This is a genomic window from Cellulosimicrobium sp. I38E (assembly GCF_001647255.1).
Taxonomy (GTDB): Bacteria; Actinomycetota; Actinomycetes; order Actinomycetales; family Cellulomonadaceae; genus Cellulosimicrobium; species Cellulosimicrobium cellulans_E.
Genome location: NZ_LUAZ01000039.1, coordinates 57,672 through 114,510, shown reverse-complemented (window position 1 = coordinate 114,510; position 56,839 = coordinate 57,672). Strand labels below are relative to the sequence as shown.

Below are 56,839 nucleotides of genomic sequence, written 5' to 3'. Positions count from 1 at the left end.
GACGGGCTCGCTGATCATCACGATCCTGCTGGGCATCCTCGGTGCGCTGCTCGGTGGGTGGCTCGGCTCGGTGTTCTTCGGCACCCCGCTGGGCGACCTGGGCGACTTCCGGACCTGGCTCCTCGCGATCCTCGGCTCGCTGATCACGCTCGGGATCTACGGCGCGGTCACCAAGGGGAACCGACGCAACGCCTGACGGGCACCGACCGACCGGGGGCTTCATGGACGACCTGCCGACCATCGCCGTCCCGACCGACGACGACGAGCTCACCACCTCCCACCCGCCCGAGGGCTACCGCCCCGTCCGGGAGTGGGTGCTGAGCACGACCGAAGGGCTCTCGGCCCTCCGTTCCGGAGTGGTCCAGGCCCTGGAGGCGGAGGGCGTGGTCACGACCGGGCGGCTGTCCGCCACCCCGGACACGCTGGTCCTCATCGCGTCGGAGCTCGCGACCAACGCACTGCGTCACGGGCTGCCGCCGACGATCGTGCGGCTCGCTCGGACCGACGACCGGTTCCTCCTCGAGGTCGCCGACCACGACGTCTCGCACGAGCCGGTCTACGCCGGGCGCCGCATCCCGGGCGCCGGCGGCGTCGGTCTCCACATGGCCCGCCAGCTGTCGCTGGACGTCGGGTGGTACCGCACCGAGACGGTCAAGACCGTCTGGGCGACGTTCGCCGCCTGACCGACGGGCTTCCCGCACGACACGACGCCAGGCCCGCCCCGTCCGGAGAACCGGACGAGGCGGGCCTGGCGTCTGCCGTCAGCGCGTGCCGGTCAGCCGCAGGTGGTCGCGTCGTACGGCGCGACGACCTCCGTGGAGACCTGCTCGCCGTCGACCGTGGCCGCCGCGGTGACGGTCGCCTGGCCCGCCTCGACGGACGTGCCACGGACCGCGAACGACTGGTACGCGTTCGCCCCCGGGGCCACGGAGGAGAACGCCTTGGTCCCGAACGGCGTGGCGAGGGTGACGTCCACGGGGACGTCCTCGCCGTTCGTCGCGCGCACGGCCACGTAGGCCTTGCCCGCGAGGCAGCGCGTCTGCGCGGTGACCGTCACGTCGAGCGCCGGCTCCTCGCCGTCGTCGCCCGCGTAGACCTTGGCGACCTCGGCGTCGGACAGCGCCCGGTCGAAGACACGCACGTCGTCGATCGTGCCCGGCCAGTAGTCGACCGGGTTGCCGCTCCACTGCCCGCGCCCGATCGTCAGCGGGCCGGACGGCGTGGTGCCGCCGCACACGTCGGACTGGCCGACGAGCTCGCCGTTGACGTAGAGCTTGAGCTTCTGGTCGGCCGCGTCGCGGACGCCCACGACGTGGTACCAGTCGCCCAGCACGGGCTGCACGACGTACTCCGCGCGCGGCTCCCCCTCGTAGGAGAAGGCCCACCGGCCGCCGCCGCCGTACTGGAGGTAGAACGCGCTCGAGCCGAGCGACGAGTCCTGGCCGACGATCGTCGACCACGCGCCGCCGGGCGTCTTGTCGAGCTGCGCCCACGCCGAGATCGTGTACGAGCCGGTCGTGTCGACGACGGGCCCCTCGGTCGTGAACGACTGGTTCGTGCCGTTGAGCTTGATCGCGGACCCGCTGTCGCCGTGACCGGCGACCCAGGTGCCCGTGCCCGTCGCCGCGTGGTCGCCCACGCCGTCGGCCGCCGTGGTGCCCTGGCCCTCGTCGAACGACCAGCGGCCCGTGCCGGTCAGCCCCGGGGTGCCCGGGTCGACGGGCGCGGAGCCCTGCTTCGCCGCCGCGACGACCCGCTCGTTGACGTCCTTGACGCGCGCGGCGTCCATCTTGAGCACGCGGCGGTCGTACGTCCAGAAGCCGTTGAGCTCGTTCTCGACGTCGGAGATCTCCGTGTACACCGAGCCGGACAGGTAGCACTGCGCCGGCCGCACGAGCTTCTCCGTGTTCTGCACGTACGCGTCGGTCAGCGCCTCGCTGTTCGCGACGCCCCCGTACGGGTTGGCGGACACGCCCGGCCACATGTGGCCCGGGACGCTCATCGAGAAGCCGCCGTGCTCGCCGTCGATCGCGGCGCGCGTGGCGTCCGGCTTCGGCAGAGCCGGGCCGGTGTACTGGTGCCAGTCGATGATGTCGCCCGTCTTGGAGTCACCCTTGGACGCGCAGCAGTTGTAGCCGGAGTGCGTGTTGAGGATGCGGCTCGGGTCGTACTCGTCGATCACGTTGCCGATCCGCGCCGTGTCGGCGAGGTTCCACTCGCCCCAGCCCTCGTTGAAGGTGACCCACCCGACGATCGACGGCACCGAGCGGTGCTGGTCGATGATGTCCTTCATCTCCTGCTCCCAGAAGACGCGGGACGCCGGGTTCGTGTCGCCGTTGTTGAACCAGCCGCTGGGGATGTCCTGCCAGACCATGAGGCCCAGCGTGTCCGCGTGGTAGTACCAGCGGGCCGGCTCGACCTTGATGTGCTTGCGCACTGTGTTGAACCCGAGGTCCTTGTGGGCCTGGAGGTCGAACACGTAGGCCTCGTCGGACGCGGGGGTGTAGATGCCGTCCGGCCAGTAGCCCTGGTCGAGCGTCGACATGAGGAACGTCTTCTCGCCGTTGAGCAGGATGCGCTGGACGCCGTCCACCTCGGCGACCTCGATCGAGCGCATGCCCGCGTAGGAGGCCACCGTGTCGGTAGAGCCGCCGTCGGTGAGCGTGACGTCGACGTCGTAGAGGTACGGGTCCTCGGGCGACCACAGGTGCGCGTCCGGGATCTCGACCGCGAGCAGCTCGTTCGCGGCGCCGGTGACGGTGCCGACCTCGGCACCCTCGGCGTCCCGCACGACGGCGGTCACCTCGGCGTCGTCGGACGCGGAGGCCGACTGCGCGGTCACCGCGAGCACGCCCGCCTCGACGTCGGGCGTCGTGACGACGGCGTCGATCGCCGCAGTCGGGACCGGCTCCATCCACACCGTCTGCCAGATGCCCGACGTCGGGGTGTAGAAGATGCCGCCCGGGTTGAGCGTCTGCTTGCCGACGGCCTGGTTGCTGCCGTCGGTCGTGTCGACGGCGCGCACCACGAGCTCCTGCTCGGCGCCCTCGACGAGCGCGTCGGTGACGTCGACGGAGAAGGACTCGTACCCACCGCGGTGGGTGCCGACCTCGGTGCCGTTGACGTACACGGTGGCGACGTAGTCGACCGCGCCGAAGTTGACGCGCAGCCGGTTGTCGCTCCCGACCGCCCAGTCCTGCGGCACCTCGAACGTGCGGCGGTAGAACATGTCGTCCTCGCGGCGCTCGATGCCGGACAGCGCGGACTCGACCGCGTACGGGACGACGATCTCCTCGTCGAGGTCGCGGCCGCTCGGCACGGCGTCGTCGGACTCCGCCGCCTCGAACTGCCAGACGCCGTTGAGGTTCTGCCACGCGTCGCGCGTGAGCTGCGGGCGCGGGTACTCCGGCAGGGGGTTGGTGGGGTCGAAGTCGTCTGCCCACGGGGTCTGGATCCGGAACTCGGACCCGTTGGTGACCGGCAGGTTGAGCGAGCCGACCTTCTCCCCGCCGACTGTGAGGTCGCCCTCGCCGTCGTAGACCAGGCGGGCGGTCGACGCACGGTCCACGGGCTCGGCGAGCGTGATGCCCAGGACGTCGCCCTGCGCCGCGACCTGCGCGACGGGCCACGCGAGCTGGTCCACCTGGACCTTGAGGTGGTCGACGAGGCTCTCGTCGACACCGCCCGCTGCGCCCTGGAACGTCACGTTGAGGCTCGTGCCGTCGCTCTCGAGCGCGGCCTGGGCGGGGAAGACGACGAAGTCGTCGGGGTAGGTGAACGCGTCGGTCGGCACGATCTCACGTTGCTGCGAGGGGCTCTGCCACCGCAACCGGAGGTGCGCGCCACCCGTGTTCTGGAACATCTCCATGCGGAACGAGTACTCCTGGCCCGCCTGGAGCTGGACCGGGGCGGAGGTCTGCTCAACGTCCCAGTCGTCGACCCAGTGGTCGATGACGAGCTTGTCGTCGATCCACAGCCGGAAGCCGTTGTCGCCGATCGCGGAGAACGTGTACGCCTCGCTGAAGTCAGGCGTGATCTGGCCCGTCCAGCGCGCGGACGTGCGCTCGCCGCGGCCGGTGAGATCGGCGAACGTCGGGACCAGGTTGGGGAACTCGATCCGCTGGTCGGGGATCGTGGCCTTGAGGTCGGTGAGCGGCCAGCCGGGGCCGCCGGACAGGAAGTACTCGCCCTTGAGGCCGTTGTCGAGCGCGAGGTCCTGGGCCGCCACGTCCTGCGCGCCCGCCTCGTCCGTGGTCGTGGCCGCCGGCGTCGCGGTCGCCCCGACCGCCGTCGCCACGGCCAGGGGGACCGTGAGCGCGGCGGCCAGCGCCGCCGCGACCATCCTCGCCGGTCTGCCCCGTGGGGGTGCTACCGCTGTCATGGACTGCATCCGTGCTTCCTCCTCGTCGAGTGAATCCAGGGACTGCTCCGACGCGGCGGCATACCGGGCACCCGTGTCCGGCGGTCACCCTCCTTGGCGCACCGCACGACGTCTCCCCAGAATCAAACAACTTCCACCAGAAAAAAACAACAGGTAACAGCACACCACATCGTCGGGAGGCGGTGGTCAGAAGAAGACGAGGCCCGCGACATAGCTGGCCGCCATGGTGCCGAGCCCGACGACGAGCGTGCGCGCGAGCATCCGGAGGGCCGAGATCCGGCCCACCCCCGCAGCGACGAGCGACGTCAGCGCGAGCGAGACCACGACCGCCACGAGGATCGCGCTCGTCTCGATCGCCACCGGTGCGAGGAACGTGATCGCGAGCGGGATCGCCGCGCCGACCATGAAGGCGAGCGCGGTCTCGAGCCCGCCGTACGCGGGTGCCGACCGCGTCATGATCTCCTCGAGGCCGTGCTCGGAGTCGAGCTGGGCGCCGAGCGCGTCCCGCTCGCTGAGCTGGACGGCGACCTCGCGCGCGAGCTCCGGTGACAGCCCACGCCCCTCCCAGTACGCGGTGAGCTCGTCGAGCTCGGCCTGCGGGTCGGCGTCGAGCTCGGCGCGCTCGTCCGCCGCGATGCGGAGCTGCTCCTCGCGCTCCGCCGCAACCTCCGCCCACTTCGCGCCGCCCGCGCTCAGCCCGCCGGCGATGAGGGCGGCCACGGCCGCGAACAGGAGCAGGCGGTCCCCCGCGCCGGCGCCGGCGAAGCCCTGGAGCAGACCCGCGGTCGAGATGATGCCGTCGTTCGCGTCGATCGCCCACGACGTCTCGCGCACCCGCGCGAGCACGCGCTCCCGGAGCGTGGCGCTCACGCCGACCTCCCTCCGCCGGTGACCCGCATGGCAGGGAGCGGGCAGGGGTCAGCGGTGGATGAGGGACGTCCAGTCGGACGGCACCCGGTCGGCCGGTGCGGGTGAGCCCTGCTCCGGCGGGCGCGAGAGCGGCGCGGCGAGGTGCGGGCCGTCGAGCACCTGCGACGTCTCGTAGTCCCAGTACCAGTCCTCGCCGGGCTCGAACGAGCGCATGAGCCGGTGACCGGTCTCCTGGAAGTGCGCCGTCGCGTGCTGGGCCGGCGACGTGTCGCAGCACCCCACGTGGCCGCACGTCGCGCAGCGGCGCAGGTGGACCCACCACCCGCCGGCCGCGTCGCACTCGGCGCAGCCCGTCCCGCTGGGCGGGACCGCCGGGTCGACGGCGGCCCAGAGCTGCGCGCCCAGGCTCTCGTCGAGCCCGTCCCCCGTGACGCTCACCGGCGGCTCACCGGGTCCCGACGGCGGAGGGCCGCACGACGGGGGCCCACGACTCGGGGTCGAGCGCCGGTGCGGGCTCGGCGTCGTCCCAGGCCCGGCAGTCGTCGATCGTCGCGGCGAGCAGCGCGCGCAGGCGCTCGTCCGGGTCCGGCACGCACGCCTCGGCGATGCCCTGCACCGCCGCGGAGATGATGCTCGGCGCGGCGTCGCGCACGAACCGGCTCGGCCGCAGCCGCGCACCCTCGCAGAACCGCTGCGCCCAGCGCGCCGTGCGCGGGCAGCTCGCGAGCGCGTCCGCCGACTCGGCGCTCAGCGTGCCCGCGGGGCGGTCGTCGAGGACGTCGAGCATCTTCTCGGCCCCGATGATCGCGACGGCGAGCGTCTGCTGCCGGTCCGCCGGGGCGATCGGCAGCGCCGCCACCGCGGCGCGCAGCGCGATGCGCACGTCCCAGTGCGGGTCGTCGCTCGTCAGCCCGATGACGGACGGGATGAGCGGCGCGAGCTTGGGGCGCTCCGGGTCGACCGTGAGGTCGTTCACCGCGCGCGCGAGCATCGCGAGCAGCGGGTGCGTGCACCGTGGATGGTCGCTCCACCGCTCCCCAGCGAGGTAGGACGCGAGCTCCATGAAGCACGCACCCTTCTTCGGGTTGCGGTGCTTGCCACGGCCCAGCATCGGCAGCATGTCGTAGGTGTCGGTCACGAGGTCACCCCCAGGCGGGTCCGGTCCTCCGTCCAGTCTGCGCCGGGCCCCGGCCGTTGGCAACGGGAGGAGTGACCCCGGTCACGTCCGGCGGACGGGACGGCTCAGAAGATCTCCGCGGTGTGCGCGGTCGGTGACCACGACCAGGCCGCCGACGCGGCGGCGACCGCGCCGGGCGTGTGCTCGACGACGCGCCCGGCCAGCGCGAGGACGTGCAGCGGCGTGGCGCCCAGGTGGGCCGCTCCCAGGTCGCCGACGTCCAGCGAGAGGTCGGGCCGCGCGTCGGTCCGGCGCACGACGGCGGTGCCGCCCGCCTCGCCGACGACGACGTGCCACCGCCCGGCGTTGGCGGGGACCACGTCGTCGGTGACCTCGAGGACGACGTCGACGGGCGCGGCGAAGGCACGCGCGGCCAGCGCGCGCTCGACGTCGACGACCCGGACCCACAGGGCCTCGTCGAGGCGCGCGTGCATCCGCCGGTGGTCGGCGAGCAGGTGGGCCAGCGGGTCCGGCACGGGGCGCGACTCGCACGTCAGCGTGCTCATGAGGTCGAGGTCGAGCAGGTAGCGCCAGAGCTGGGCGTGGGTGGCCGGGTCCGTGGCGCTCACCTCCTGGACGGCGACGACGCCTGCCGGCACCAGCCCGGGCTTCCCCTCGCGGACCCGGTACGCCGCGTACCCGGTGGGCCCGTCGGGGCCGACCGCGACGACGATCTCGGCCGGCGCCCTTCCGTCGCCACCGCCGAGGAGGAACTGCCAGCGGTCCGCGTCGCGCGCGAGCGTCCCGGGCCGCGAGCCCAGCAGGTCGTCGTGGACGGCGGCCAGGTGCGGCAGGGCGTCGTCCAGGGACCTCAGGTGCAGGCGGGCCGACGACCGTGCCGCGAGGTCCCGCGCGTGCGGCGTGAACGCGGCGCGCGAGAGGTCGACCTCGATGGGCTGGCGCCACGACGCGATCCCGTAGCCGTAGCGTCCGTACACGCCCGCCTCCGTCGCCCAGAGCGCGGCCACGGCCTCGCCCCCGGCCGCGAGGTCGACGAGCTGGCGGCGCATCATCGCCGTCATGACCCCGCGACGGCGGTGCGTCGGGGCGACGGTCACCATCCACACTCCCGCGACGGGCAGCAGACCCCCGCCGGGCATCGTCATCCGCAGCGAGTAGGCGCTCGCGGTCCCGACGACCTCGCTGCGCGGGCCGTCGACGGCGACGAGCGTGCGGTCGGCCTCGATCGACCGGCCGGTGAAGACGTCGTCGGCGGTGTCCTGCCGGTACCCCCACCCGAAGGCCCGCCACACCACGTCCAGGGCCGGGTCGCGGTCCTCCTGCCTCAGCGGACGGACGTCGAACGAGGAGGGCGCGAGGGTCGTCATGCCCCGGTGATAGTCCCCACGGGTCGATGCCGTCCACCGGATTTCGGGCGCGAGCGTCGACGGGCGGTCCGGGTGCCTTAGTCGCGACGACCCACCTCAGACGCCTCAGGGTCCCGGGCGGGCACCGCCTAAGGCACCCTCCCCCGAACCGTGCGCGGTCGTCCGATGCGACGGCCCGGTGCTCAGGACGAACGTGAGTGTCGGACAGGCAGGGTGCCTGCAGAGACGGGGACGACCATGAGCGCACAGTTCGATCCGACCTTCGAGGCGGATCTCACCTACCGCACGCAGCGACTGCGTGACGACTTCCGGCACGACGAGCCCTCGCTGCTGCACTGGTGGCGGGGACGCCGTCAGCGCCACGACCGCCCGGCGCGGTGACCGCGCCGCCCGACGCCGTCGACGAGAACCCTCTCGTCGGCGGCGTCGTCGTGTCCGGCGCGGTCTCCCGTGGTCTATCCGCTGGTCACGTGTCGGTGCACGCTGCGAGGATGGGAGCCGTGCCACGCCCCTCCTCGCGCGCGCCCTTCGTGGCCCGCGCCGCCGAGCTCGACGCGCTCTCCGCGGCGGTCGAGCGCGCGCGCCGGGGCGAGCCCGGGGTGGTGCTCGTGGGCGCCGACGCCGGGGTCGGCAAGACCCGCCTCCTCACGCGCGCGGCCGAGCTGGCCGCCGGGAGCGGCGCGACCGTCGTCTGGAGCCACTGCGTCGACCTGGGCGAGGTCGGCCTCCCCTACCTCCCCTTCTCCGAGGCGCTGACGACGCTGCGCAGCCAGCACCCCGCGGTCGACGAGACCGTGGCCGCACGGCCCGCGCTCGCGCGCCTACTCGACGCCGGCACGCCGGCGGACGACGAGCAGAGCCAGGGCGAACGCCTCCAGCTCTTCGAGAGCGTCGCGGCCGCGCTCGCCGCGTCGGGGACGGCCGAGGCCCCGCTCGTGCTCGTCGTCGAGGACCTGCACTGGGCGGACCCGTCGAGCCGCGACGTCCTGCGCTTCGTGGTCGCGCGCCTGCGGGCGGAGCACGTGCTCGTCGTCGCGAGCTACCGCGCGGACGACCTGCACCGCCGCCACCCTCTGCGCCCCGTGCTCGCGGAGCTGCTGCGCCACCCGCGCGTCGAGCACGTGCAGCTCTCCCCCTTCACCGAGGGCGAGCTGCGCGAGTTCACCACCGCGCTCGCGGGCGCTCCCCTGCTGCCCGACGCGTTCGAGTCCGTCCGGACGCGCTCCGAGGGCAACGCGTACTTCGCCGAGGAGCTCGTCGAGTCGGGCCTCGACGACGAGCTGCCCTGGTCCCTCGCGGACGTCCTGCGCGCCCGCCTCGAGGTGCTCGACCCGGCCGTGCAGCACCTCGTCCGGGTCGCGTCGGTGTCCGGGCGGCAGGTGAGCGAGCCGCTCCTGCGCGCCGCGCTCGCACGGGACGCCGCCGACGGCGAGACGGCCACCGGGCGCTCGTTCGACGCGGCGCTGCGCGAGGCGATCGCGCACCACGTCCTCGCGGTCGAGGGCGACGGCGCGCGCGACACGGTCGTGTTCCGTCACGCGCTGCTCGCCGAGGCGGTCGCGTCCGACCTGCTGCCGGGCGAGCGCGTGGGCGTGCACCGCGCGTACCTCGCCGCGCTCGACGACGACCCCGCGCTCGGCTCCCCCGCGCTGCGCGCGCACCACGCGCTCGCCGCGCACGACCTCCCGGCCGCTCTGACGGCGTCGCGCGCCGCCGCCCGCAAGGCCGCGCGCGTGCTCGCGCCCGCGGAGGAGCTGCGGCACCTCGAGCAGGTGCTCGCGCTGTGGCAGGCGGTGCCCGACGCCGCGTCCCTCCTGAACGAGGACCGCGTCACCGTCGCGCTCGCCGCGGCAGGGGCGGCGAGCCGCGCGGGCGAGCCGGACCGCGCGGTCGCGCTCGCCCGCAAGGTCGTCGAGGGCACGGCGAGCGACCCGATGCGCCAGGCGTCGCTGCGCCACGTGCTGTCCCGCTACCTGCTCGGCACGGAGGAGGTCGAGGAGACCCTCGCCCACACCGAGGCCGCGCTGGCCGTGCTCCCGCAGGAGCCGCCGTCGCTCGACCGCGCGTGGACGCTCGCGATGCGGGCGCGCGCCGCGATGAACGCCGACCTCGACGAGCTCGCCGCGGAGGTCGCCGCGCAGGCCCTGGACGTCGCGCACCGGCTCGACGCCCCCGACGTCGAGGCCGACGTGCTCACCACGATGGCGATCCTCGAGGTCGCGGACGACGACCGGGCCGCGGTGCTGCTCGCCCAGGCCCGGGAGCGCGCCGTCGAGGCGGGCGACATCCTCACCGAGCTCCGCTGCTGGTACAACATCGCGGCGAACCGCTACTACGCGGGTCGCATCGACGAGGCGCTGCGGGTGACGGCCGACGGCCTCGACCGGGCGCGCGCGACCGGGCTCGGCTGGAGCGCGTACGGCGTGGAGCTGCGCCTGTTCCGCGACCTCGTGCGCTACGTGCTCGGTGACCTCACGCCCACCGAGACCACGGGCGAGACCATGCCGGAGGGGTCGGCCCCGCAGCTCTCCTGCGTGCAGCTCTACGCGGCCGTGGCGCGGGGTGACGCCGACGCGCTCGCGCGCGGCACGGCCCTGCGGCGGGACTGGTTCCGGGACGGGCAGATCGCGCTCATCTCCGGTGGCTGCTCGATCGACGCCCTGACGTGGGCGGGGCGCGACGAGGAGGCGGTCGCGCTCGCCGTCGAGCTCGTGGACCACCTGGGTCGCACGTGGAGCGACTACTTCCTGGGCCGCATCTGGATCTCGGCGCTCGCGCTCGCCGCGCTCGCCGACGCCGCGGAGGCGGCACGTCTTCAGGGCGCGGCCGGTGCCGGGCAGGTCGCGGCGCTCGTCGCGCGCGGCGACGAGCTGCTGGAGGCGGCGCGCACGACGGCGGAGCGCGGCCGACCGCGCGGCGGTCGCCTCGGGCCCGAGGGTCGCGCCTGGCTCGCGCGTGCCGCGGCCGAGCACTCGCGGCTCACGGGCGAGGACGACCCGGCGCTGTGGGAGGAGACGACACGCCTCTTCGACTACGGCTACCGGTACGAGGTCGCGCGCTCACGCTTCCGCTGGGCCCAGTCCCTGCTCGGCGCGGGCGACCGCAACGCGGCCGAGATCGAGGCGGCGCAGGCGCTCGAGGAGGCCGAGGCGATGGGTGCGGCCCCGCTCGCCGACGCGGTGCGCGCGCTCGGGCGCCGCGGCCGGCTCGACCTGCCCGGGGTCCGCCGGTCCACGACGGCGGTCCTCACCGAGCGTGAGGAGGAGGTCCTGCTGCTCGTGGCCCAGGGCCTGACCAACCGGCAGATCGGCGAGCGCCTGTTCATCTCCGCGAAGACGGTGAGCGTGCACGTGTCCAACGTCCTGGCCAAGCTCGGCGCGTCCGGGCGGGCCGAGGCCGTCTCGCTCGCGCACCAGCGCGGGCTGCTCGAGGTCTGACGCGCGTGGGTTCCTCGCCCGGCACGCTCGTGCTCGTGCGTCACGGGCAGAGCACGTTCAACGCGGGCGACCGGTTCACCGGTCTCCTGGACGTGCCGCTCTCCGACGTCGGGGTCGCCGAGGCAGGGCGCGCGGCACGGCTGCTCGCCGACGCCGTCGCGCGCGAGCCCGCGCTGGCTCCGCGCCGCGTCACGACGTCCCCGCTCGTGCGCGCCTCGACGACGGCCGCGATCGTCGCCGACGCGCTGCCCGGCCCGCCCCCGCTCGCCGTCGAGTGGCGCCTCGTCGAGCGCCACTACGGCGCCTTCACGGACAAGCCGCGCGACGTCGTCCGCCGCGACTACGGCGAGGCGGCCTACTGGCGCTACCGCCGCTCGTACCTCCACCGACCGCCGCCGCTCGCGGCGGACGACCCCGCGCGCCCGCTCGTCGACGACACGCTGCTGCGCCTGCCCGACGGCGCGCGCGCCGCCCTGCGCCCGGACGCCGAGTCGCTGGCCGACGTCGTCGAGCGGCTGCGCCCCTTCTGGGCCGCGACCCGCACGGCGCTCTCCCGGGGCGAGGCGGTCCTGGTCGTCGGGCACGGCAACTCGCTGCGCGCGCTCTCCGTGCTCGTGGACGACCTCACGCCCGAGGAGGTCCAGGACCTCGACGTGCCCACCGGGCACCCGCTCGTCCACCGCTTCACGGCGGGGCCGGACGCCGCGCTCGTCCCCGAGGTCCGCGGCGGCACCTATCTCGACGCGCACGGCGCCGAGCACGCCATCACGGACCTCCGGGCCCGCGGGGGCACCTGACCAGTCGGTGGCCCCTCACCGCTCCATGAACGTCGGCAGCTCCAGGAGGTCGAGCGCGCAACGCCGCCAGGCATCGCCCTGCGGCCCCTCGCTCCACGGTCTGAGGTCGAGCGTCGTCGAGCCGTCGGGCACACCACGGCCCGCGAGGCACGCGTCGAACAGCCCGACGTCGCCCGAGGGGAGGTCGATGCCGACCGCCTCCACGCGCAGCATGTCGAGCACCGGGTCGTCCACCGGCGTGGGGTAGTCCCGGTCGACCTCCACGAGCCCGGTGGCGTCGTCGTACCGCACCGCGCACGCCAGCTCGTCCGCCTCGTCCGGCCGGAGAGCCTCGCACGTGACGGTCCACTGCGTGTTGGTGCCGTACGACATGACCCCTCGTACCTGGGCAGCGCTCTGCTCGTCCGCGTCCAGCAGGGCCGCGTACACGTCGAGGACGACGGTCGGCCCGTCGACGACCTGCGCGGTGGGGAGCTCCAGCGACGTGGCCCGGCCGCCGCTCTCGTCCGCGATGTCCGCCGTCAGACCGACGAACGTCTGTTTCAGGTCGCCGGCCACGGTGTTGCCGGGCTCGACGCCCACCACCATCGTCCGGCCGCTCTCCGGGTCGACGACGACAGCACGCCCGCCGTCGTCGATCACCGTGCCCGCGGACCGCCCGGCGCGCAGCGCGGCGAGGTCGCCGTCGTCGCCCGCACGGAGCGTGACGTCGGTCGAGAGGTGGCCCAGGTCGTTCACGACGCCGACCTCCACGAGGAACCGGTCGCCGCCGTCCCACGCGGGCAGGCCGAGGTCGAGGACGTACGTGCCGTCGTCGCGCAGGTACGTCGCGGGCTCGGAGACCGCGACGACGCCCGGCGCGACGTCGACGAGCGTGGCCTCCGCCGTGACGACCTCATACCCGGGCGACCCGGTGACGACCTCGCGCGCGAGGTCGCGGAGCCCGTCCGGGCCGCCCGCCGTCACGACGCCCGTGCCGACGAGCCCCAGCGCGACGACGCCCGCGACGCCGGCGAGCGACCGGCGCCGCTGCACGCCGCGGCGGCTGGACCGGAGGACCACGTCGAGGTCGAGCGTCGAGGGCGGGACGGCGTCGTCGGCCGTGCGCCGCAGCCGGGCGAGGAAGTCGTCCTCGGGCGGGGTGGGCGCCGGGCGTCCGTTCGCGGGGCTCATCGGGGTGTCCTTCCGGAGGTCCGGGCGGTCGGGGAGGTCTGGGTCGTCGGGGAGGTCGGGGTCGTCGGCGCGGTCGGGCCGGGAGCGGCGCCGTCGGGCGCGCCGAGCAGCTCCCGGAGACGGGCGAGGCCCCGGGAGGCCGTCGACTTCACGGTGCCGACCGGGATGCCGAGCTCGGCGGCGACCTCGCTCTCGCTGAGGTCGAGCAGGTGCCGCAGCACGACGACGCGGCGCTGCTTCATCGGGAGCGTCAGGAGCGCCCGCACGACCGCGTCGCGGTCGTCGACGTCGCCCGTCCGGTCCCCGGCGGCGGGACGGCCCGGTCGTCGGACACCCTCCGCCTGCGTGAGCTCGTCGGGCCCGGCGAGCACCTCCCGCCGCGTGCGGCGCCACGTGTCGACGCGGAGGTTGGCCAGCACGCGGCGGGCGTAGGCGAGCGGGTCGCGGTCGCGGGCCCGCGTCCACGCGCGGTACGTCCGCTCGAGCGCGTGCTGCGTGAGCTCCTCGGCCCGGTGCCGGTCCCCGCAGAGCAGGTACGCCATGCGGTGCAGGGGGTCGCGGGCGTCGCGCATGAACGCGGAGAACTCCTCGTCGCGCGTGCGCCGGGCGACGAGGTCGATCTCGACCACGGACGAGTCGTCCGGCTCGTCGGCCCCACCGTCCCGGTCGTCGTCCCGGTCAGGGTCGGCTGCGACGTCGAGCAGCAGCTCGAGCCTCCCGGTCCGTCCGACGGGGCCGGCCGAACCTGTCGCCGTCACGTCGCCGCCCCTCGCGGTCCGCGCCCGCCGTCGTGTCGTGGTGTCACGAGCGGTACACGCAGCATCCCCACGCGACGTTCCCTTCTACCCGATTTCACCCCGTCCCCGCGCCCGGCTGGCGCGGCTTGCACTGTTTGACCGGCCTCGTCCTGGTGATACTGGACCATGACCGACGCCCAGGCGATCCACGAGCTCGCGCAGGCGGGGCTCGCCGAGCCGGTGGCGGACGAGTCGTTCGACCGGTTCGCGCGCCTCGTGCGTCGGCAGCTGGGGGTGCCGTCGGCTCTGGTCACGCTGGTCCTCGACGACGAGGCGGTGCTGCCCGGCGCGCTCGGTCTGCCCGAGCCGTACCAGTCCGAGCGCCGCACGCCCCTGAGCCACACGTTCTGCCAGTTCGTCACGAGCGACGCGCGACCGCTCGTGGTCGAGGACGCACGGGTCGTCCCGCACCTCGCCTCGCTCCGCGCGGTCGACGACATCGGCGTCGTGTCCTACGCCGGCTTCCCGATCTTCGACCCGCACGGCAAGGCCGTCGGGTCGCTGTGCGCGTTCGACGGGCGGCCGCGCCCCTGGTCCGACGAGGACCTCGCGACCCTCGCCGACCTCGCGTCCGCGTGCACCTCCGAGCTGCGGCTCCGGCTCGCCCGGGCGCGGGCGAAGCGCATGCAGCGCGTCGCGCTCGCGGCCAACCGGCGGTCCCGCCTCCTGCTGGAGCTCTCCGAGTCGTTCGCCGCCGCGACCTCCGTGCGCGACGTCGCCGAGCGGCTCTCGGCGGTCGGCACGGGGATCGGCGCGCGCTACGCGGGCCTCGCCGTGCTCGACGCGAGCGGCACCCGGCTCGAGTACACGACGCTGGACCACCTGGAGCCTGGCGTCCCGGCATCGTTCCGCCGGATGCGCGTCGACGCGGAGCGGGGCGCGTCGATCGCCGCCCGCACGCGCGAGCCCCTGTTCTTCCACGACCACGCCCAGTACGCCGCGCGGCTGCCCGAGGCCGCGGCCCTCATCGCGTCCGACGACGTCGAGGCCCGCGCGTTCCTGCCCGTGCTCGCGGGTGAACGGCTGCTCGGCGTCGTCACCCTGGCCTGGGAGGCGGCGCGCGAGTTCGACGACGACGCGGTCCAGACGAAGACGGCGATCGCGTCGTACGTCGCGCACGCGCTCGACCGGGTCCGGCTCCTGGAGGAGCGCCACCGCGTCGCGACGACGCTCCAGGCGGCGATGCTCACCGAGCTCCCGTCGGTGCGCAACGCGGAGCTCGCGGCGACCTACGCGTCGGCGACCCGCACCGACCAGGTCGGCGGCGACTGGTACGACGCGGTGGTGCTCGACGACGACGCGTGCGTCCTCATGATCGGCGACGTCACCGGCCACGACATGCGGGCCGCGGCGCAGATGGGCCAGCTCCGCTCCATGCTGCGCACGTTCGCGTGGTGCCAGGACGAGCCGCCCGCCGTCCTGCTCCGGCTCCTGGACCGGGCCAACCGCGGTCTCGCGCTGCACTCCAGCGGGACGGCGGTGGTCGTGCGGCTCGACCGCACCCCGCACGGGTTCGAGGTCACGTGGTCCAACGCCGGGCACCCCGCTCCGCTCGTGCTGCGCGCCGACGGCAGCGTGGAGACCCTCGACGCGCCCGCCGACCTCATGCTCGGCGTGCTGCCGGGGACCACGCGGCACGACCACCGCGCCCACCTCGCGCACGGCGACACGCTCCTCCTCTACACCGACGGCCTCGTCGAGCGGCGCGGCACCTCGTACGCGGAGCGGCTCGCCGCCGTGCGTGCCGCCCTCGCCGAGCACACGGCCACCGCGACGTCCGCGCTCCCCGACGCGCTCGTGCGCCGGCTCGTGTCCGACCAGCGCGACGACGTCGCCCTCCTCGCGCTGCGCGTGCGACACACGGTCGCGCGCCCGCCCGGCCCGGGTCGGCCGTCGGTCCTGACGCGGCAGGTCGAGCACGTGTCGTCGGCGATCGGACCCGCCCGCCGCTGGGTGGACGACGTCCTCGAGAGCTGCGACGTCGCCCCGTCGGTCCGCCGCATCGCCATGCTCCTCACGAGCGAGGTGCTGACCAACGCGGTGCAGCACGGCGCGGCCCCGGTCGAGGCCGAGCTGGAGGTGGGGCACCGCGTCCTGCGCGTCGCGGTGCGGGACGGCTCGGCCATGCTCCCCCGGCTCCGCTCCCCCCGCCCGGACGAGACGGGCGGCCGGGGCGTGCAGTTCCTCGAGCGCTGCGCGTCGCGCTGGGGCGTCGACGCCCTCGACGGCGCCCCGGGCGAGACCGTGTGGTTCGAGCTCGACCTCGACGACTGATCTCCCTCCCCTGTGCCGTGTCGGAGGGCAGCGGTAGCGTGTGTGAGGTGGACCACTCCCCTGGTCCCGTGCGCGTGATCGCAGCATCTCGCGTCCACCCGCAGGCACCCCTCGCGAACGTCGAGACCATCGAGTCCTGAGAGGCAGCACCATGACCGACCTCGCCACCCCCACGAGCCTCCGCCCGGAACCCGCCGCGACCGCCCCCGCTCCCCTGCCCGCGCGCGACGACCTCGACGCGGTCCTCGCCGGCCACCGGCGGGAGCTCACGGGGTACTGCTACCGCATGCTCGGTTCCTCGTTCGAGGCGGAGGACGCCGTGCAGGAGGCGTTCCTGCGCGCGTGGCGCTCGTACGACCGGTTCGAGGGTCGCTCGTCGCTGCGCTCCTGGCTCTACCGCATCGCGACGAACGTGTGCTTCGACGCGCTCGGCGCGCGCAAGCGGCGCGAGCGCCCCATGGGCCTCGGCGGACCGCAGGCGCCGGAGGTCGAGAACCTGGGCCAGGTGCTCCCCGAGGAGACGTGGGTCGAGCCGGTCCCGGACGATCGGGTGCTGCCGCACGACGGCGACCCGGCGCAGGTCGCGGTGGGCCGCGAGACCATCCGGCTCGCGTTCGTCGCCGCGCTCCAGTTCCTGCCGCCCAAGCAGCGCGCGGTGCTCCTGCTGCGCGAGGTGCTGCGCTGGCAGGCGAGCGAGGTCGCGGAGCTGCTCGACACGTCCGTCGCGTCCGTGAACAGCGCGCTCCAGCGAGCACGCGCGACGATGGCGGCGCGGGCCCACTGGGACAGCTCGGGTCTCACGGACGACGCCGAGCCCGCACCGGTCGCGTCGAACGCGGGGCTCGGCGACGAGGAGCGGCTGCTGCTCGAGCGCTACCTCGACGCGTTCGAGCGCTACGACATGGACGCGCTCGTCGCGATCCTCCACGAGGACGCGACGCTGTCCATGCCGCCGTACCCGCTGTGGATGAAGGGGACCGCGGACATCGTCACCTGGATGACGGGACCGGGCTACGAGTGCGAGGGGTCCCGCATGGTGCCGGTGGCCGTGAACGGCACGATCGGGTTCGGCCAGTACCGGCGAGCGGCAGGCGGCGGGCACGAGCCGTGGGCGCTCCAGGTCATCGAGACCGAGGGCGGGCGGGTGACGGCGATCAACGCGTTCCTCGACACGGCCTCGTGGTTTCCGCTGTTCGGCCTCCCCGCGCGCCTCGACGACTGAGAGCGCGCGCGGAGGGACCGTCAGTCGAACGTCTCGAGGAGCGTGCTCCGCTCGGCGTCCGTGAGGTTCGTGGCGACGAGCTTCCCGTGGACGCCGTGGAACCGCTCGCCCACGCGGTCGAGGTCGCCGTCCTCGGTGACGACGAACAGCGCCGACGACCCGGGCGTGACGCCCTCGCGGATGCGGTCGAGCTGGTCCTTGTCGATCCCGACGGCGGCCATCGCCTTCGTCGAGGCGCCGATCGCGGCGCCGGCCGCCGCGCCCAGGACGGGGGCGAAGAAGAGCGAGCCGAGCAGCAGGCCCCAGAACGCGCCCCAGCCGGTGCCGCGCCACTCGTCCTGGTGGCCGTGGCGCGTCGTCGGCTTGGCCGCGCCCTCGGGCCAGGTGACGACGGCGGTGTCGATGATGCGGATCGCGTGCTCCGAGGCAGAGTCGTGCAGGATGCGGGACGCGGTGTCCGCGCCCTCGGGAGAGTCGAACTTCCAGACGGTGAACGTGGCCATGGCGCTTCTCCTTGTCAGCCGAGCAGCTTGGCCTTGGCGGCGGCGAACTCGGCGTCGCTCAGCACGCCCGAGGCGTGGAGCTGACCGAGCCGCTCGAGCTGGCCGAGCAGGTCGTCCTGCGGGGCCGCCGCGGGGGCGGCCGACGCAGGCTGGGCGTACTGGGCGGCGGCCTGCTGGGCCGCCGCCTCGATGCGGGCCTGCTCCTGCGCGGCCTCGGCCTGCTGGGCCTCCCACGACTGCTGAGCACGGTTCGCCTGGTGGCGCTGGACGGCGCCCGCGGTCGCGGACGCGGTGCCCGCGATGACGGCGGTGCGGGCGGCGGTCCCGATGAGCCCGGGACGGCCGAAGCGACGGATGGGCATGTGGTTCTCCTCGTTCGGTGGCGGCGTCGGGTGCGCCGGCGGGCGAGCGGTGGGCGGGCGGCTCAGTCCTCGACGAGCGCGAGGTCGGCGACCTCGTTGACGACCTCGGCCGGGATGCGCTCGCTGAGCAGCACGACGCCGTCGGCCGCGCTGGTCGCGGCGATCACGCCGCGGGCCCACGTGTGCTCGACGACGAGGACGAGGGCCGACGTGCCCGGCGCGAGCCCGGCGGCGACGGCGTCGAGATCCTCCTCGCCCGCGAGGCCGGCGCCCGTGAGCTCGACGTCCGTGATCTCCAGCTCGTCGCCGAGGTCGGTCACCTCGATGACCTCGACGTCGCCGGCGTCGGAGCGCCGGACGACCGCGAGGTCGAGGAGCGTGACGGTGCCCTCGGCGAGCACCTCGAGGACGGAGGCCTGTACCCCCGCGGGGATGCGGTCCGTCGGGAAGGCGACCGCGACGATCTCGACCGGGCCGAAGGTGGACGTTGCCATGGACGGTGCTCCTGAGTCTGCGGTGGACGAGGGACGCGAGAGCCGGGACGCGGGACGGGTCAGCGCGCTGCGCGCTCGGCCTCGTCGCCGTGGACCACGAGCGCCCACAGGACGAACACGTCGAGCACGATGGTGATCAGCGACCACCACGGGGTCACCTGGAGCGTCGTGAACTGGGCGATCGCGTTGAGGACGACCAGGACGATCGCGACCATGCGCGCCCAGCCCTTGCCCGAGAGCAGGGCGAAGCCGGTGAGGATCAGGAGCACCCCGATGACGAGGTGGATCCAGCCCCACGTCGAGACGTCGAGGACGACGATGCCCGCGTCGGTCACACCGACGAGGCTGTTCGGGGAGAAGACGGCGACCAGCCCGCTGATCGCGTTGAAGAAGCCGATCGTCACGAGGACGATCCCCGCGAACCAGACCCAGCCGACCCATGCCGTGACCTGCGACGAGCGTGCCATGCGAGTCCTCCTGGAGAGCCGACCGTGGCCGGAGCGAGACGAGCGGACGAGCGTGCGCGTCGATCGTGGCACCGGTCACCAGGTTCGGCATCCGGAAGCGACGGCGCGCCCGCCGGGCCGCCCCACACCGACGCCGCTAGGTTCAGGGCATGACGACGCCGACCTCCGCCGAGGACCCGTGGTCGGACGTGCCGGACGCCGGCACGCGCCCCGTCCAGCACGACTCCCGCCGCCCGCCGCGCTGGGTCCCGCGCGCGCTCGCGATGGCCGTGGTCGCGGTCTTCGTCGGGATCTTCGCGTGGTACGCGCTGGGCCAGCTCAAGGCGCTCGGGGTCAACATCCTCATCGCGTTCTTCGTCGCGCTCGCCCTGGAGCCCATCGTCGTGTGGCTCGTGCGGCACGGCTGGCGCAGAGGCGCGGCGGCTGCCGTGGCCCTGCTCGGCTCGCTCGTCGCGATCCTCGTCGTCCTCGCGCTCTTCGGGAACCTGTTCGTCCAGCAGCTCGTCCAGCTCGTCCAGTCGCTCCCGGCCCTGTACGCGAGCGTCCAGGACTTCGTCGCGGACCGCTTCGACGTGGTGATCCCGGACTCGGACGACCTCATCAAGCAGGTCATCAACGACTTCGGGGACGACGTCGCCTCGGGCGCGCTCGTCGTCACCACGACCATCGTGGGCGGGATCTTCGCCTCGCTGACGATCATGCTCGTCACCTACTACCTGCTCGCGGCGGGACCCAAGTTCCGCGCGGCCGTGTGCCGCTGGCTCACGCCGAACCGCCAGGAGGAGGTCCTGCGGCTCTGGGAGATCACGCAGGTCAAGGTCTCCGACTTCATCAACTCGCGCATCGTCCTCGCCGCGCTGTCGAGCGTCTTCACGTTCGTGTTCCTGGTCATCATCCAGACGCCCTACGCGCTCCCCCTCGCGGTGTTCACCGGCGTCGTCTCGCAGTTCGTCCCGACGATCGGCACGTACATCGGCGGCGCGCTGCCGGTCGCGGTCGCGCTCACGTCGCAGGGGCTGCCGCAGGCGCTCGGTGTCCTCGCGTTCATCATCGGGTACCAGCAGCTCGAGAACCTCTACTTCTCCCCCAAGGTCTCCGCCCGCGCGCTGGAGATGAACCCGGCGGTGAGCTTCGTCGTCGTGCTCGCCTTCGGCGCGGTGTTCGGTGCGCTGGGCGCCTTCCTCGCGCTACCCATCGCCGCGACGATCCAGGCGGTCGCGAACACGTACCTCCAGCGGCACGAGCTCATCGAGTCGCACATGCTGCACGACCCCGGCTCCGAGGGACACCATCCGCACGGCCGGGGTAAGCGGAGGGACGGCGACGGCGGCACCGCCCGGCGCCGTCGCAAGAACCGCGAGGCCGCCCTGGAGGCCGAGCGCACGGTCGACGAGCGGCGGGCCGAGGGCATCGACTGAGACGGGCCTCCCGCGCGGTCCTCCGCGGTCGACACGTCGTGGGGACGAGGAACGTCGGTCGATCCGGCCGCCGCTCGACGGGACGCGGTCAGAGCGCCGCGACGCCGTCGCCGAGCATCTTGGCGCCGATGACGAGCAGCAGGACGGCCATGATGACCGCGTTGTTGTGGATCATCCACGCCTTGAGCTCGTCGAGCATCGTGGCGGCACGGGATCCCATGAACAGGTAGATGAAGACCGGCGTCGCGACGCCGACGCTCGCGACGAGCGCGAACACGACGGACGCGACCACCTGGGCGTTCGTGTCCGCGGGTGCGGCCGACGCGATCGCCGCCCCGCCCGAGACGACCAGGAGCAGGTTCTTCGGGTTGACCGCGCCGAGCAGGACCGCGAGCCCCGCGGCCTTCACGGGCGTGAACGCGTCGATCGCGGCCATCCACTTCGGCGCCGGCGGCTCGACCCCGGCGCGCGGACGGCCGCGCCACTGCTTGACCGCGAGGAGGAGCAGCAGGACGCCCAGGACGATCTTGAGGATCGCCGCCCACAGCGGCGGGCCCTCGTCGTCGGGCGTGGCGGCCCCGGCCAGCGTCGCGACGAGCAGCGTCACCGCCCCGACCGCGACGAACCACCCGACGAGGAACGCGAAGGCGTTCGCCTTCGCCCGCCCGCTCACGAGCATGAGCACGACCGCGACGATCGGCAGGGGGCTGATGAGCACACCCACCGCGACGGGGAGGGACTGACCGATCGCCGCACCCATGGGCGGCCTCCTTCGTGGTCCGGCCCCGGGACGGGACGGGAGGGACTGCGCGGACTACGGCACCGGTGCCGGGGCGTACGAGCGGGTGAGGTGCCCGACGGCGGTGCGCACCGCCGTCGGGCACCTCACCCGGGGGGACCGCTCAGGCGTTCTCGTCGAAGGCCGCGCGGAGCTTGGCCTCCTCGTCCGCGGAGAGGTTCGTCTGGATGAGCTCGCCGTGGATGCCCTCGGCCTGGAGCGCCTCGTGCACGCGGTCGATCACGGCGCCCGACGTCAGCGCGAACAGCGCCGACGTGCCCGGCGTGACCTTGCTGCGCACGGAGTCGATGAAGTCGTCGTCGATGCCGACGTCGGTCAGGGCACCGGCGATCGCGCCGGACGCCGCGCCGATGGCCGCGCCGAGCAGCGGGACGAAGAAGAGGAGGCCGAACAGCAGGCCCCAGAACGTGCCGCCGAGCGCCCCGACCGCCGTCGTGCTGTTGCCCTGCCGCGTCTTCGGCTTCTTCTTGCCCTCCTCCCAGGACACGATCGCCGCGTCCTGGACCTGGATGAGCTCCTGCTTCTGGAGCGCGAGCAGCGCGTCCTCGGCGCGCTGCGCGCCCTCGGGGGTGTCGAACTTCCACACGGTGAGCGTTGCCACGTCAGACCTCTCGTTCCGGTTCGTACGTTCGGCGGGAGCGCGACGCCGCGCCCCGGGACGCGTCGAACGTATCCCCGGGTGCCGGGTCGCGCGCGGCGAGCATCCGGCCCCGGTCCACACCCCCGTGGGCGCCAGGGCTCCGGATGCAGCCCCGGCCCCACCGTGGTTCTCTTCCCGTGTGTCCGACGCGCCGGCTACCGCCCTCACGACGAGGCGCCTCCTGCGGTCCGTGGTCCCGGCACTCGTCGTCGGGATCGTCAGCGCGCTCACGCTGCTCGCGCTCTCGGAGCTCGCCGGCTGGGTCCAGCACCTGGTGTGGGACCGGCTGCCCGAGGCCTGGGGGGTCACGACGACGCGCACCTGGTGGACGGTCCTCGTGCTCACCCTCACCGGCGTGCTCGTGGGCGCCACCGTCCGCTGGGCACCGGGGCACGCCGGCGTCGACCCGGCCACCACGGAGCTCGTCTCCGCCCCCCTCCCGCTCCGGGCCCTGCCGGGTCTCGCGCTCGCGCTCGTCCTGGGCCTCGCCGGAGGGGTGAGCCTCGGGCCAGAGAACCCGATCATCGCCCTCAACGTCGCGCTCGCCGCGTGGTTCCTGTGCCGGCCGCGGTTCGGCGTCCCGGTCACGGGGGCGGTGGGGCTCGCGATGGCCGGGACCATCGGCGCGATGTTCGCGACGCCGGTCGCCGCCGCGCTCGTGCTCACCGAGAGCTTCGCGGAGCGCGGGGACCGGAGCGCCCCGCTCTTCGACCGGCTGTTCGCCCCCCTGGGGGCCGCCGGGGCGGGCGCCGTCACCATGACGGCGTTCGGCGCCCCGACGTTCGCGATCTCCCTCCCGGACTACCCGGGCCCCGCCCTCGGAGACGTCCTGAGCACCGCGGTGATCGGCACCGTCGCGGCTCTGGTCACGCTCCTCGCGGTGCTCGCGTTCACCCCCGTGCACACTCTCTTCCACCGCTTCCGCAGCCCGGTGCTCGCGCTGGGCGTCGGCGGGCTCGTGCTGGGCCTGCTCGGTGTCGTGGGCGGGCCGCTCACGCTCTTCAAAGGCCTCGAGGAGATGAAGGAGCTCGCCGACGAGGCCGACACCCTCGCCTGGTACGCGATCCTCCTCATGGCCGTCGTCAAGCTCGTCGCGCTCGTCGTCGCCGCGGGCGCCGGCTTCCGCGGGGGCCGCATCTTCCCGGCGGTCTTCGTCGGCGTGGCCCTGGGGCTCTCGGCCTCCGGGCTCGTCCCCGCGGTGCCACCCGCGGTCGCCGTCTCCGCCGGCGTGCTGGGAGCCGTCCTGGTGGTGGCCCGCGACGGCTGGCTCGCCCTGTTCATGGCGGCCGTGACCGTCGGCGACGTCCACCTGCTCCCGGTGCTGTGCGTGGCCGTCCTCCCGCTGTGGCTCGTCGTCCGCTCGATGCCCCCGTTGCGCGTCACGGTCCCCGACGGCAGGCCCGAGTTCGGCGCGCTCGCTCCTGTGCCCACCCCGACCGGTCCGGCCGGCCCCGCGGAGCGCTGAGCGTGACCGACGCCGACGTACCCACCGACGCCGGAGGCGCGGGCACCGACGACGGCCGCCTCCACGGGCGGGCCGGGCGGTCGGGTCTGCTGCGGCGCGCCGGGCGGCCGACCCGCTCGGACGTCGTCTCCGGCATGGTCACGGGTCTGTTCTCCATCCCGGAGGGCATGGCCTACGCCTCGATCGCGGGCTTCAACCCGGTCGCCGGGCTCTACGCCGGTGTCGCACCCGCGATCGTGGGGTCGCTGACCGCCCGGACCGTCCTCATGATCACGACGCTCACGAGCGCGATCGCGCTCACCTCGCAGAGCGTCCTCGCGGCCGCCGGCCTGGACCCCGCGGACCCCGCCAACGTCGCGACCCTCACGATCATGGTCGGCCTCGTCATGCTCGTGCTCGGCGCGCTGCGCCTCGGCGCCGTCATGAGCTTCGTCTCCAACGCCGTCATGGTGGGCTTCTCCACCGGGATCGCCCTCCAGATCATCACGGGCGTCCTCGAGGACGCGACCGGGTACGACCCGCAGGGCCACAACCGGCTCTACCAGCTCGGCGACTGGCTCGTCCACGTCACGTCGTGGGACCTCGCCTCCACGCTCGTCGCGGCCGGGACGATCCTCGTCTGGGCCCTGGCCCGGTCGGTCCGGCGCCTCGTCCCCGTCGCGCTCCTCGTCGCGATGGTCGCCGTCACCGTCGTCGTGGTGGCGGCGGGGATCGACGTGCGCCAGGTCGCCGACATCGCCTCCATCCCGTCCGCGCTCCCCGGCCTGTCGCTCCCCGACGTGTCCGCGGCGCCCGCCCTCGTCGGCGGCGCGGTCGCCGTCGCGCTCGTCGGCCTGGCGCAGGCCGCGTCCATCGCCCCCTCGATGCCCAACCCCGACGGCTCCCGGTCGGACACGAACGCCGACTTCCGCTCGCAGGGGTGGGCGAACGTGGCTGGAGGGCTCTTCCAGGCCCTGCCGAGCGGCGGCTCGATGTCCCGGACGGGCGTCGCGGCCGAGGCGGGCGCACGGACGCGCTGGGCCGGCGTGGTCAGCGGCGTCTTCCTCGCGCTCGTCGTGCTCCTCCTCGGCGGCCTGGCCGAGCTGATCCCGATGCCGGTGATCGGCGGGCTCATCCTCGTCGTGGGCGGCGAGCTCGTCTGGGGGAAGCGGCGGGAGATCCTCCTCGTGCTGCGGACGTCGCCCCTCTCGTCGCTCGCCATGGTCGTCACGTTCCTCGCGACGACGCAGATCCCGCTCCAGCAGGCGATCGTCGTGGGCGCCGTCCTGTCCCTCCTGCTGTACTGCGTCCAGGCAGCACGGCAGTCGCGCCTCGTCCTCCTGACGCGCGCGACGGACGGGCGCTGGCGCGCCTCGCAGGAGCTCCCGGCCCGGCTGCGCTCCGGCGAGGTCACGGTCCTCGACTTCTCGGGGACGTCCTTCTTCGCGGCGCTCCCCCGGATCGAGGGGCAGTTCCCCGACGGCAGCGGTGCCGAGCGCGCCGTCCTCGTCCTGGTGCTGCGGACGCTGCCGGACATCCCCTCCTCCGCCGTCATGGAGCTGCTGCACCGGACCGCCAGGCACCTCGCGGCGCAGGGGAACCGGCTCGTCCTCGTCGGTGTCTCGCCGGCGATGCGCCGGCTCCTCGAACGCACGGGCACCGTGGCCGAGCTCGGCGAGGACGCCGTCGTCGACGCGACCCCGGAGGTCATGGGCGGGCTGGACGACGCGGTGGCCTCCGCCGAGCGGTGGGCGCGTGCCCCGCGCGACGACGCGGGACGCTGATCCCCCTGTTGCGATGCCCCGACCACTGCGGGAGCGTGATGCTGCCGCACGGTCGTGCGGCGTCGTCCTGATCACCCCCGACGGTTGGAGGACCGATGTCGTACACCCCGAAGGACGCCACCCCCGTGACCGCGACCGCCAACCGCGACGCGCGGGAACGGTACGCGCTCGACGACGTGGAGGACTTCGAGACGTCGCGACGGGGAAAGATCGCGGACATCCCCGGGGGGAAGGTCGTCCTCGACGACGGGACGGTGAGCCTGGACCTCGACGCGTTCGCGTTCCTCGACGACGACCACGCCCCGAACCCCGACACGGTCGAGCCGAGCCTCTGGCGCCAGTCCCAGGTGATCCGGGACGCCGGCCTGTACCGGGTGGTGGACGGGCTGTACCAGGTGCGCAACACCGACATCGCGGACGTCACCTTCGTCGAGGGCGACGACGGCGTCGTGGTGGTCGACTGCTCGTCGTCGGTCGAGGCCGCGCGGCAGGCGCTGGCCCTGCTGCGCGAGCACGTCACGGACAAGCCCGTGGTCGCGGTGATCTACACGCACACGCACATCGACCACTACGGCGGGGTCAAGGGCCTCGTGGACGAGGCGGACGTCGCCTCCGGAAAGGTCCCGATCATCGCGCCCGGGACGATCGCGAGCTTCGACAAGTACGCGATCGGCGAGAACGTCGTCGCGGGGAACGCCATGAGCCGGCGTGCCGGGTACGCCTTCGGCAGCCTCCTGGGCCACGGGACGCACCAGACCGTCACGAGCGGGATCGGCATCGGGACCGCGGACGGGCCCACGGTCTCCTACATCTCCCCGACCGACCCGATCACCGAGACCGGGCAGACCCGCACGATCGCGGGCCTCACCTTCGAGTTCCTCTACGCCCCGGACACGGAGGCGCCGGAGGAGATGCACATCTGGATCCCGGAGCTCAAGGCCCTGACGTGCGCGGAGAACGCCAACCACTCGCTGCACAACATCCAGACGCTGCGCGGCGCCCGCACGCGCGACGCCCGCAACTTCGCGCGCTACCTCGACGAGACGCTCGTGCGCTGGGGTGACCAGGTCGAGGTGCACTACGGGCCGCACACGTGGCCGGTGTGGGGCAACGCCGAGGTCGTCGCGTTCCTGGAGTCGCAGCGCGACACCTACAAGTACATCCACGACCAGGCCCTGCGGCTGGCCAACAAGGGGTACACGCCGCTCGAGGCCGCCGAGGTCGTCGCGCTGCCCGACGTGCTCGGCCGCAGGTGGTTCAACCGCGGGTACCACGGCACGCTGCACCACGACGTGCGCGCCGTCTTCACCAAGGAGCTCGGCACGTGGGACGGCGACCCCGTCTCCCTGCACCCGCACACGCCCGTCGACACCGCGAAGCGCTACGTCGACGCGTTCGGGCGCGACGCGATCCTCGCGGCGGGTCGTCGCGCGGTCGAGGCGGGCGACTACCGCTGGGCGGTCCAGGTGCTGCACCACCTCGTGTTCGCGGACCCCGACGACACCGAGGCCAAGGGCCTCCAGGCCGACGCGTACGAGCAGATGGGCTACCAGGCCGAGGGTCCGCAGTGGCGCGGGATCTTCCTCACCGCGGCGCGCGAGCTGCGCGACGGCATCCTGCCGGCGCGGTTCAGCACCGCCAGCCCGGACACGGTCGCCGCCATGCCGATCGACATCCTCTTCGACTACGCCGCCGTGCACGTCGTCGGCGAGAAGGCGGCCGAGGTGGACGTGCGGTTCGACGTCGACTTCACCGACCGCGACGAGACCTGGACCGTCTGGGTCCGCAACGGCGTGCTCCATGCCCGGCCCGGTGCGACGGACCAGGCGCCGCTCACCGTGCGCGCGCCCAAGACGCTGGCCGCCGCCGTGCTCCTCGAGCCCGCCGCAGCGTCCCGGCTCTCCGCGGCGGGCACGGTGACCCTCGACGGCGACGCGTCCGTGCTGGACGTCTACGCGTCGGTCCTGGACGAGTTCGACCCGAACTTCGCCATCGTCACGCCGTAGTCCCGAGCAGACCGCCTTCCGCCTCCACGCGGAGGCGGAAGGCTCCGCGGGGTACGTCCGGCACTCCCCGGGGGAGAAGTGGAGTACGGTCAGAGGGTCGAGTCTGGACCTGGCTCCTCATCCACCGGAGATCCGGAGGCCAGAATGTCCGTAGACGACCATGCCATCGAGCAAGCCCTCGCGCGCGGCGCGCACCAGCAGATCGGCCAGTACCGCCTGGACCTGAGCACCGGCGTGTGGTGGTGGTCGCCCGAGACGTACCGCCTGCACGGCTTCGAACCCGGCGACGTCGTGCCGACGACCACCCTCGTGCTCGCCCACAAGCACCCGGACGACCGCGAGCGGGTCCGGCAGGTCCTCGACGAGGCACGACTCTCCGGCGAGCCGTTCTCGAGCGTGCACCGGATCATGGACGCCCACGGCGGCGAACGCTTCCTCGTCGTCGTCGGCCAGGGCCGACGCGACCGCGAGACGGGCGAGGTCACCGAGCTCGTCGGGTACTTCGTGGACGTGACGCGGACCGTCACCGACAACGCGCAGGAGCGCGCACGGCACGACATCGCCGCCGCCGCGGAGACCCGCGGGACGATCGAGCAGGCCAAGGGCGTCGTCGTCGCCGCCTACGGCGTGCACCCCGACGAGGCGTTCGCCCGCCTCAAGCGCGCGTCCAACAACCGCAACGTGCCGCTGCGCGAGCTCGCCCGGCTCGTCGTGCACGAGGGCGTGCGGGGCGGCCCCGACAGCGTCGAGCACGTCGACGCGCTGCTGCGGTAGCACGGACGGCTGGCCCTCGACCCGTCCGGGCCGGCCGTCGTGATCAGCCCTTGGCCGTGGCCTCGCGGATCCGCTTCTGCTCCTGGCGGCGGTCCCACCAGCGCGTGAGCACGAGCCATCCGAGGAACCACCCGCCGAGCGCGCCGATCAGCCAGACGACGACCGTGACGCCGATCCACGTGGACGCGCCCGAGATCTCGAGCCCGTCCCCGATGAGCGTCGCGACCCACAGGGCGAGGAACGTCGACACGAGGCCGATCCCGCCCAGGATCGCCGAGGCGTACTTGCGCGCCACGTTGAACACGAACGGCGCGAGGATCGCCTGCGCCACCGCGAAGATCAGCACGGCGACGACGAAGCCCGAGGCGTGCACGGTGACGCCGTCGAACAGGGCCGAGGCGACGAGGAGGCCCACGGCGGCGAGGACCACGTTGATCGCAAAGCTCAGCAGGAAGCGGATCATGCGGTAACGGTCCCGCCCCTGGTCAGGTTCCGCAACCGCAGGCGCGGCCTGACCAGGGGACGGGTCAGGCGCGGCCCGCGGTCCGGGATCCGCGCCGCCGGGCGTCGGCCAGCAGCGCGCCGGTACCCGTGAGCAGGATCGCGAGCACCGCGACCGCCCCGACGCTCGCACCGGTCGGCGGGAGGCTGCCCCCGCCGGTGGCGCGGAACGCGTTGGTCACGGTCGCGTCGACCTCGGCGGCGCCGCCCGTCGGGACGGTGAACGCGTCGGACGTCGGCGTCGTGTCGTCAGGGTCGACGGTCACGTCGGTCCCCGCGACGGCGAGCGTCACGGCCTCGGCGTCGCCCGCGTCGGTCTCGGCGAGCGTGCACTCGGACCCCTGCGGGACCAGCTCGTAGACGGCGGTCCAGTCGTCGTCGGCCGAGAGCGTGCGCTCGGCGCCGCCGGGGACCACGACGTCCGTCGTGACGCCGTCGACGTCCCACGTGCACGCGAGCGTGACGACGAACTCGTCGCCGCGGTGCTGCGACGCGCCCGGCCCGGCGAGCCTCTTCGTCACGACGACCTGCCCGACGTCGAACGTGTTCGTCACCGTCACCTGGGCGGGGTCAGGACCGATGGTGGCCGCACCGGGCTCGCCGCCCTCGACCGACGCGGAGATCGTCGTCGAGGCGGCCCCGCCCGTCGCCGTCTCCGTGACGACGCACTCCGCGCCGACGGGCAGGCCGTCGTAGACGGCGACCTCGCCCCCGGAGATCGTGCGCTCGGCGCCACCAGGCACCTCGATGGCCTCGCCCAGGAACGTGCAGGCGGCGCTCACGGTGAACGGCCCGGAGCCGAACGCCTCGGCGCCGTCGCCGGCCACGACCTTGGTGACCTCGATCGACCCGGCGTCGTAGGTGTTGGTCACGGTGACCACCTGCGCGGGTGCCGGGAGCACGCGCTCCTCGACCTGGACCGGGTTCGGCTCGACCGTGACCGCCGTCGCCCCGCCGGTCTCCGTCTCGGTGACGGTGCACACCGCCCCCACGGGGAGGCCGAAGTACACGCCCGGCAGGCCCGGACCGAATGGCCGCACGGCACCGCCCGGGACCTCGATCTCGGCGCCCTGGAACGTGCAGGAGACCGACGCCCGGTACGGGATGCCCTCGAGCGGGAACTGCGCGTAGAACTCCTCGAGCTGCGCGATGAGGGCGGCGAGCTCCTCGGGCGTGACCGGCTCGGCGGGCAGCTCGGGCAGCGGCGGGATGTCCGGCATCGACGGCGCGAAGCCCGCGGCGTCGCCGTCCACGACCTTCTCCACGAGGAGCGGGGCGGTGTGGAACGCGTTGGTCACCGTGACGGTCACGGTGGTCGGCGACCCGTCCTCGGCGGCGGGCGGCACGACGACGTCGACCGACGTACCGGCCACCGGCTCGCCACCGTCGACGCTCACCGTGACCTCGGTGGCCCCGAAGTCGTCGGTCTCGGTGACCGTGCACTGCGACCCGACCGGAAGCTCCTCGTACACCGCCGGCTGGCCCGGCACGAACGTCCGCACCGCGCCGCCCGGGACGAGGATCTCGACGTCCTCGTAGGTGCACTCGAGCGTCACCTCGAACGGTCCCGGGCCGTAGAGGGCGCCGAGCCCGTCGAGCTCCTTGTCGACCTCGATCGCGCCGACGTCGAACGTGTTGGTGATGACGACGTTCGCGACGTCGCCGCTGCCGACCGTGACGGTCTCGGGGACGACGACGGACCCCGTGGCACCGGCGTCGTCGACCTCCTCGACCTCGCACACCGCGCCCGTCGGCAGGTTCGCGATCTGCGCGTCGAGCGGCCCCGCCCCGCCGAGCACGACGGTGCCGTCGTAGACCGTGCGCGGAGCGCCCGGCCCGTCGCCGTCGTCGTCGTACGTGCAGACGACCGTGACGGTGAACGGGCCGCTCCCGTACGCGGGGCCACCCTCGCCGTCGACCACCTTCTGGAGACCGATCGCCCCCACGTCGTACGTGTTGGTCAGCGTGACGTCGTTCGTGCTCGCGCCGAGCACGTCGGGCGTGAGGGTGACGTCCGTCGTCGGGCCGTCGGTCGTCACGGGGTGGCCCGGGAGGCCCTGGTCGACGGTGATCGTCACCGACGACGCGTTGCCCGTGCCCGACTCGGTGACGGTGCAGACGGAGCCGACCGGCAGGCCGGTGAGCTCGATCGTCTCCCCGTCCTCGATCGGGATGGCGGTCATCGGGTTCTCGGCGTCGTAGCCCTCGGCGTAGACGTCCTCGCCCAGGAACGTGCACGCGACGTCGACCGCGAACGGGCCGAACGGCACCGGGTTCCCGTCCTGGTCCACCGCGTCGGTGACGACCTCCTTCGAGATCTCGATGCTCGACAGCGCGTAGATGTTGGTCGCGGTGATCGAGACGGGGTCCTCCGGGTCCTCGCTGTCGATCGTCACCGTGCCGACGATCAGCTCGGTCTCCCCGTTGGTCCCGTCCTCGGTGATGGTGCACTCGGCGCCGTACGGGAGGTTCGGCACGACCGTCGGCGTCCCGGGGACGACGGTGATCGGGATCGGGTCCAGCGGCGTCTCGAGCCACGACCCGACGGCCGAGGTGCACTGCACGAACATCGAGAACGAGTCGGGCGCGTACGGGGCCCCCTCGCCGGTGACGATCTTGTTCACCTCGAGCGGCCCGGACGCCGTCGCGACGCCCACCTTCTGGCCCTCGGTCGGCAGGAGGCTGTGCATGGTGCCGTCCGACCGCTGGTAGGCCGCGGACACCGCGGCGGAGTTCCACGCGATCGACCGGTCACCCGCCTCGGGGACCTCCGGCGGCGTCGTCGACGTCGCCTCGATCGCCACGAACTCGCCCGGCTCGAACGGCTCGTCCTCGGGGAACGTGAGGACGAACTTGATCGCGGTGATCTCCTCGAAGACCGACGCCGGCAGACCCGGCACGAACGGCGCCCACCCGGTCGCGGGGTCCGTCGGGCAGATCGGCTCGTCGAGCGGGTCCTCGATGTCGTCGCCGCAGAGGTCGTCCGCTGTGGTGTAGGAGAACTGCACCTGCGTCCCCGGGGGCGCGTTCACAAGGGTCGGTGGGGGGTCGGCCGTGAGGACGGGCGCCCAGGCCGACCCGCGCGGCGACGTGTCGTACGAGCCCGTGTCGCCCGGGGTCGGGAACCTGTCGTACCCCACGACCTTGGTGAACGGGTTGTTGCCGACGTTGTCGATGCGCACGCGCCAGGTCTCGTCGTGCCCGGGGGCGATGACGGGGACGCACGGGTAGGAGTAGAAGCCGGCGGCGTTGGGCTGGCACACGACGGGCGCGCCCGTGTAGTCCGGGTCCACGAAGACGTCGAGCTCGTCGTCGTCCGTCGCCTTGACGAACTTCGACTGGGCGATGACGGCGGTCTCCGTGGGACGCACGTCGGCGTCCGCCTCGCACGCACCCGTCGCCTCGTCCAGCCGCGTCACGCACTCGTCCCAGGGCCGGTCGCCGATCACGCCGGCCGTGTTGGCGACGAGCGTGTTCGGCGCGATCCCGACGCGGAACTTCACGAGCACCGTGATCGTGTAGGTCTGGTTCGGCTCCAGCACCGAGCCGTCCGGGAACGAGAACCGCAGGCTCTCGATGTTCCCGGCCTGGTCGACCGTGACCTGCGCCGCGTCGGTCGGCAGGTCCGGCGTCGTCGGGTCGGGGTCCGCCCCGCTCAGCGCGTACACGAACGGCTCGGCCGCGTCGGCCAGCGTGAGCTGCGGGCCCAGCGCGTCCGCGGGCATGGGGTCGTCGACCACGACGGGGTCGACGATCGGCCGGTCGCCCGTGTTCGTGATCGCGATGTTCATCGGGATCACCGCGTTCGGCGGCTTGAGGCTGCCGGACACCACGCCGTCGAAGTTCTTGACGATCTGCACCCCGTTCGTGGCGTGCTCATAGAGGATCGACGCGTCCGCCGAGCCGTCGGCGCTCACCGGGACCAGCTCGCCGGTCCCGGGGTCGACGACGAGGTCGGCCCCCGTCGTGGTGCCCTGCACCGAGTTGCTCGCGACACCCGGGGCCGTCTCGCCGGGACCGGGCGGGTTGGCTGCGAGGTCCGGGAGCACGGGTCCCCCGGAGCGCATCTCCTCGCGCCGCTCCACGGACATCGGGACGGTCTGCACCGGGGTCGCCGGGTTCTCCCAGATCGAGCCGTCGGTGCGGCTGAAGGTGAACCGCAGGCCCTGCACGTCGGCCGGGTCGACGGTGTCCGGGAGCGCGAAGAAGGCCTGCTCCTGGCCGAGCACCCAGGCACCGCCGGTCACGGTCACCGGGTCGGGTGAGCCGGGGTCGCCGGAGAACGTACCGCCGACGAACGCGTCGACCCGCACCTGCTGGATCGGCGCGACGAGGCTCGCCCCCGCGAACCCGACGAAGTCGTACTGGTTCCAGAACTGGGGGTCGTCGTCGGTGAGCACCATCTCGACGCTGCGCGACGGGCCGAGCGGCTGACCGGAGATCGTCATCGTCACCGGCCCCGTCCCGGGCTCGACGATCGTGCCCGGGCTGAACGACTTGCCCACCGCGATGTCGATGGCCGCGTCCTGCAGCTCCATCGTGGCGTCGTCGTACGCGTGCCGGTCGTCCTGGCCCGGGACGCCGCCCGGGTCCGTGATCGTGGCGACGGCGCCGTTCGGCACCGGGCTGTAGTCCGCGACGGTCACGGGATCATCCGTGTACCGGTCGAGCTCGCGGAGCTGGAGCGTGAGGTCGAGCGTCCCGCTCGCCGCGGGCTCGACGAGGCCGTCGAACTCGACGACCACGCCCACGACCCCGGCGAGCTCTCCGACCGTCAGCGCCTCGGCCTCGGCCTGCGTGAACGTGCCGACCTCCCCCGCCTCGTTCGTCAGCAGGACGGTCGTGCTCGTCGCGCCCGCGGGTGGGGTGATGCTGATCGCCCGCAGGGTGAACGCGTCGAAGGGCTTCGTCCCCGCGGCGGTCTGGACGTCGTTCGAGTCGACCGCTCCCGGCTCGACGATGCGGAGCTGGTCCACCTTCGCGGCGGACGCGTTCGTCGCCGTGACCACCACGTCCGTCGTCGGGTAGAACTCGGCCGGGGTGCCGGTCGGAGGGACCGAGATGGGCCCGCCCGTCCAGTCCTTCGCGACGGTCACGTTGAGCGGCTGGTCGATGATGAGGACGTCGTCGTCGTCGATGTCCGTGTAGTCGGTGCCGTCGAACGTGCCCGTCGCCCGCGCGGTGTCGTTGACCAGGCCGGCGTCGGCCGTGTTGTACAGGGTCCCGTTGGTCGAGCCGAGCACGGGCGCCGAGGGGTCGGAGCGCTTGTAGTCCCGGACCTCGAACGTGAGGTCGAGGTGGCGCCCGTCCGCCAGCGTCGAGCGAGCGACCCCGTCGCCCGGCTGCGGGGCGAGCGGGTCGCTCGTGCCACGGTCCGGGCTCTCCGTGTAGACGAGCCGGACGGACGTCGTGGACGCCTGCTCGTCCGCCGTGAGGTCGACAGCGGGCATGCCGCCCGCACAGGGCGTCGCCGTCGTGCACGTGGCGTTCGTCGCCTGGGTCCAGGTCGTGCCGTCGTACAGCTCGACCCCGACGATCGCGTCGTAGGTGATGAGCGGGTCGGTCGAGCCGTCGATCGCCTCGATGCGGACGAGGTCGAACGCGTCGTAGAACGAGTCGGCCACGGCCGTCGTCTCCGGGTCGGCGATGTCCGAGATCACCATCGGGTCGACGCCGGAGAACCCGTTGGTCGACCACGTGATCTGCGCGGTCACCTGGTCGTCCGAGCGCGCGAGGACGCTCACCGGGGCATCGCCGAGGAACGACTTCTCGATGAAGTCGAGGTCGCCCGTGCCGTCGACGGGGTACGGGTCGACCGACGCGCACCCCTCGGCGGGCTCGGTCGGGGACACCGCGCCCGACGACGCGCTGGAGCCGCCGCAGTTCGTGAGCGGCTCGTCCCAGCCGGAGGGTCCGGTGAAGTCCGCGACGAAGTTCGGCTGGAAGCTCGTCCCCGGCGGGAAGCCGCCGCTCGTCGAGTCGTACACGAACTGCACGCCCTGCGCGTCCTCGGGCAGGTCGCAGCTCACGGTCGCGGCACCGGCGACCGGGCTGCCGCAGTCCGGGGCCTCGACCCACGCGGTCCCGTTCCAGTAGTTGACCGTGAGCGTCGATCCGGCCGGGACGTCGGTGGAGCGCACCGACGACGCCTCGAAGTGGTCCCAGAAGTCACCGGGGTTCGCGGGGTCGGTCGGGTCCTGGACGACCACCTGGTCCGCGTTCGTCGTCGAACCGTCGGGACCGAACGGGAGGAGCGTCGTCGGGAGCTGGACGATGACGCTCTGCCCGGGGATCGCGGGGATCTCCGAGGGCGAGATCAGCTTGTCCGTCTGCGTCGCGAGCCGGTCGACGAGCGTCACCAGGTTCGCGGTGGAGTCGGCCGGGTCCGCGCTCGGCACCGTCGCCTCGACGGTGTTGGGGTGCGTGACGTCGTCGACCTCCTGGTCGGGGTCCGTGTCGGCCGTGAACGGGATCGACGCCGCCGCGCCGTTGGGCAGGTCGCCCGTGAAGACGACCGTGAAGCCGACGACGACGCAGTCGTCGGGCGGGTTGGGCAGCGTGTTGGGCGCGGAGGCGTCGACCTCGGGCGTCGAGCCGTCGGCGCACGTGAACGTCACGCTCGCGCCGGTCGCCCCGATCGGCCACTGCACGCCCGTGCCGTCGCCCGTGGGTCCGAACCCGGTGAAGGTCAGCGGGTCGTCGCCCTCGAACGGGCTGGGGGTGCCGGGCGCGGGCTCGGTGATGGTCAGCGTGTCGACGGCCGTGCCCGTGTTCGTCGCGCCCAGGGTCACCGTCGTCGGGTCGCCCGCGCTCACCGTCGCGGGGTCGAAGCTCTTCGAGGCGGTCACGCTGTTGTTCGGCGGCGTGACGACGTACGTGTCGTCCGCCGTCGTGGGATCGGACTCGCCCTGGGGGTGGGTGACGTACGACGACGTGTCGTTGGTGATCGTCGTGGGGTCGGTGAGGCCCTCGACCGCGTCGCTCTGCTGGACGTTCACCGGGATGCTCGCCGTGGCGCCCGGCTGGATGTCCCCGCTGAACGTGTACCGCACGCCCTGGACCGTCGCGGGGTCCACGCTGTCGTCGAGCGGCTCCCACGAGTCCCCGTCCCAGTACTCCTCGGTGACCGTGGTCGCGTTCGGCGGCAGCGTGACGTCGCCCGTGCTCACGTACTCGAGGTAGGTGAACGGGTTCGGGTCCGCGGTCGGGTCGACCGGGTCCTGGATCACGAGCGTGTCGACCGGGTCGTTCGACGTGTTCGTCGCGCCGATCGTCATGGTCGCGGGCGTGCCCGGGGCCGCGAGCGCCCCCTCGGGCGCGATCGTCTTCGTCGTCTCGGAGTCCAGGACGAGCTCGACCTCGGGCGTGATCGACTCGTCGGCGGTGTTCTGCGGGGCGTTGTCCGCGACCACGGACGCCGTGTTCGTGATCGGCACGCCGTCGGCGCTGAACGGCAGGTCGGGGTCGATCTGGACGGTGATGTCGATCGTCGCCTGCTGGCCGTTGGTGAACGTCGGCCAGGTGGCCGTGACGACGTCGCCGTCGGTGTCGACCGTGAGGTCGCCCGTGGTCCCGCTCGGCTGGCTGATGATCTCGGCCGAGACGAGCTGGAGCCCGTCCGGCAGGTCGTCGGTGAACACCGTGTTCTGGCACGCGGTGCTCGGGTCGGAGCACGAGATCTGCACCTCGTACGTGACGATCTGCCCCGGGCTGTACGGGCCGGGGGTCGTCGCCTCCTTGCTGATGCTCCACGTGGCGGCCGAGGCCGGCACGGCGGGCACGAGGACCAGCGGCAGCGCGAGGAGGAACGTCCCGAGTGCCGCCCAGGCACGGCGCAGGCGTCTCGAACGTCGCGCGGCCCGTGCTCGCGTCCCCCGTGTCGTCTGCGTCGTCCGCCCGTTCGCCATGCCGTCGCCCTCCGGTCACGCTCGGCCCCGCGGCGCGTGTCCACGCACGCCCGCCGTCACGACCCTGACACAGCGCCTCCTGTTCGTCGCGGCGAACGAGACGGCCGTCCCGGTCCGGGCACGACGACGCCCGCACCACCGCCCCTCGGGCCGCGGCGCGGGCGTCGGCCGGCTCAGGGAGTGACGATCGCGAAGTCCGGGTCGCCCGGGTCGAGCACGGCGGTCAGGCGCGCGAGCACGCCCGCGTCGCCCGTGACCTCGATCCCCGCCGCCGCGAGGGCGTCCGGCGTGGCAGCGCCCGTGGCGAGCACCGGGAGCGCCGTGCTCGTGGCCGTCAGCGTCGCGTCCGCGTCGCCCCGCTGCGGCGCGGCGCTGTACGAGAGGACGCCGTTGCGCAGCCACAGCCGGTAGCGCTCGCCCGAGTCCGTGAGCACGACGTCGACCGACAGGTCCTCGTCCCACGCGCGCGGACCGTCGACCTGCACCGCGAGCGCGTCGAACAGGAGCGTCGGCGTGAGCGCGGCGAGGATGTCGGGGGCGGACGTCGCCGTCGGGGTGCCGAACGGGCCGTCGCGCAGCTCCGTCGCCCCGGACAGGAAGAAGCTGCGCCAGGTGCCGTTCTCCGCGCCGTAGCCGAGCTGCTCGTAGGTGTCGGCCAGCAGCTCGCGCGCGGCGGCGTGGTCGGGCTGGGCGAACACCACGTGGTTGAGCAGCTCGGCGACCCAGCGGTAGTCACCGGCGTCGAACGCCGACTGCGCCGTCGCGACGACGGCGTCCGCCCCGCCACCGAGCTCGACGTAGCGGCGGGCCCGCTCGACCGGCGGGTGCTCCCACAGGTGGGCCGGGTTGCCGTCGAACCAGCCCATGTAGCGCTGGTAGATCGCCTTGACGTTGTGGCTCACGGAGCCGTAGTAGCCGCGGGCGTGCCACGCGTTCTCGAGCGCGGGGGGCAGCGCGATCTGCTCCGCGATCTCCGGACCGGTGAACCCTCGGTTGAGCAGGCGCAGCGTCTGGTCGTGCAGGTAGCCGTAGAGGTCGCGCTGGAGCGAGAGGTACTCGACGATCCGCTCGGTGCCCCAGGTCGGCCAGTGGTGCGACGCGAACACGACCTCGGCCTCACCGGCGAACAGGTCGATCGACTCCGTCAGGTAGCGCGACCACACGTGCGGGTCGCGGACCACGGCCCCGCGCAACGTCAGCAGGTTGTGCAGCGTGTGGGTCGCGTCCTCGGCCGCGCACAGCGCCTTGTGGTCCGGGAACCAGACGAGCATCTCCGACGGTGCCTCGGTGTCCGGCGCCATCTGGAAGACCATGCGGACGCCGTCGACCGTCTCCTCCTGGCCGGTGGTCGTGACGAACAGGGTCGGCGGGATGAGCGTGACCGTCCCGGTCGACGTCGTCTGCCCGAGCCCGGCACCCACCTGGCCCTGCGGCCCGCGGGCGAGCGCGGCGCCGTACATGTACCCCGCGCGGCGCGCCATCGCGGTGCCCGCGTAGACGTTCTCCGCGATCGCGTGCTCCGTGAAGCCCTCGGGGGCGACGACGGGCACGCGGCCTGCGTCGACGTCCTCCTGGGTCGTGACGCCCTTGACCCCGCCGAAGTGGTCGACGTGCGAGTGGGTGTAGATGATCCCCGTGACCGGGCGGTCGCCGCGGTGCTCGCGGTAGAGCGCGAGGGCGGCGGCGGCCGTCTCGGTCGAGATCAGCGGGTCGAGGACGATCACGCCGGTCGTGCCCTCGATGAACGTCACGTTGGAGAGGTCGAACCCGCGCACCTGGTAGATGCCGCCGGTGACCTCGAACAGCCCCTGCTCGGCCACGAGCTGCGACTGCCGCCACAGGCTGGGGTTCACGGTGTCCGGGGCGTCGCCCTGGAGGAACGCGTAGGTGTCGTTGTCCCAGACGACGCGGCCGTCGTCCGCCGTCACCGCGCTCGGCTCGCGCCGGGCCACCAGGCCGCGCGTCGCGTCGTCGAAGTCCCGGGCGTCGGAGAAGGGAAGCGTCTGGAGAAGAGCAGAGTTCTGCGCGACGATCGCGGGCGTCGCTGGCTTCGGAGTCGACATGGTCGGAGCCTTGCATCGCCCTGGAGGAACCGCACCCGGAGCCCCAGGATCTGCCCGGCGGGTCGGGACGCCCGCCCCTGGGGCCTGGGACGCCGCCCGGTCGAGCCTGCGGGGACCGCTGCGGCACGTGGCGGGCCCGGCCGCGGGATGAGCGGCCCGAACGGAAGGTCGTCCCATGCAGGACAGCTCGCTCACCGCCCCGTCGCCGCTCGCCGGCGACCCGACCCGCCGCTCGCGCGGCACGACGCCCCGCGCGTGGGCCTGGACCGGCGTCGTCGCCGGGGTCCTGGGCCTGGTCTCGATCCAGTCCTCGATGGCGCTCGGCGTGAACTGGGAGGAGACCGCGGGCGACGCCGACGCGATCGTCGCCGACCTCGCGGGCCGCACGGGAACCCAGATCGTGTTCCACACCGCGACGATCGCGTGCGCGCTGCTCGTGCTCGTGTTCGCCGCGGGCCTCAAGCGCCGGCTCGACGCGCAGGCGCCCGCCGGTTCGCTCCTGCCGACCGTCGCGGGCTGGGGCCTCGTGCTCGTCTCGGTCGCCGGGCTGCTCGGTTCGGGCCTGGACACGCAGTTCCTCTTCGGCCTCGGCGACACGGCGCTCATCGTCCCCGAGTCGGGCGCGTTCTACAGCGACTGGGTCGCGACGATCCCCTGGCTGTGGGTCGGCGCGGGCGTCGCGGGCGTCGCGCTCGGCGTCGCCGCCCTGCGGCACGCGGCCGCGCCGCGCTGGATCGGCGTCGTCGGGTTCGTGCTCGGCGGGCTCGCGCTCCTCACGGGCGTGTCGCCGCTGCAGTACATGGCGGGCTTCGTCGGGCCGATCTGGCTCCTCGTCACCGCGCTCGGCTTCGCGCTCGGGGACCGGCGCTGAGCGCGACGCGCGAGATCGGCAGCACGCGGCGAGATCGGCACGTCCGGTCGAGGTCGGCGGTCCGGACCGCCGACCTCGGCACGGACCGCCGATCTCGCCGTCGGCCGCGGCCGGGTGATCTCCCGCCGGGGCCCTTCTCGCCGCGCGTGCCGCGGCCCTACCGTGGGCCCGTGGCCGACCCCGGGCCCGGCCGCGCCGGGATGCCCCGCACGGGCTGGACGATCGGCGTCCTCGCCTGGGTGCTCGGCGTGTCCGCGCTCGCGCTCCAGCTCACGTCCGGGGTGCCGCTGCTGCTGGGCGACCTGCTGTTCGTCGTCGTCGACGCGACCGTCGCCCTCGTCTACGGGACCGTCGCCGCCGTGATCCTCGTGCGGCGGCCGCACGTCGTCGGGTGGCTCGTCGCGCTCGCCGGCATCGGCGGCGGGGTCGCCGCCCTGGGCGGCGCGTGGCGCAGCTACGCGTCGACCCACCCCGGCCTGCCGCCGCTGACGCCGCTCGCGGACGCCTACGGGTGGGCGTGGGTCCCCGGGACGGTCGGGCTGTTCGTCCTCGTCCCGTGGTTCGTGCGCGGCGGGCGGCTCGGCGCGGGCGCGTGGTGCGGCGTCGCGGGCGGCGTCGCGTCCATCGCGTTCTTCTTCCTCGCCCCCACGGACGACCCGCGCCCCGCGATCGTCGGCGTCGTCGTCATGGGGCTCGTCACGGCCACCGCCACCGCGTGGCGCTGGCGCCGCGGGCCGGTCGAGGAACGCCGCGGCCTGGGTCTGCTCGCGCTCGGGACCGCGCTCATGGCGTTGTCGTTCCTCCCGCTGCTCGGCACGTGGGCCAGCCCCGACGCGCTCCTCGCGCTCCCCCTCACGCACCTCGCGTGCCAGGCGCTGTTCCCTGCCGCGATCCTCGTGTGCGTGCTGCGCAACCGGCTGTGGGGAATCGACCTCGTGCTCTCGCGCGCGACCGTCGCCGCGATGCTGGCCGTGGGCCTCGCCGTCGTCTACGCCGTGGTCGTCGTGCTCTCGACGACGGTCGTCGACGGCCCCGCCGCACAGGTCCTCGCCGCGGTCGGCGTGGCGCTCGCCGTGCAGCCCCTGCACGCGTGGCTGCGGCACCGGGTCCGCACGCTCGTCTACGGGGAGGGCAACGACCCGGGCCGCGCCGCGCTGAGCGTCGGCAGGCACCTGTCGTCGGCGTCGACCGCCGACGACCTCGTCGTCAGCCTCGCCGTCGGCGTGCGCGAGGCGCTGCGCCTCGAGAGCGTGACGATCGAGCGCGCCCCGGACCACCCGACGGAGTCCGGCGCCGTCGAGGACCTGCCCGGCCTGGCCTGGGCCGGGCCGACGTCCCGCGCGACCGGGCAGACGGCTTCGCTCCCCGTGACGCACGGCGGGCGGGTGCTCGGCCGCGTCCACGTCGTCGCCCGGGCCGGTGAGCGGCTCGACGCGCGCACCCGGGACGCGCTCGACCAGCTCCTGCCCGTGCTCGGCGCCGGACTGGCGCTCGCCCAGGGCGCGCGCGAGCTCGAGGAGGCGCGCGACGCGACGACCCGCGCCCGTCTCGCCGAGCGGCGCGTGATCCGCCGGGAGCTGCACGACGGCGTCGGGCCGTGGCTCGTCGGCCTGCGCCTGGGCCTGCAGGGGGCGCGGAACACGATCGAGACCGACCCGGCCGCTGCCGCCGCCGTGCTCGACGTGCTCGGCGCCGAGGTGGCGCAGCGCGTCGAGGACGTCCGCGCGCTCTCCCGCAGCCTCCTGCCGCCGTCGCTCGACGAGCACGGGCTGGAGGTCGCGCTCGGGGAGCTCGCGGGCCGTCAGGCGCTCGGCGGGTTCGTCGTGGACGTGCGCTGCGACCCGTGCGACGGCCTCGACCCGCGCGTCGCCGCGGCCGCCTATGCGATCGCGAGCGAGAGCGTCGTCAACGCGGCGCGGCACTCCGGCGCCGGGGAGTGCCGCCTGACCGTCCGGCTCGGCGACCGCTGCGTCGTCGTCACGTGCGAGGACGACGGGCGCGGCATCGCGCCCGACGCGACCCGCGGCGTCGGCTCCCGGTCGCTGCGCGAGCGCGCCGACGAGCTCGGCGGGCGGCTCGAGGTCACCGCCGTGCGGGCAGACGGCGAGCGCCCGGGCACGCGCGTGCGCGCGACCCTCCCGCTCGTCCCGGCCGGAGCGCTCGCGCGGGAGGGCGCGTCGTGATCCGGGTCGCGGTCGTGGACGACCATCCCGTGTTCCGGCTCGGGATGGCGGCGCTGCTGGACTCGTTCGACGGCGTCGGCGTCGTCGGGCAGGCGGCGTCCGCCGCCGAGGCGCGCACCCTGCTCGGGCTGGACCCGGGCGCGGAGACCGCGCCCGGGGCGATGCCCGACGTCGTGCTCATGGACCTCGACCTCGGGGACGGTTCGGGCGTGGACGTGACGCGCGACCTCGTGCGGGCCGACCCGGCCGCGCGCGTGCTCGTCGTGACGATGCACGAGGACGACGACGCCGTCGTCGCGGCCGTCCGCGCCGGGGCGCGCGGGTTCCTCGTGAAGTCCGCGAGCCCCGCCGAGGTCGAGCGCGCCGTCCGCGCGGTGGCCGACGGCGCGATGATCCTCTCCCCGCCCGTCGCCGACCGGGCCATGGCGTACGTCGTGGGCGGCCGCAGCGCCGCGCGCGTGCCGTTCCCGCAGCTCACCGACCGCGAGCGCGAGGTGCTCGACCTCGTCGCCGCCGGGCTCGACAACGCCTCCATCTCGCGCCGCCTCGTGCTCAGCCCCAAGACCGTGCGCAACCACGTCGCGAACGTGCTCGCCAAGCTCGCGGTCCGCGACCGCTCCGCCGCGATCGTCCGGGCCCGCGAGGAGGGCCTCGGCGCCACGAGGTAGAACCGTGGCCCCGCGAGGTAGAGCCCTGGTCCCGCGAAGTAGAGGCGTGGTCGCACGAAGGAGAACCGCAGTTCCGGGGCCCGGCACGCTCAGGCGTCGTCGTCCTGGATGACCGACAGCACGTTGCCCGCCGGGTCGGTGAACCACGCGATGAGCGGGCCGCCGCCGCGGAAGACGAAGTCGTCGTCGGTCTCGACCGGCGTCCCCGCGTACCGCTCGAACGCGACGCCGCGCTCGCGCAGGGCCGCGACGGTGCCGGGGACGTCGTCGACCGGGAAGTTGAGGACGGTGAACGACGCCGGCTCGTGCGCGTCACCCTTGGGGTAGACGAGCACGCCTGAGTCGCCGGGCACCCGGATCCACAGCAGGTCCTCGCCCTCGACCGTGAGCCCGAGCAGGTCGCCGTAGAAGTGCCGCGCCGCCTCGACGTCGTCGACCGAGAACCCGCTGAACGCCTTGCCGAGCATGTCTCCTCCTGGGGTCGCGCGGGCCGGCGGCCCGCTCTCCCCAGGGTCGACCGGCGCGGGCGCGCGCGCTCATCGGTCGAAGACCGCGGTCAGGACTCGCGACGCAGGTGCAGCAGCGGGAACGGGCGGCCCTCGTCGTCCGTCGCGGACCGCCCCGTGACCTCGAACCCCTGCGCGCGGTAGAAGCCCAGCGCGGCCGGGTTCTGCTCGTTGACGTCCAGCTCGAGCACCGGGTGGTCCCGTGCGACGTGGGCCAGCAGCGCGCGGCCGACCCCCTGCCCGTGGAGGTCCGGGTCGACGAACAGCATCTCGACGCGGTGCCCGACCGTCCCGACGAACCCCGCCACCCGGCCGTCGCGCTCCGCGACGGTCACGTCGACGGCCGCGAGGTACTCGTCGCGCACCCCGGCCTCCAGCTCGGCCACGTCGTCCGGGGTGAGGAAGTCGTGCGTGGCCTCGACGGCCCGGCGCCACACGTCCACCAGCGCGGCGGTGTCGTCGGGGCGTGCGGGGCGGAGCAGGACGGCGGTCATGTGACGAGCCTGCGGCGGTCCCTCGGGAGACTCAAGACGCTGCGCGTCCTTGCGCGGGTCTGTCGACCCAGGCCAATATAGACAGATGTCGATACAGGGTGTCCCTGACTGCCCATCGGGTTCCCCGTCCCGGTGGGCCTCGTCGAGGTGAGGTCATGACCACCGCTCCCCTGCCGATGACCGTCACGGACGCCGACTGCCCGCCGCAGGTCGAGGCGCACGCGATCGGGACCGAGGTCGCGGGCGCCGTCGCCACGACGCTCAAGGCCCTCGCCGAGCCGCTGCGGCTGCGCATGCTCTCCTTCATCGCGACCTCCGCGGCCGGCGAGGCGTGCGTGTGCGACCTCGCCTCGCTCACGGACGTCTCGCAGCCGACCGTCTCGCACCACCTGAAGGTGCTGCGCGACGTCGGGGTGCTGACGTCCGAGCGACGCGGCACCTGGGTCTGGTACCGCGTCGCGCCCGGGTACCGGACCGCGGTCACGACGCTGCTGGACTCCTTCGCCCCGGCGGCGCTCGGCGCCAGGCACGGCGCGACCGGCCTCGCCGGGCTCGACGACGTCGACGCCGCCCTCGACCACCTGGCCGAGAACCTGGCCGGGACCTTCGCCGACGTCCGGTTCGACGTCGTGCAGCGCGTGGTCCGCGAGTCGTACACCGACCTGGCCCGCTCGGCGAAGGTCTCGGCCCACCTGGTGCCCCGTACGGGACGGTTCGCCCGGCAGCGGCTGAGCGACCTGACCCGCCCCGCGGACGCGCGACCGCAGGTGCTGTTCGTCTGCGTCGCCAACGCCGGACGCTCCCAGCTCGCCGCCGCCCTGGTCCGCCGATACGCCGGCGAGAGGGTCGTGGTGCGCTCGGCCGGGTCGACCCCGGCCGCGGACGCGCACCCCGCGGTGCGTCCCGAGCTCGCCGCGCTCGGCGTCACCGAGGGCGAGGCCTATCCCAAGCCGCTGACCGACGACGCCGTCCGCGCCGCCGACGTCGTGATCACGATGGGGTGCGGAGACGTGTGCCCGGTCCTGCCCGGCACGCGGTACGAGGACTGGCTCGTGGGCGACCCCGCCCTGGCGTCCCCGGTCGGGGTCGCCGCGATCCGCGACGAGCTCGACACCCGCGTGCGCACCCTGCTCGCCGACCTCCTGCCCGACCTCGACCTGCCCGCCAGCCCGACCCTCTGATCCCGGGAGACATCACCATGACCGAGAGCTCCACCGCGAAGCCGTCCGCCCTGTTCGTGTGCGTCCACAACGCCGGCCGGTCCCAGATGGCCGCCGGCTACCTGCGCGCCCTGTCCGGCGGGGCCGTCGAGGTCCGCTCTGCCGGCTCGGCCCCGGCGGACCAGATCAACCCCGCCGCCGTCGAGGCCATGCTCGAGGAGGGCATCGACCTCCGCGCCGAGCAGCCCAAGGTCCTCACGACCGAGGCGGTCCAGGCGTCCGACGTCGTCGTCACCATGGGCTGCGGCGACGCCTGCCCGATCTTCCCCGGCAAGCGGTACGAGGACTGGGCCCTGGAGGACCCGGCCGGCCAGGGCATCGACGCCGTGCGCCCCATCCGCGACCAGATCCGCACCCGCGTGCTGACGCTCCTCGACGAGCTCGGCGTCGCCCCGGTCGCTCTGCCGCGCGGCTGAGGAGCCGGCCGCGCGCCGGTCCCACCCGGACCCGACGCGCGGCCGGGCGCTCAGCCGTGGTCCGCGTCGCCCGAACGGCCGTGCACGACGCCGGTCGCGAACCCGACACCGGCGGGTGCCCCGACCCCGAGGGTGACGAGCTGCGGCTCGGACGGCGCGGTGCCGCAGCACGACCCGCCCGCGCTCTCGCCGTCGACCTCCAGGGCCAGGTCGCTCGAGCAGACACCGGTCGCGGGAAGGTTCAGCTCGACCGCGTCCGCCGCGGCCCTGTCCCCGGCCAGTGCCGCGGCGATCGAGCGCACCTGCTCATAGCCCGTGGCGAGAAGGAACGTCGGCGCGCGGCCGTAGGACTTCATGCCGGCGAGGTAGAACCCGTCGTCCGGGTGGGCGAGCACCTGCTCCCCGTGCGGGGGCACGGTGCCGCAGGAGTGCTGGTTCGGGTCGATGAGCGGCGCCAGCGCCCGGGGCGCCTCCACGACCGGGTCCAGGTCGAGGCGCACCTCGCGCAGCATGTCCAGGTCCGGCCGGAAGCCCGTCGCGTCGACGATCTGGTGCACCTCGAGGTTCAGGGCGCCGTCCCGCGTGGTCCCCAGCACCTGGACGGTCCCGGCGCCGGGCACGAGCCGTTCGATCGAGACGCGCGTGAGCAGCGTCAGGCGCCCCGCCTCCACGGCGGCCCGCAAGCGCGTGCCGAGCAGCCCGCGGGCGGGAAGCTCGTCGTCGGAGCCGCCGCCGAACAGGCGCCGCGCGGACCCGCCGCGGATCGCCCACGTGATCGTGGTGCCCGGCTCGGACTCGGACAGCTCGACCAGGCTCAGGAGCGTGTTCGCCGCGGAGTGCCCCATCCCGACGACGAGCGTGTCCCGGCCGGCGAACCGGTCGCGCTGGGCGCCGAGCACGTCCGGCAGCGGACCGGTCAGGAACGCCGCGGACTCCACCTCGCCCACGGCGGGCAGGCCCGAGGCCCCCAGCGGGTTCGACGTCGAGAACGTGCCCGACGCGTCGACCACGGCGCGGGCCAGCACGTCGCGCACCGCGCCGTCGGCACCGACCGTCCGCACGCGGTAGGCGCGGCGGCCCCGGCCGAGCGAGCGCGTCCTGTCCGCCCCGTCGCGAGCGACGGCGAGCACCCGTGTGCCGGTGCGCAGACGCGGCGCGATCTGAGGCGTCGCGGCGAGCGGCGCGAGGTACCGCTGAACGAGCTCCCCTCCGGTCGGCAAGGCGTCCGGGTCCGGCTCGACCCAGCCCGTCGGCTCCAGCAGGCGCCGTGCCGCGGCGTCGACGTCATAGCGCCACGGCGAGAACAACCGCACGTGGCCCCACGACGCCACGGCCGCTCCAGGCCCCTCGCCCGCCTCGAGCACCACGGGCTCGAGGCCCCGCTCCAGCAGGTGCGCTGCCGCGGCCAAGCCCACCGGACCCGCCCCGATCACCACGATCGGGAGCTCGTCCCGCACCACCTCGACCATCACCACTCCTCGCATTGAAGGTTGTCGATATGAGCATCGTCGAGCACGTATCGAAGGTTGTCAATCTGTGCGACGATGGTGGGCATGACGACGACCGAACTGACCCTCGCGCCGGTCGGCGACGGCGCCGGCTGCTGCGGACCCGTCACGCAGGCCGTCGACCCCGGGACCGCGCGCGAGCTCGCCCGCACCTTCAAGGCCCTCGCGGACCCCGCCCGGGTCCAGCTCCTCGCGATCGTCGCTGCGCAGGACGGCAGCGAGGCGTGCGTGTGCGACCTCACCGAGCCGGTCGGCCTCTCCCAGCCGACCGTGAGCCACCACCTGAAGATCCTGGTCGACGCCGGTCTGCTCACCCGCGAGCAGCGCGGCCGCTGGGCGTACTACTCGCTCGTCCCCGGCGCGCTCGCCCGGCTCGCGGGCTCCCTCGCCGAGACCGCCGCCACCCGCTGACCCGACGGAACCACTCGCCTCCCGGAGGCGGCCGTGATCGACATCCCCGGCCTCCCGGTCCCCGACGCCGGCCCGATCTTCGACACCGCCCTGTTGGTGCACGTCGCGGCCGGCATCACCTCGGTGGTCGCCGGGCTCGTCGCGATGCTGTCCCGCAAGGGCGGCACCTGGCACGTCCGTGCGGGGCGCACCTTCCTCGGCGGCCTGGTCGCGCTGTTCGTCACCATGTCCGTCATGGCGGTGATCCGGTGGCCCGCGACGGTCCACCTCGCCGCGCTCGGCGCGGTCGCGCTCACGGCCGGGGTCGCCGGCTGGCGCAACCGCCGCCGACACCGGAGCGACGCCGTGCACCTCGTGCTCATGTCGGTCGCGTACGTGGCGATGCTCACCGCGTTCTACGTCGACAACGGTCCCCACCTGCCACTCTGGGAGCGTCTCCCGGACTGGTCGTTCTGGTTCCTGCCCACGCTCGTCGGGCTCCCGCTCGTCGTCGCGGCGGTGCGCCGCCGGAGGCCGCCGCCTCGTGACGCCCACCCGGGTCGCCGGGCCTCCACCCCTCCCTGACGGCCCGACGACCGCCTCTTCCCCTCCGGGACGCGCCTCGCCGCTTCGCCGCGCGTACCTCGCGTCCACTCCCTACGCTCGGCGTGTCGGTCGCGCTCGTTCGTCGCACGGCCGGCGCCGACGGCCGTGCGACGAACGAGGAGCGCCCATGACCGAGGTGACGGGATCGATCGAGCAGGCCACCCCGCGGTCGGGTTGGCAGCGGTTCTGGGACCGCGGCGGGTGGTGGCGCGCGTTCCTCTTCGCGGTGCTCTACATCGCGGTGTATCTCGGCATCGGGTGGCTCGTGGGCGCCACGGGCCTGGGTCCGGACCGCGCCGAGGAGCTCCTCGACTCGTCCGGCTCCGTGTTCTTCGGGCTGCTCCTGCCGATCCTCGTCATGAGCCTGCTGCTCGTCGCCTTCCTGTCCACGATGCGCTGGCGGCGCGAGGTGTTCGGCCCGCAACCGATCGCGGGACGTCCCTGGATGTGGGTCGCGGTCGTCCTGGTGCTCGTCCCGATCGTGCTGCACGTCGCGGGCACGAGCTGGTCGTCGTACGACGTCACGGTGATCCTCACCGTCTTCGCGCTCGGCCTGTGCATCGGGTTCGCCGAGGAGGTCCTGACGCGCGGCGTCGCGGTCACGATGCTCCGCCGGGCTGGCTACGGCGAGAAGGCCGTGATGGTGCTGTCGTCGGTCCTCTTCGGGCTCCTGCACGCGTCGAACCTCGTCTCGGGGCAGAACCTCCTGACCGTGGGTACGACGGTCGTCTTCGCGTTCGGGTTCGGCACCATGATGTACCTCTCGATGCGCGTCACCGGCAGCATCGTGCCCGCCATCTTGCTGCACGCCGCGACCGACCCCACGACGATGCTCGCGACGGGCGGCGTCGACACGCACGGCGCGAACGCCGGTTCCGAGGCGCTCGTCGCGTTCGCCGGGACGTTCAACGCCGTCTTCGTCGCCATGGCGGTCCTGGCGATCTTCCTCGTCTCTGGACGCGTGGGGACGCCTGCGGGGGCGAGGAGCTGAGACGCGACCGTCAGGACCGACGGCGCAGCGCGATCACCGGCCCGGAGAACAGCGCGATGCCGAGCATGAACCCGACGTCGTACCAGTTCCCGTTGTTGTCGACCTCGTAGATACTCACGGTGTCCGTGAAGAGCGACACGATGAACGTGATCGGCAGGATCATGCCCTGCCACAGCCCCCACCAGAACCCGTAGCCGCCGGGGCTCGCGGCGACGTTCGGCCCGGCCGCGCACGCCCCGAGGAGCAGGATCACCGCGAGGGCGAGAGCCGCACCGGCTCCTCGTCGCGTCGTCGTGGACATGACACTCACCTCCGTGCAGCAGTCGACGGCACCAGTGAACCGCGTGCGTCGCCCGACGGCGCGGGCAGGACCGTGGCACCACCGCGGGCCGGGTGTCGGGGCCGTGCGGCAGGATGGCGGCATGACGCAGAGCACGGACGACGGCGCCCCCTCGAGCACCCCCGCGACGGCGGGCGGCGAGCTCATGCTGCTCGACACCGCGAGCCTGTACTTCCGCGCGTTCTTCGGGGTGCCCGACTCGATCAAGGCCCCCGACGGCACGCCTGTGAACGCGGTGCGCGGCCTGCTCGACATGATCGCGACGCTCGTCACGGACCGTCGCCCGTCGCGCCTCGTCGCGTGCTGGGACGTCGACTGGCGCCCGGCATTCCGCGTCGAGGCCATCCCGACCTACAAGGCGCACCGCGTCGCCGAGAAGGTGCCCGGGACCACGGGGGTCGAGGAGGTCCCGGAGAAGCTGGTCGCGCAGGTCCCGGTGATCGTCGACGTGCTCGCGGCGCTGGGGATCGCGCGCGTCGGCGCGCCGGGCTACGAGGCCGACGACGTCATCGGCACGCTCACCGCGCGCGAGGTCGCGCGGCGCGCGGCCGAGGGGACGGCGCCGGACCCGTCGGGACGTGCCGCCGTCGAGGTCGTCACCGGCGACCGCGACCTGTTCCAGCTCGTCGACGACGCCGCGGGCGTGCGCATCCTCTACCCGACGAAGGGTGTGCGGAACCTCGACGTCGTCGACCAGGCACGCCTCGCCGAGCGGTACGGGATCACGACCGGCGCGGCGTACGCGGACATGGCGGTGCTGCGCGGCGACCCGAGCGACGGCCTGCCGGGGGTGCCCGGCATCGGGGAGAAGACCGCGGTCGCGCTGCTCGCGAAGTTCGGCGACCTCGCGGGCGTGCTCACCGCGCGCGAGGCGGGCGACCCCGGCCTGACGGCGACGCAGCGCCGTCGGCTCACCGAGGCGGCCCCCTACCTGGAGGTCGCCCCGCTCGTGGTGCGCGTCGCCCCGGACGCGCCCGTCGGGGAGTTCCACGACGCGCTCCCCACGGCCCCCGCGGACCCCGACGCGCTCGCGGAGCTCACCGAGCGGTGGGGCCTCGGGACGTCGGTCCGGCGCCTGCTGGACGTCCTGGGCCGCTGAGGCTGCCGTCGCGGCCGCGTCGCGCACGACGCGGCCGCGCTGCTCACTTCGCCGCGGCGGCCGCCTCGGCGAGCTGCGGGACGTACTGGTCGAGCATCCACGGGATGGAGAGCACGGTCGGGGCGCTGCTCGCCATGACGAACGACTCGCCGACGATCGGGGCGAACCGGCCCTGCTGCACGGACTCCATCGCGCCGACGGACGGCAGCGCCGTGAAGGCGTCGACCTCGTCCTGGCTGCCGAAGTACATGACGAGGACGTCGGTCTCGATCTCGCCGAGGCGCTCCTCGCTGAGCCCGTAGAAGTACGTGCCGTCGTCGGGCGACGCGTCGAGCTCGGCGACGCTCTGGCTGAGCGTCATGCCCATGTCCTCGAGCAGGTCGACGCGCGGGTCGTCCGCCCGGAAGACGTTGAGCGTGCCCGGGGTGTTGGCGGCCGCGTAGACGAACGTGGTGCCGTCGAGCTCCGGGTGCTCGCCGGCGAGGGAGGAGACGTACTCGTCGGTCTCGGCCTGGAGCGCCGCCGCCTCGTCGCTCTTGCCGAGCGCCGTCCCGACGATCTCGAGCTGGTCCTGCCACGGCAGCGCCCACGGCTGGTCCGGGTACGCGACGACCGGCGCGACCTCGGACAGCCGGTCGAACTCCTCCTGCGTGATGCCGGAGTAGGGCGCGAGGACGACGTCGGGCTGGGCGGCGGCGATCTCCTCGAACGGGACCTCGCCCGTGTCCGATCCGGACAGCAGGGTCGGCGTCTCCCCGCCGAGCTCGTCGATCGCGTCCTCGTCCCACGGCAGGATCCCGGCCTCGCCGCCGCCGTAGTCGTTGCGCGGCATCGCGACGGGGACGACCCCGAGCGCGAGGACCGCGTCCTGCGTCGACCAGCCCCAGGTCACGACCCGCTCGGGCTGCTCGGGGATGACGGCGTCGCCCAGGGCGCTCTCGATCGTCACCGGGAAGGCGCCGTCCACGGCCGGGGTCGTGGACGCGTCGTCAGCGGCGGCGCCGTCGTCGGCCCCCGCGGAGCAGCCGGCGAGCACGAGCGCGCCGAGCGCGAGGGTGGCCATCGCGGCGGCGCGGCGCGCGGTGGAGGACGTCGGACGACGCATGGACTCTCCCAGGGGAACGGTGGCGCCGCCGGGCACGGCGGCAGAGCAAGGTAAGGCTAGCCTCATCCCTGACCCATCGAGGACGAGCGGCCCGTGCGATGGCTCACAGCGGGCAGACTGGGGGCGCCGCCGGGCGCCCCCGCCGGCACACCCGACCCGCCAGGAGGCGACCCGTGGCCCTCGTCCGCTGCTCCTTCTACTCCGACGTGCTCGAGGTGAGCACGACGATGACCGTCGTGCTCCCGCAGGCCACGACGACCCAGATCGGGATGACCGGGTCCGCGAGCGCCCGCACCGAGGGCGCACCGGTGCTGTACCTGCTGCACGGCATGAGCGACGACGAGACGATCTGGACGCGCCGGACGTCGATCGAGCGGTACGTCGCCGACCGGGGGCTCGCCGTCGTCATGCCGCGTGTGGAGCGCAGCTTCTACGCCGACGAGGTGCACGGGCACCGGTACTGGACGTTCCTGTCGGAGGAGCTGCCGAGCCTGGTCGGCCAGTTCTTCCGGGTGTCGTCGCGCCGCGAGGACTCGTTCGTCGCGGGCCTGTCGATGGGCGGCTACGGCGCGTTCCGGTGGGCGCTGCGCCATCCCGAGCGGTTCGCGGCGGCGGCGAGCCTGTCCGGGGTCCTCGACCTCGCCGACGAGTCGTACCCCGGGCGCCGGCTGCCGGACATCGAGCGCGTGTTCGGCGACCGCGAGATCGCGGGCTCGGACGACGACCTGCTCGCGCTCCTGCGCCGGGCCGCCGCCGAGGGGCGCACCGCGGACCTGCCGGACCTGTTCCTCGCGTGCGGGACGGAGGACTTCCTCGTCGACGGCAACCGGGCGTTCGAGCAGGTCGCGCGCGAGTCCGGCGTCGCGCTGCGGTCGGAGTTCTCGCCCGGCACGCACGAGTGGGGCTTCTGGGACCGCACGATCCAGGACGTCCTCGACTGGCTGCCGCTGCCGGGGACGCCACGAACCTGACGTCGCGCCCTCTCTACCCCTCGGGGCACGTGTCACACACCGTGCCCGCGCCTCGTCGTGTGGGTGAGCGCACCTACTGTCGGAAGGCGCGCACACCGCGACGAAGGGGACCACCACCATGACCACCTCTGCCACCACGCTCCCGCCCACCGAGGTCACCGCGCTGCGCGACCGCGTCACGGGCCGCGTCCTCGCCCGGGGCGACCTGCCCGACGGCGGCCCCACCGCCGCGGAGGCCGTCGCCGCCCACAGCACGCTCGTCGTGCACGACCCCGACCTCGCGGTGCTCGCCGCGACGGAGGCCGACGTCGTGGAGGCGGTCCGGTTCGCGTCCCACCACGGGCTGCGGGTGCGCGCCCATGCGACGGGCCACGGCGCGGCCTCGCCCGTCACGGACGGCCTGGTCCTCGGCACGAGCGACCTCGCGGGCGTCGAGATCGACCCGGGGACACGGGTCGCCCGCATCGCCGCGGGCACGCGCTGGAAGTCCGTGGTCGAGGCGGCGGCGGAGCACGGCCTGCTCCCCGTCACGGGGTCGTCCACGGGCGTCGGCGTCGTCGGGTACACGCTCGGGGGTGGCTTCGGCCCGCTCACGCGCAGCCACGGGCTCACGACGGACTGGGTCCGGGGCTTCCGGGTGGTGCTGGCCGACGGCTCGGTCGTCGAGGCGAGCGCGCACTCCGAGCCGGACCTGTTCTGGGCGCTGCGCGGCGGCAAGGGCGGTCTGGGCGTGGTGACGCGGATCGACGTCGAGCTCGCGCCGCTGCGCACCCTGTACGCCGGGTCGCTCACGTTCGACGCCTCGCACATCGAGGACGTGCTGCGCGGCTGGGTCGCCTGGACCGCGACCGCGCCCGACGACGTCACGACGTCGGCCGTCGTGCTCGCCCTCCCGGACCTGCCGTTCATCCCGGAGCACCTGCGCGGTCGCACGGTGCTCACCCTGCGCTTCGCCTACCCGGGCGACGCCGCGGAGGGCGAGCGCCTGGCCGCGCCGCTGCGGGCGCTCGCCCCGGTCATGGCCGACGCGGTCGGGGAGATCCCGACGACCGCCGTCGCGACGATCCACAACGACCCCGAGGACGCCGGCCCGTCGTGGGTCTACGGCGCCGGCCTGCGGGAGGTGGACGGGGCGTTCCTCGACCGGTTCCTCGCCGAGCTCGGGCCGGGCAGCGGGTCCCCGTTCGTCGCGGCCGAGCTGCGGCACGTCGGCGCGGCCGGCGCCCGCGACGTCGACGGCGGGTCCGCCGCGGGCGGGCGGACGGCCGGGTTCCTGTTCAGCCTGGTCGGGGTGAACCCGCCGCGCGTGCCGGACATGATCGAGACGGCAGCCACGTTCGCGCAGTGGTCGCAGCCGTGGGCCGCGACGGAGACGAACATCAACTTCCTGCCCGGTCCCTGGACGGACGAGACGCTCGCGCGGGCCTGGTCGCCGGAGACGGCGGCGCGGCTCGCGTCGGTCCGGTCTGCCTACGACCCGACGGGCCTCTTCGCCTGGCGGGTCTGACCTCGCCGCCTCCCCCGGCGCCCGGGGGAGGCGCCCCGGCCCGTGCCGGTCACACCGCGAAGAGCGTGGTGAGCCGCGGGAGGCGACGCGCGTTCTCCTCGTCGTCGTCGAAGTCCCACTGCTCGCCGGCGGGCTCGGCGAGGGCGTGGCCCGACGACGTCCGCTCCCGGGCCGCGTAGTACGCCTCGTCGTCCTCGCCGGTTGCGCGGGACCACGCGTCCCCCACGAGCGAGTCCAGCGACTCGAACCCCAACCAGGGCGACCCGCCGTCGGCCATCGCGGCGACGACGGGGTGGTCGGCGAGGGAGTCCGGGTCGGCGACCGCACGCTCGAACGACGCACGACCCGCGAGGACGAGCCCGTCGCGGAAGTCCATGAAGCCGTCGTCGCTGCACCCGCCTTCGACGAGGTACGCCGCTCCCCACACCGGCCACGCGTAGGCGTCGCGCGCCACGGCACCGGCGACGTCGGCGAACGCGAGGATCTCGTCCGGGCTCAGCCGCTCGACGAGCAGGTCGGTCAGGACGCCGGGCAGCGGGTCGTCCTCGGCGCCGCGGTCGTCCGCACCCGCGCCCGCCCGGTCACGCGCGGCGTCGACGATCTCCCAGAAGGTCTCTCGATCCATGGCCCGGACGGTACGGCCGGTCACCCACAGACGCTGGTCCCCGGTGGCGCCGGTGGTCCGGACCTGGGTCTACGAGACCGTGCGGTCCCCGGTGCGGCGGACCCAGCGGCGCTGCCACGGCGTCTCGACCGCGCGGGGCCGGTAGTGCGCGCGGACCCAGGCGACGGCGTCGTCGGGACGGACGCCGCCCCAGACCGCGAGGAGCGCGAGCGCCGTGCCGGTGCGGCCGGTCCCACCCCCGCAGGCGACCTCCACGCGCTCGTCGGCCGCCCGCTCGTACGCCTCGCGCAGCACCGCGACGGCGTCCGGCGTGGACCGCGGCAGCGCGAAGTCCGGCCACCGGACCCAGCGCGACTCCCAGGGCTGCGACGGCGGCCGCCTTCCGGTGAGGTAGACGCCGAGCTCCGGCTCGTCGCCCGGCCCGGGCGTCCCCGAGCGCAGCCCGCGACCCCGCACGCGCCGCCCGTCGGGCAGCTCGACGACGCCGTCGCCCCGCTCCCACGCACCCATGTGCCCCTCCTCGCCGACGAGGGTGCTCACCGACGCGAGGACCCCTTCTGGTACGGCCCGATCACGGCCTCGATCCCGGGCCACCGGTCTCGGAGACCGTAGCCGAGCAGGACGAGAGTGGTGCTCCCGACGCGAGCCGGCCGCCGGTCATGCCCCCGCGTGCCGGGCGAGGATCGCGTGCGCGTCGGTGCCCCGCGGCAGGACGCCGTAGCCGTGGCCGCGGTCCTCGCCGAGACGCGCCGCGACGAACGCGTCCGCCGTGGCCGACGGCGCGTGCCGCACCACGAGCGACGCCTGGAGCACGAGCGCGAGCGACTCCACGACCCGGCGGGCCTGCGCCTGCTGCGCACCGGCGTCGGACGCCGCGACCTCGGCGAGCAGGCGACGCGTGCGCGCGACGTGCGCGTCGAGGAGGTGGTGCGCGCCCGCCGTCGTGCCCAGCTCGGCCTCGAACGCGGCGACCGACTCCGGCTCGCGGCCCATGGCGCGCAGCACGTCGAGCGCGATGACGTTGCCCGAGCCCTCCCAGATCGCCATGACCGGCTGCTCGCGGTAGCGGCGCGCAAGAGGGAACGCCTCGGTGTACCCGTTGCCGCCGAGGCACTCCATCGACTCGTACGCGTGGTGCGGGCCGCGCTTGCACACCCAGTACTTGCTCACGGCCGTCGCGAGGCGGCGGAACGCGCGGTCGTGCTCGGACTCGCCGTCGTGCGCGGCGGCGAGGCGCACCGAGGTGAGGGTCGCGGCCTCGGACTCGAGCGCGAGGTCGGCGAGCACCGCGGTCATCGCGGGCTGGTCCACGAGCGCCGCGCCGAACGCGCTGCGGTGCCGCGCGTGCCACAGGGCCTCGGTGACCGCCTGGCGCATGCCCGCGGCCGAGCCGTGCACGCAGTCGAGCCGGGTGCGCGAGACCATCTCGATGATCGTCCGCACGCCGCGCCCGGGCTCCCCGACGAGGAAGCCGACCGTGCCGTCGAGCTCGATCTCCGACGACGCGTTCGACCGGTTGCCGAGCTTCTCCTTGAGGCGCTGGATGCGGAAGACGTTGCGCGTGCCGTCCTCCAGGACGCGCGGCACGAGGAAGCACGACGGCGCGGCGTCGCCGCCGCGCGCAGTCTCACCCGGGACCTGGGCGAGCACGAGGAACGCGTCCGACATCGGCGCCGAGCAGAACCACTTGTGCCCCGTGAGCAGGTACGCGCCGTCCGCCCCGGCGGGCACGGCCGTCGTCGCGTTCGCGCGCACGTCCGAGCCGCCCTGCTTCTCCGTCATCGCCATGCCGACGAGCGCGCCGGGCTTGGTCGCCGGGGCCGCGAGGGCGCCGTCGTACCCGCGGGAGAGCAGGCGCGGCTCCCAGACCGCGGCGAGCCCCGGCGCGTGGCGCAGCGACGGCACCGCCGCGTGCGTCATGGAGACCGGGCACGCGTGACCCGGCTCGACCTGCGCGAACAGCGAGAACACCGCGCCCCGCACGACGTTCGCCCCCGGCCCGGGCTCCGCCCACGCGCTCGTGTGCGCGCCGTGCGCGACGGCCGCCCCGATCACCTCGTGGTACGCCGGGTGGTACTCGACCTCGTCGACGCGGTTCCCGCGGCGGTCGTGCGTGCGCAGCACGGGCTCGTGGACGTTCGCGAGCTCGGCCGCGCGCTGGAAATCACCCGACCCGACGAGCGCTCCGACCGCGACGAGCCGCTCCTCGCCCCACGCGCCGCCGTAGGCGTGCACGGCCTCGCGCAGCACGGGGTGGTCGAGGTACTCGTTGACCCCCTCGCGCTCGGGCGGCTGGTTCGTCACCCGGTGGGTGACGTGGGGCGCGGGGTACGACGCCGGCGCGGCCGAGTGCGAGACGGTGGCCGCGGCAGGGGCCGAGGCGGGCGTGGTGGTGTCGGTCGGGGTCACGGTGTCCTCCTGCGGCTCTGCGGGTGGTTCGGGGCCGCGATGCGGCGGTGGTGCGGATGGGATCCGGAGCTCGGGTCGGCCCGGACGCGGTCAGGTCGACTCGTGCGCGGCGGCCAGGGCGCCGACGGCGCCCAGGCAGAAGCGCAGGATCGTCGCGACGACGGCGTCCCGCGCCGCGGACGGGACCGTGCCCTCGGGGGTGGTCGGGCCGCCCGCGAGCGGGGAGAGCGGACCGGTGAGCGACTCGCCGATCGCGCCGACGAGGGCGGTCGCGACGACCGCCACGTCCTGGTCGGGGATCTCCCCGGCGTC

The 56,839-nt window shown here is 74.1% G+C and carries 48 protein-coding genes (2 of these 48 only partly in view); 23 read left to right on the top strand and 25 right to left on the bottom strand.

Translation table 11 applies throughout. The features are described 5' to 3' along the window. Together A0J59_RS13475 and A0J59_RS13470 are read left to right on the top strand one after the other, a co-directional pair. Positions 1–196, top strand: the 3' portion of a protein-coding gene (locus A0J59_RS13475) for a GlsB/YeaQ/YmgE family stress response membrane protein (RefSeq protein WP_047231751.1). The gene continues 74 nt to the left of window position 1, outside the view; the window shows 196 of its 270 coding nt (coding positions 75–270); its start codon lies off the left edge, out of view; it ends in the stop codon at positions 194–196. A gap of 25 nt (positions 197–221) precedes the next feature. Next, positions 222–683: an ATP-binding protein gene (locus A0J59_RS13470; protein ID WP_064316433.1), complete on the top strand. Its 462-nt coding sequence runs from the start codon at positions 222–224 to the stop codon at positions 681–683. Between the two features lie 92 nt (positions 684–775). Here A0J59_RS13470 and A0J59_RS13465 read toward each other — a convergent pair whose 3' ends face one another. The 5 genes from A0J59_RS13465 to A0J59_RS13445 all read right to left on the bottom strand — a co-directional run bounded on the left by A0J59_RS13465 (position 776) and on the right by A0J59_RS13445 (position 7,756). Further along, positions 776–4,342, bottom strand: coding sequence for a LamG-like jellyroll fold domain-containing protein (locus A0J59_RS13465; RefSeq protein ID WP_064316432.1), 3,567 nt, complete (start codon positions 4,340–4,342; stop codon positions 776–778). A gap of 225 nt (positions 4,343–4,567) precedes the next feature. Then, positions 4,568–5,251 (bottom strand): VIT1/CCC1 transporter family protein, encoded by a 684-nt coding sequence (locus tag A0J59_RS13460; RefSeq protein WP_047231749.1) that lies wholly within the window; start codon positions 5,249–5,251, stop codon positions 4,568–4,570. Positions 5,252–5,299: 48 nt separating this feature from the next. Beyond that, positions 5,300–5,689, bottom strand: coding sequence for a UBP-type zinc finger domain-containing protein (locus A0J59_RS13455; protein ID WP_231581722.1), 390 nt, complete (start codon positions 5,687–5,689; stop codon positions 5,300–5,302). Positions 5,690–5,696: 7 nt separating this feature from the next. Beyond that, entirely contained in the window at positions 5,697–6,389 is a 693-nt protein-coding gene (locus A0J59_RS13450) for a hypothetical protein (protein ID WP_231581721.1), read from the bottom strand. Positions 6,390–6,493: 104 nt separating this feature from the next. After that, the gene (locus tag A0J59_RS13445) at positions 6,494–7,756 is read right to left on the bottom strand and encodes a GNAT family N-acetyltransferase (protein ID WP_082919024.1); all 1,263 of its coding nucleotides are present in this window, start codon (positions 7,754–7,756) and stop codon (positions 6,494–6,496) included. Positions 7,757–7,993: 237 nt separating this feature from the next. Here A0J59_RS13445 and A0J59_RS21640 point away from each other — a divergent pair, with 237 nt between their 5' ends. The 3 genes from A0J59_RS21640 (at position 7,994) to A0J59_RS13435 (ending at position 11,990) form a co-directional block, all read left to right on the top strand. Continuing rightward, positions 7,994–8,137 (top strand): hypothetical protein, encoded by a 144-nt coding sequence (locus A0J59_RS21640; RefSeq protein WP_156186302.1) that lies wholly within the window; start codon positions 7,994–7,996, stop codon positions 8,135–8,137. Positions 8,138–8,256: 119 nt separating this feature from the next. Beyond that, positions 8,257–11,193, top strand: coding sequence for a helix-turn-helix transcriptional regulator (locus tag A0J59_RS22545; RefSeq protein ID WP_304439889.1), 2,937 nt, complete (start codon positions 8,257–8,259; stop codon positions 11,191–11,193). Positions 11,194–11,198: 5 nt separating this feature from the next. Continuing rightward, the gene (locus tag A0J59_RS13435) at positions 11,199–11,990 is read left to right on the top strand and encodes a 2,3-bisphosphoglycerate-dependent phosphoglycerate mutase (protein WP_047231748.1); all 792 of its coding nucleotides are present in this window, start codon (positions 11,199–11,201) and stop codon (positions 11,988–11,990) included. Between the two features lie 15 nt (positions 11,991–12,005). On the opposite strand, the gene A0J59_RS13430 is transcribed toward A0J59_RS13435, so the two are convergent. After that, positions 12,006–13,163 (bottom strand): hypothetical protein, encoded by a 1,158-nt coding sequence (locus A0J59_RS13430; RefSeq protein WP_047231747.1) that lies wholly within the window; start codon positions 13,161–13,163, stop codon positions 12,006–12,008. Continuing rightward, a complete protein-coding gene (locus A0J59_RS13425) occupies positions 13,160–13,921 on the bottom strand; it encodes a SigE family RNA polymerase sigma factor (RefSeq protein ID WP_331386737.1) in 762 nt (253 codons plus the stop codon). Before A0J59_RS13425 ends, A0J59_RS13430 begins: the two co-directional genes overlap by 4 nt. Before the next feature lie 165 nt (positions 13,922–14,086). Here A0J59_RS13425 and A0J59_RS13420 point away from each other — a divergent pair, with 165 nt between their 5' ends. After that, positions 14,087–16,234, top strand: coding sequence for a SpoIIE family protein phosphatase (locus tag A0J59_RS13420; RefSeq protein ID WP_064316431.1), 2,148 nt, complete (start codon positions 14,087–14,089; stop codon positions 16,232–16,234). Positions 16,235–16,385: 151 nt separating this feature from the next. Continuing rightward, positions 16,386–17,456, top strand: coding sequence for a sigma-70 family RNA polymerase sigma factor (locus tag A0J59_RS13415; protein ID WP_082919023.1), 1,071 nt, complete (start codon positions 16,386–16,388; stop codon positions 17,454–17,456). Between the two features lie 20 nt (positions 17,457–17,476). Here the strand turns inward: A0J59_RS13415 and A0J59_RS13410 are convergent, their stop codons facing one another. The 4 genes from A0J59_RS13410 to A0J59_RS13395 all read right to left on the bottom strand — a co-directional run bounded on the left by A0J59_RS13410 (position 17,477) and on the right by A0J59_RS13395 (position 19,282). Further along, a complete protein-coding gene (locus A0J59_RS13410; protein WP_064316430.1) occupies positions 17,477–17,959 on the bottom strand; it encodes a DUF1269 domain-containing protein in 483 nt (160 codons plus the stop codon). A gap of 14 nt (positions 17,960–17,973) precedes the next feature. Next, entirely contained in the window at positions 17,974–18,321 is a 348-nt protein-coding gene (locus A0J59_RS13405; protein WP_064316429.1) for an SHOCT domain-containing protein, read from the bottom strand. 62 nt (positions 18,322–18,383) lie between these two features. Further along, positions 18,384–18,815 carry a DUF6325 family protein gene (locus tag A0J59_RS13400; protein WP_047231743.1) on the bottom strand — a complete coding sequence of 144 codons (432 nt, stop codon included), beginning with the start codon at positions 18,813–18,815 and terminating at the stop codon, positions 18,384–18,386. A 59-nt stretch (positions 18,816–18,874) separates the two neighbouring features. Further along, complete coding sequence (locus tag A0J59_RS13395; protein ID WP_047231742.1) at positions 18,875–19,282, bottom strand: hypothetical protein; 408 nt, start codon at positions 19,280–19,282, stop codon at positions 18,875–18,877. A gap of 149 nt (positions 19,283–19,431) precedes the next feature. On the opposite strand from A0J59_RS13395, the gene A0J59_RS13390 reads away from it, so the two are divergent. Beyond that, complete coding sequence (locus tag A0J59_RS13390) at positions 19,432–20,700, top strand: AI-2E family transporter (protein WP_231581720.1); 1,269 nt, start codon at positions 19,432–19,434, stop codon at positions 20,698–20,700. 88 nt (positions 20,701–20,788) lie between these two features. Here the strand turns inward: A0J59_RS13390 and A0J59_RS13385 are convergent, their stop codons facing one another. Next, positions 20,789–21,460 carry a GAP family protein gene (locus tag A0J59_RS13385; protein ID WP_064316428.1) on the bottom strand — a complete coding sequence of 224 codons (672 nt, stop codon included), beginning with the start codon at positions 21,458–21,460 and terminating at the stop codon, positions 20,789–20,791. 142 nt (positions 21,461–21,602) lie between these two features. After that, a complete protein-coding gene (locus A0J59_RS13380) occupies positions 21,603–22,100 on the bottom strand; it encodes a DUF1269 domain-containing protein (RefSeq protein WP_064316427.1) in 498 nt (165 codons plus the stop codon). A gap of 124 nt (positions 22,101–22,224) precedes the next feature. On the opposite strand from A0J59_RS13380, the gene A0J59_RS13375 reads away from it, so the two are divergent. The 4 genes from A0J59_RS13375 to A0J59_RS13360 all read left to right on the top strand — a co-directional run bounded on the left by A0J59_RS13375 (position 22,225) and on the right by A0J59_RS13360 (position 28,147). After that, complete coding sequence (locus A0J59_RS13375) at positions 22,225–23,604, top strand: ion channel protein (protein WP_369799776.1); 1,380 nt, start codon at positions 22,225–22,227, stop codon at positions 23,602–23,604. A 2-nt stretch (positions 23,605–23,606) separates the two neighbouring features. Further along, the gene (locus A0J59_RS13370; protein ID WP_220084482.1) at positions 23,607–25,367 is read left to right on the top strand and encodes a SulP family inorganic anion transporter; all 1,761 of its coding nucleotides are present in this window, start codon (positions 23,607–23,609) and stop codon (positions 25,365–25,367) included. 95 nt (positions 25,368–25,462) lie between these two features. Next, positions 25,463–27,373: an alkyl/aryl-sulfatase gene (locus tag A0J59_RS13365; RefSeq protein ID WP_064316425.1), complete on the top strand. Its 1,911-nt coding sequence runs from the start codon at positions 25,463–25,465 to the stop codon at positions 27,371–27,373. Between the two features lie 144 nt (positions 27,374–27,517). Beyond that, positions 27,518–28,147, top strand: coding sequence for a PAS and ANTAR domain-containing protein (locus tag A0J59_RS13360; RefSeq protein ID WP_047231737.1), 630 nt, complete (start codon positions 27,518–27,520; stop codon positions 28,145–28,147). A 43-nt stretch (positions 28,148–28,190) separates the two neighbouring features. Here the strand turns inward: A0J59_RS13360 and A0J59_RS13355 are convergent, their stop codons facing one another. From A0J59_RS13355 to A0J59_RS13345, 3 genes are all read right to left on the bottom strand, one after another. Next, positions 28,191–28,610 carry a phage holin family protein gene (locus A0J59_RS13355; protein ID WP_047231736.1) on the bottom strand — a complete coding sequence of 140 codons (420 nt, stop codon included), beginning with the start codon at positions 28,608–28,610 and terminating at the stop codon, positions 28,191–28,193. 64 nt (positions 28,611–28,674) lie between these two features. Further along, positions 28,675–36,555 carry a DUF5979 domain-containing protein gene (locus A0J59_RS13350; protein WP_064316424.1) on the bottom strand — a complete coding sequence of 2,627 codons (7,881 nt, stop codon included), beginning with the start codon at positions 36,553–36,555 and terminating at the stop codon, positions 28,675–28,677. Between the two features lie 173 nt (positions 36,556–36,728). Next, complete coding sequence (locus A0J59_RS13345) at positions 36,729–38,618, bottom strand: alkyl/aryl-sulfatase (protein WP_064316423.1); 1,890 nt, start codon at positions 38,616–38,618, stop codon at positions 36,729–36,731. A 175-nt stretch (positions 38,619–38,793) separates the two neighbouring features. On the opposite strand from A0J59_RS13345, the gene A0J59_RS13340 reads away from it, so the two are divergent. The 3 genes from A0J59_RS13340 to A0J59_RS13330 all read left to right on the top strand — a co-directional run bounded on the left by A0J59_RS13340 (position 38,794) and on the right by A0J59_RS13330 (position 42,340). Then, positions 38,794–39,489 (top strand): hypothetical protein, encoded by a 696-nt coding sequence (locus tag A0J59_RS13340; RefSeq protein ID WP_047231734.1) that lies wholly within the window; start codon positions 38,794–38,796, stop codon positions 39,487–39,489. A gap of 170 nt (positions 39,490–39,659) precedes the next feature. Beyond that, a complete protein-coding gene (locus A0J59_RS13335; RefSeq protein ID WP_156533019.1) occupies positions 39,660–41,672 on the top strand; it encodes a histidine kinase in 2,013 nt (670 codons plus the stop codon). Continuing rightward, positions 41,669–42,340: a response regulator transcription factor gene (locus tag A0J59_RS13330; RefSeq protein ID WP_064316422.1), complete on the top strand. Its 672-nt coding sequence runs from the start codon at positions 41,669–41,671 to the stop codon at positions 42,338–42,340. Before A0J59_RS13335 ends, A0J59_RS13330 begins: the two co-directional genes overlap by 4 nt. Before the next feature lie 89 nt (positions 42,341–42,429). Here the strand turns inward: A0J59_RS13330 and A0J59_RS13325 are convergent, their stop codons facing one another. Further along, entirely contained in the window at positions 42,430–42,807 is a 378-nt protein-coding gene (locus tag A0J59_RS13325) for a VOC family protein (RefSeq protein WP_064316421.1), read from the bottom strand. Positions 42,808–42,896: 89 nt separating this feature from the next. After that, a complete protein-coding gene (locus A0J59_RS13320) occupies positions 42,897–43,340 on the bottom strand; it encodes an acetyltransferase (RefSeq protein WP_064316420.1) in 444 nt (147 codons plus the stop codon). Between the two features lie 155 nt (positions 43,341–43,495). Between A0J59_RS13320 and A0J59_RS13315 the strand changes: the two genes are divergently transcribed. Together A0J59_RS13315 and A0J59_RS13310 are read left to right on the top strand one after the other, a co-directional pair. Next, positions 43,496–44,521, top strand: coding sequence for a metalloregulator ArsR/SmtB family transcription factor (locus A0J59_RS13315; protein ID WP_064316419.1), 1,026 nt, complete (start codon positions 43,496–43,498; stop codon positions 44,519–44,521). A gap of 17 nt (positions 44,522–44,538) precedes the next feature. Beyond that, a complete protein-coding gene (locus tag A0J59_RS13310) occupies positions 44,539–44,976 on the top strand; it encodes an arsenate reductase ArsC (protein WP_064316418.1) in 438 nt (145 codons plus the stop codon). Between the two features lie 50 nt (positions 44,977–45,026). Here the strand turns inward: A0J59_RS13310 and A0J59_RS13305 are convergent, their stop codons facing one another. Beyond that, on the bottom strand, positions 45,027–46,445 hold the full coding sequence (locus A0J59_RS13305; protein WP_064316417.1) for an FAD-dependent oxidoreductase: 1,419 nt from the start codon (positions 46,443–46,445) through the stop codon (positions 45,027–45,029). Between the two features lie 84 nt (positions 46,446–46,529). Here A0J59_RS13305 and A0J59_RS13300 point away from each other — a divergent pair, with 84 nt between their 5' ends. The 3 genes from A0J59_RS13300 to A0J59_RS13290 all read left to right on the top strand — a co-directional run bounded on the left by A0J59_RS13300 (position 46,530) and on the right by A0J59_RS13290 (position 48,471). Then, positions 46,530–46,895, top strand: a complete 366-nt coding sequence (locus tag A0J59_RS13300) for a metalloregulator ArsR/SmtB family transcription factor (protein WP_220084481.1) — start codon at positions 46,530–46,532, stop codon at positions 46,893–46,895. 33 nt (positions 46,896–46,928) lie between these two features. Beyond that, entirely contained in the window at positions 46,929–47,459 is a 531-nt protein-coding gene (locus A0J59_RS13295; RefSeq protein ID WP_064316415.1) for a hypothetical protein, read from the top strand. A 148-nt stretch (positions 47,460–47,607) separates the two neighbouring features. Beyond that, positions 47,608–48,471: a CPBP family intramembrane glutamic endopeptidase gene (locus tag A0J59_RS13290; protein ID WP_082919022.1), complete on the top strand. Its 864-nt coding sequence runs from the start codon at positions 47,608–47,610 to the stop codon at positions 48,469–48,471. A 10-nt stretch (positions 48,472–48,481) separates the two neighbouring features. Here the strand turns inward: A0J59_RS13290 and A0J59_RS13285 are convergent, their stop codons facing one another. Next, entirely contained in the window at positions 48,482–48,772 is a 291-nt protein-coding gene (locus tag A0J59_RS13285) for a hypothetical protein (protein ID WP_064316414.1), read from the bottom strand. A 121-nt stretch (positions 48,773–48,893) separates the two neighbouring features. Here A0J59_RS13285 and A0J59_RS13280 point away from each other — a divergent pair, with 121 nt between their 5' ends. After that, positions 48,894–49,910 carry a 5'-3' exonuclease H3TH domain-containing protein gene (locus A0J59_RS13280; protein ID WP_255365206.1) on the top strand — a complete coding sequence of 339 codons (1,017 nt, stop codon included), beginning with the start codon at positions 48,894–48,896 and terminating at the stop codon, positions 49,908–49,910. Positions 49,911–49,953: 43 nt separating this feature from the next. On the opposite strand, the gene A0J59_RS13275 is transcribed toward A0J59_RS13280, so the two are convergent. Beyond that, positions 49,954–51,015: an ABC transporter substrate-binding protein gene (locus A0J59_RS13275; protein ID WP_064316413.1), complete on the bottom strand. Its 1,062-nt coding sequence runs from the start codon at positions 51,013–51,015 to the stop codon at positions 49,954–49,956. Between the two features lie 173 nt (positions 51,016–51,188). Here A0J59_RS13275 and A0J59_RS13270 point away from each other — a divergent pair, with 173 nt between their 5' ends. Continuing rightward, positions 51,189–51,986, top strand: coding sequence for an alpha/beta hydrolase family protein (locus A0J59_RS13270; RefSeq protein WP_064316412.1), 798 nt, complete (start codon positions 51,189–51,191; stop codon positions 51,984–51,986). Between the two features lie 118 nt (positions 51,987–52,104). After that, positions 52,105–53,493, top strand: a complete 1,389-nt coding sequence (locus A0J59_RS13265; RefSeq protein WP_064316411.1) for an FAD-binding oxidoreductase — start codon at positions 52,105–52,107, stop codon at positions 53,491–53,493. Between the two features lie 49 nt (positions 53,494–53,542). Here the strand turns inward: A0J59_RS13265 and A0J59_RS13260 are convergent, their stop codons facing one another. From A0J59_RS13260 to A0J59_RS13245, 4 genes are all read right to left on the bottom strand, one after another. Beyond that, entirely contained in the window at positions 53,543–54,118 is a 576-nt protein-coding gene (locus A0J59_RS13260) for a DUF4240 domain-containing protein (RefSeq protein ID WP_064316410.1), read from the bottom strand. A 69-nt stretch (positions 54,119–54,187) separates the two neighbouring features. Then, positions 54,188–54,658, bottom strand: a complete 471-nt coding sequence (locus A0J59_RS13255; protein WP_255365205.1) for a protein-tyrosine phosphatase family protein — start codon at positions 54,656–54,658, stop codon at positions 54,188–54,190. Between the two features lie 117 nt (positions 54,659–54,775). Next, positions 54,776–56,422, bottom strand: a complete 1,647-nt coding sequence (locus tag A0J59_RS13250) for an acyl-CoA dehydrogenase family protein (RefSeq protein WP_220084484.1) — start codon at positions 56,420–56,422, stop codon at positions 54,776–54,778. A gap of 195 nt (positions 56,423–56,617) precedes the next feature. Beyond that, a protein-coding gene (locus A0J59_RS13245; protein WP_064316407.1) for a TetR/AcrR family transcriptional regulator crosses the window boundary here: on the bottom strand, positions 56,618–56,839 show its 3' end. 453 nt of this gene lie beyond the right edge of the window; 222 of the gene's 675 nt are visible here — the last part of the coding sequence; its start codon lies off the right edge, out of view; the stop codon is at positions 56,618–56,620.

Excerpts from the sequence above, each read along its gene's own strand:
- A0J59_RS13470 (WP_064316433.1), top strand. The coding sequence starts at position 222 with ATGGACGACCTGCCGACCATCGCCGTCCCGACCGACGACGACGAGCTC.
- A0J59_RS13465 (WP_064316432.1), bottom strand. The coding sequence starts at position 4,342 with ATGGTCGCGGCGGCGCTGGCCGCCGCGCTCACGGTCCCCCTGGCCGTG.
- A0J59_RS13445 (WP_082919024.1), bottom strand. The coding sequence starts at position 7,756 with ATGACGACCCTCGCGCCCTCCTCGTTCGACGTCCGTCCGCTGAGGCAG.
- A0J59_RS21640 (WP_156186302.1), top strand. The coding sequence starts at position 7,994 with ATGAGCGCACAGTTCGATCCGACCTTCGAGGCGGATCTCACCTACCGC.
- A0J59_RS13430 (WP_047231747.1), bottom strand. The coding sequence starts at position 13,163 with ATGAGCCCCGCGAACGGACGCCCGGCGCCCACCCCGCCCGAGGACGAC.
- A0J59_RS13420 (WP_064316431.1), top strand. The coding sequence starts at position 14,087 with ATGACCGACGCCCAGGCGATCCACGAGCTCGCGCAGGCGGGGCTCGCC.
- A0J59_RS13415 (WP_082919023.1), top strand. The coding sequence starts at position 16,386 with ATGACCGACCTCGCCACCCCCACGAGCCTCCGCCCGGAACCCGCCGCG.
- A0J59_RS13410 (WP_064316430.1), bottom strand. The coding sequence starts at position 17,959 with ATGGCCACGTTCACCGTCTGGAAGTTCGACTCTCCCGAGGGCGCGGAC.
- A0J59_RS13405 (WP_064316429.1), bottom strand. The coding sequence starts at position 18,321 with ATGCCCATCCGTCGCTTCGGCCGTCCCGGGCTCATCGGGACCGCCGCC.
- A0J59_RS13400 (WP_047231743.1), bottom strand. The coding sequence starts at position 18,815 with ATGGCAACGTCCACCTTCGGCCCGGTCGAGATCGTCGCGGTCGCCTTC.
- A0J59_RS13395 (WP_047231742.1), bottom strand. The coding sequence starts at position 19,282 with ATGGCACGCTCGTCGCAGGTCACGGCATGGGTCGGCTGGGTCTGGTTC.
- A0J59_RS13390 (WP_231581720.1), top strand. The coding sequence starts at position 19,432 with ATGACGACGCCGACCTCCGCCGAGGACCCGTGGTCGGACGTGCCGGAC.
- A0J59_RS13385 (WP_064316428.1), bottom strand. The coding sequence starts at position 21,460 with ATGGGTGCGGCGATCGGTCAGTCCCTCCCCGTCGCGGTGGGTGTGCTC.
- A0J59_RS13365 (WP_064316425.1), top strand. The coding sequence starts at position 25,463 with ATGTCGTACACCCCGAAGGACGCCACCCCCGTGACCGCGACCGCCAAC.
- A0J59_RS13360 (WP_047231737.1), top strand. The coding sequence starts at position 27,518 with ATGTCCGTAGACGACCATGCCATCGAGCAAGCCCTCGCGCGCGGCGCG.
- A0J59_RS13355 (WP_047231736.1), bottom strand. The coding sequence starts at position 28,610 with ATGATCCGCTTCCTGCTGAGCTTTGCGATCAACGTGGTCCTCGCCGCC.
- A0J59_RS13350 (WP_064316424.1), bottom strand. The coding sequence starts at position 36,555 with ATGGCGAACGGGCGGACGACGCAGACGACACGGGGGACGCGAGCACGG.
- A0J59_RS13345 (WP_064316423.1), bottom strand. The coding sequence starts at position 38,618 with ATGTCGACTCCGAAGCCAGCGACGCCCGCGATCGTCGCGCAGAACTCT.
- A0J59_RS13340 (WP_047231734.1), top strand. The coding sequence starts at position 38,794 with ATGCAGGACAGCTCGCTCACCGCCCCGTCGCCGCTCGCCGGCGACCCG.
- A0J59_RS13325 (WP_064316421.1), bottom strand. The coding sequence starts at position 42,807 with ATGCTCGGCAAGGCGTTCAGCGGGTTCTCGGTCGACGACGTCGAGGCG.
- A0J59_RS13320 (WP_064316420.1), bottom strand. The coding sequence starts at position 43,340 with ATGACCGCCGTCCTGCTCCGCCCCGCACGCCCCGACGACACCGCCGCG.
- A0J59_RS13315 (WP_064316419.1), top strand. The coding sequence starts at position 43,496 with ATGACCACCGCTCCCCTGCCGATGACCGTCACGGACGCCGACTGCCCG.
- A0J59_RS13310 (WP_064316418.1), top strand. The coding sequence starts at position 44,539 with ATGACCGAGAGCTCCACCGCGAAGCCGTCCGCCCTGTTCGTGTGCGTC.
- A0J59_RS13305 (WP_064316417.1), bottom strand. The coding sequence starts at position 46,445 with ATGGTCGAGGTGGTGCGGGACGAGCTCCCGATCGTGGTGATCGGGGCG.
- A0J59_RS13300 (WP_220084481.1), top strand. The coding sequence starts at position 46,530 with ATGACGACGACCGAACTGACCCTCGCGCCGGTCGGCGACGGCGCCGGC.
- A0J59_RS13290 (WP_082919022.1), top strand. The coding sequence starts at position 47,608 with ATGACCGAGGTGACGGGATCGATCGAGCAGGCCACCCCGCGGTCGGGT.
- A0J59_RS13285 (WP_064316414.1), bottom strand. The coding sequence starts at position 48,772 with ATGTCCACGACGACGCGACGAGGAGCCGGTGCGGCTCTCGCCCTCGCG.
- A0J59_RS13280 (WP_255365206.1), top strand. The coding sequence starts at position 48,894 with ATGACGCAGAGCACGGACGACGGCGCCCCCTCGAGCACCCCCGCGACG.
- A0J59_RS13275 (WP_064316413.1), bottom strand. The coding sequence starts at position 51,015 with ATGCGTCGTCCGACGTCCTCCACCGCGCGCCGCGCCGCCGCGATGGCC.
- A0J59_RS13265 (WP_064316411.1), top strand. The coding sequence starts at position 52,105 with ATGACCACCTCTGCCACCACGCTCCCGCCCACCGAGGTCACCGCGCTG.
- A0J59_RS13260 (WP_064316410.1), bottom strand. The coding sequence starts at position 54,118 with ATGGATCGAGAGACCTTCTGGGAGATCGTCGACGCCGCGCGTGACCGG.